Annotated in this window: 57 protein-coding genes and 1 riboswitch (1 of these 58 cut by a window edge); of the genes, 9 read left to right on the forward strand and 48 right to left on the reverse strand. The window is 54.0% G+C overall.

Annotated features, from left to right (window positions below; all coding sequences use genetic code 11):
• Nucleotides 1–295: 295 nt before the first annotated feature.
• The 9 genes from typA to EKM90_RS06805 all read right to left on the reverse strand — a co-directional run bounded on the left by typA (nt 296) and on the right by EKM90_RS06805 (nt 10741).
• Nucleotides 296–2140 carry a translational GTPase TypA gene (typA, locus tag EKM90_RS06765; RefSeq protein ID WP_125580985.1) on the reverse strand — a complete coding sequence of 615 codons (1845 nt, stop codon included), beginning with the start codon at nt 2138–2140 and terminating at the stop codon, nt 296–298.
• A gap of 278 nt (nt 2141–2418) precedes the next feature.
• Nucleotides 2419–3189, reverse strand: coding sequence for an inositol monophosphatase family protein (locus EKM90_RS06770; RefSeq protein ID WP_225422760.1), 771 nt, complete (start codon nt 3187–3189; stop codon nt 2419–2421).
• Nucleotides 3190–3193: 4 nt separating this feature from the next.
• Complete coding sequence (locus tag EKM90_RS06775; RefSeq protein ID WP_125580987.1) at nt 3194–3472, reverse strand: UPF0223 family protein; 279 nt, start codon at nt 3470–3472, stop codon at nt 3194–3196.
• Nucleotides 3469–4347 carry a Rossmann-fold NAD(P)-binding domain-containing protein gene (locus EKM90_RS06780; protein WP_125580989.1) on the reverse strand — a complete coding sequence of 293 codons (879 nt, stop codon included), beginning with the start codon at nt 4345–4347 and terminating at the stop codon, nt 3469–3471. The genes EKM90_RS06775 and EKM90_RS06780 overlap by 4 nt, the downstream gene beginning before the upstream one ends.
• A gap of 131 nt (nt 4348–4478) precedes the next feature.
• Nucleotides 4479–5882, reverse strand: a complete 1404-nt coding sequence (lpdA, locus tag EKM90_RS06785; protein ID WP_125580991.1) for a dihydrolipoyl dehydrogenase — start codon at nt 5880–5882, stop codon at nt 4479–4481.
• Between the two features lie 3 nt (nt 5883–5885).
• Nucleotides 5886–7562 carry a dihydrolipoyllysine-residue acetyltransferase gene (locus EKM90_RS06790; RefSeq protein ID WP_125580993.1) on the reverse strand — a complete coding sequence of 559 codons (1677 nt, stop codon included), beginning with the start codon at nt 7560–7562 and terminating at the stop codon, nt 5886–5888.
• Nucleotides 7563–7577: 15 nt separating this feature from the next.
• A complete protein-coding gene (locus EKM90_RS06795; protein ID WP_125580995.1) occupies nt 7578–8555 on the reverse strand; it encodes an alpha-ketoacid dehydrogenase subunit beta in 978 nt (325 codons plus the stop codon).
• A gap of 2 nt (nt 8556–8557) precedes the next feature.
• Nucleotides 8558–9664 (reverse strand): pyruvate dehydrogenase (acetyl-transferring) E1 component subunit alpha, encoded by a 1107-nt coding sequence (pdhA, locus tag EKM90_RS06800; RefSeq protein WP_125580997.1) that lies wholly within the window; start codon nt 9662–9664, stop codon nt 8558–8560.
• A gap of 264 nt (nt 9665–9928) precedes the next feature.
• A complete protein-coding gene (locus tag EKM90_RS06805) occupies nt 9929–10741 on the reverse strand; it encodes a hypothetical protein (protein ID WP_125580999.1) in 813 nt (270 codons plus the stop codon).
• Nucleotides 10742–10977: 236 nt separating this feature from the next.
• Nucleotides 10978–11141, reverse strand: a riboswitch (M-box (ykoK) riboswitch).
• A gap of 188 nt (nt 11142–11329) precedes the next feature.
• Between EKM90_RS06805 and def the strand changes: the two genes are divergently transcribed.
• On the forward strand, nt 11330–11884 hold the full coding sequence (gene def, locus EKM90_RS06810) for a peptide deformylase (RefSeq protein WP_125581001.1): 555 nt from the start codon (nt 11330–11332) through the stop codon (nt 11882–11884).
• 38 nt (nt 11885–11922) lie between these two features.
• Here def and EKM90_RS06815 read toward each other — a convergent pair whose 3' ends face one another.
• A complete protein-coding gene (locus EKM90_RS06815) occupies nt 11923–12369 on the reverse strand; it encodes a hypothetical protein (RefSeq protein ID WP_125581002.1) in 447 nt (148 codons plus the stop codon).
• Between the two features lie 205 nt (nt 12370–12574).
• Between EKM90_RS06815 and EKM90_RS06820 the strand changes: the two genes are divergently transcribed.
• The 3 genes from EKM90_RS06820 (at nt 12575) to EKM90_RS06830 (ending at nt 15549) form a co-directional block, all read left to right on the forward strand.
• Nucleotides 12575–12787, forward strand: a complete 213-nt coding sequence (locus EKM90_RS06820) for a DNA-dependent RNA polymerase subunit epsilon (RefSeq protein WP_125581004.1) — start codon at nt 12575–12577, stop codon at nt 12785–12787.
• Nucleotides 12788–12790: 3 nt separating this feature from the next.
• A complete protein-coding gene (gene rnjA / locus EKM90_RS06825) occupies nt 12791–14473 on the forward strand; it encodes a ribonuclease J1 (RefSeq protein WP_125581006.1) in 1683 nt (560 codons plus the stop codon).
• A gap of 125 nt (nt 14474–14598) precedes the next feature.
• On the forward strand, nt 14599–15549 hold the full coding sequence (locus EKM90_RS06830; RefSeq protein WP_125581008.1) for a diacylglycerol/lipid kinase family protein: 951 nt from the start codon (nt 14599–14601) through the stop codon (nt 15547–15549).
• Between the two features lie 51 nt (nt 15550–15600).
• Here EKM90_RS06830 and EKM90_RS06835 read toward each other — a convergent pair whose 3' ends face one another.
• From EKM90_RS06835 to EKM90_RS06915, 17 genes are all read right to left on the reverse strand, one after another.
• Entirely contained in the window at nt 15601–16818 is a 1218-nt protein-coding gene (locus EKM90_RS06835) for a GNAT family N-acetyltransferase (RefSeq protein ID WP_125581011.1), read from the reverse strand.
• Between the two features lie 12 nt (nt 16819–16830).
• Nucleotides 16831–19260, reverse strand: coding sequence for an SF1B family DNA helicase RecD2 (gene recD2, locus EKM90_RS06840; RefSeq protein WP_125581013.1), 2430 nt, complete (start codon nt 19258–19260; stop codon nt 16831–16833).
• Nucleotides 19253–19921 carry a tetratricopeptide repeat protein gene (locus tag EKM90_RS06845; protein WP_225422764.1) on the reverse strand — a complete coding sequence of 223 codons (669 nt, stop codon included), beginning with the start codon at nt 19919–19921 and terminating at the stop codon, nt 19253–19255. Before EKM90_RS06845 ends, recD2 begins: the two co-directional genes overlap by 8 nt.
• A gap of 12 nt (nt 19922–19933) precedes the next feature.
• Entirely contained in the window at nt 19934–20602 is a 669-nt protein-coding gene (locus EKM90_RS06850; RefSeq protein ID WP_125581015.1) for a histidine phosphatase family protein, read from the reverse strand.
• A 113-nt stretch (nt 20603–20715) separates the two neighbouring features.
• A complete protein-coding gene (locus tag EKM90_RS06855) occupies nt 20716–21246 on the reverse strand; it encodes a methylated-DNA--[protein]-cysteine S-methyltransferase (protein ID WP_125581017.1) in 531 nt (176 codons plus the stop codon).
• 103 nt (nt 21247–21349) lie between these two features.
• Nucleotides 21350–22480: a tRNA 2-thiouridine(34) synthase MnmA gene (mnmA, locus tag EKM90_RS06860; protein WP_125581019.1), complete on the reverse strand. Its 1131-nt coding sequence runs from the start codon at nt 22478–22480 to the stop codon at nt 21350–21352.
• A gap of 102 nt (nt 22481–22582) precedes the next feature.
• The gene (locus EKM90_RS06865; protein ID WP_164507891.1) at nt 22583–23110 is read right to left on the reverse strand and encodes a helix-turn-helix transcriptional regulator; all 528 of its coding nucleotides are present in this window, start codon (nt 23108–23110) and stop codon (nt 22583–22585) included.
• 124 nt (nt 23111–23234) lie between these two features.
• Entirely contained in the window at nt 23235–23576 is a 342-nt protein-coding gene (locus EKM90_RS06870; protein WP_125581023.1) for a DUF1831 domain-containing protein, read from the reverse strand.
• A gap of 116 nt (nt 23577–23692) precedes the next feature.
• Nucleotides 23693–24313 (reverse strand): ABC-2 transporter permease, encoded by a 621-nt coding sequence (locus EKM90_RS06875; protein ID WP_225422770.1) that lies wholly within the window; start codon nt 24311–24313, stop codon nt 23693–23695.
• A gap of 10 nt (nt 24314–24323) precedes the next feature.
• Nucleotides 24324–25184 (reverse strand): ABC transporter ATP-binding protein, encoded by an 861-nt coding sequence (locus EKM90_RS06880; protein ID WP_125581027.1) that lies wholly within the window; start codon nt 25182–25184, stop codon nt 24324–24326.
• Complete coding sequence (locus tag EKM90_RS06885) at nt 25177–25566, reverse strand: GntR family transcriptional regulator (RefSeq protein WP_125581029.1); 390 nt, start codon at nt 25564–25566, stop codon at nt 25177–25179. Before EKM90_RS06885 ends, EKM90_RS06880 begins: the two co-directional genes overlap by 8 nt.
• Nucleotides 25567–25571: 5 nt before the next feature.
• Nucleotides 25572–26807, reverse strand: coding sequence for an ABC transporter permease (locus EKM90_RS06890; protein ID WP_125581031.1), 1236 nt, complete (start codon nt 26805–26807; stop codon nt 25572–25574).
• Nucleotides 26800–27699: an ABC transporter ATP-binding protein gene (locus EKM90_RS06895; protein WP_125581033.1), complete on the reverse strand. Its 900-nt coding sequence runs from the start codon at nt 27697–27699 to the stop codon at nt 26800–26802. Before EKM90_RS06895 ends, EKM90_RS06890 begins: the two co-directional genes overlap by 8 nt.
• A 289-nt stretch (nt 27700–27988) precedes the next feature.
• Entirely contained in the window at nt 27989–29146 is a 1158-nt protein-coding gene (locus tag EKM90_RS06900; RefSeq protein ID WP_125581035.1) for a cysteine desulfurase family protein, read from the reverse strand.
• A 21-nt stretch (nt 29147–29167) separates the two neighbouring features.
• Nucleotides 29168–29860, reverse strand: coding sequence for a 5'-methylthioadenosine/adenosylhomocysteine nucleosidase (locus EKM90_RS06905; RefSeq protein WP_125581037.1), 693 nt, complete (start codon nt 29858–29860; stop codon nt 29168–29170).
• A gap of 48 nt (nt 29861–29908) precedes the next feature.
• Nucleotides 29909–30160 carry a hypothetical protein gene (locus tag EKM90_RS06910; protein WP_125581039.1) on the reverse strand — a complete coding sequence of 84 codons (252 nt, stop codon included), beginning with the start codon at nt 30158–30160 and terminating at the stop codon, nt 29909–29911.
• Nucleotides 30153–30689, reverse strand: a complete 537-nt coding sequence (locus EKM90_RS06915) for an NUDIX hydrolase (protein WP_225422771.1) — start codon at nt 30687–30689, stop codon at nt 30153–30155. Before EKM90_RS06915 ends, EKM90_RS06910 begins: the two co-directional genes overlap by 8 nt.
• A gap of 167 nt (nt 30690–30856) precedes the next feature.
• On the opposite strand from EKM90_RS06915, the gene EKM90_RS06920 reads away from it, so the two are divergent.
• Together EKM90_RS06920 and EKM90_RS06925 are read left to right on the forward strand one after the other, a co-directional pair.
• Nucleotides 30857–31582 carry a 5-bromo-4-chloroindolyl phosphate hydrolysis family protein gene (locus tag EKM90_RS06920; protein WP_125581041.1) on the forward strand — a complete coding sequence of 242 codons (726 nt, stop codon included), beginning with the start codon at nt 30857–30859 and terminating at the stop codon, nt 31580–31582.
• Complete coding sequence (locus EKM90_RS06925) at nt 31569–32768, forward strand: toxic anion resistance protein (RefSeq protein ID WP_125581043.1); 1200 nt, start codon at nt 31569–31571, stop codon at nt 32766–32768. The genes EKM90_RS06920 and EKM90_RS06925 overlap by 14 nt, the downstream gene beginning before the upstream one ends.
• Before the next feature lie 67 nt (nt 32769–32835).
• Here the strand turns inward: EKM90_RS06925 and EKM90_RS06930 are convergent, their stop codons facing one another.
• The 4 genes from EKM90_RS06930 to EKM90_RS06945 all read right to left on the reverse strand — a co-directional run bounded on the left by EKM90_RS06930 (nt 32836) and on the right by EKM90_RS06945 (nt 36260).
• Nucleotides 32836–33327, reverse strand: a complete 492-nt coding sequence (locus EKM90_RS06930) for a GNAT family N-acetyltransferase (RefSeq protein WP_125581161.1) — start codon at nt 33325–33327, stop codon at nt 32836–32838.
• 23 nt (nt 33328–33350) lie between these two features.
• Complete coding sequence (locus tag EKM90_RS06935) at nt 33351–33998, reverse strand: histidine phosphatase family protein (RefSeq protein ID WP_125581045.1); 648 nt, start codon at nt 33996–33998, stop codon at nt 33351–33353.
• Nucleotides 33995–34750: a phosphosulfolactate synthase gene (locus EKM90_RS06940; protein WP_125581047.1), complete on the reverse strand. Its 756-nt coding sequence runs from the start codon at nt 34748–34750 to the stop codon at nt 33995–33997. The genes EKM90_RS06935 and EKM90_RS06940 overlap by 4 nt, the downstream gene beginning before the upstream one ends.
• A 73-nt stretch (nt 34751–34823) precedes the next feature.
• Nucleotides 34824–36260, reverse strand: a complete 1437-nt coding sequence (locus EKM90_RS06945) for an MFS transporter (protein ID WP_125581049.1) — start codon at nt 36258–36260, stop codon at nt 34824–34826.
• Between the two features lie 239 nt (nt 36261–36499).
• Between EKM90_RS06945 and EKM90_RS06950 the strand changes: the two genes are divergently transcribed.
• From EKM90_RS06950 to EKM90_RS06960, 3 genes are all read left to right on the forward strand, one after another.
• Entirely contained in the window at nt 36500–37384 is an 885-nt protein-coding gene (locus EKM90_RS06950; RefSeq protein WP_125581051.1) for a phosphate ABC transporter substrate-binding protein, read from the forward strand.
• Nucleotides 37385–37499: 115 nt separating this feature from the next.
• On the forward strand, nt 37500–38963 hold the full coding sequence (locus EKM90_RS06955; RefSeq protein ID WP_373301040.1) for an MFS transporter: 1464 nt from the start codon (nt 37500–37502) through the stop codon (nt 38961–38963).
• Between the two features lie 356 nt (nt 38964–39319).
• Entirely contained in the window at nt 39320–40264 is a 945-nt protein-coding gene (locus tag EKM90_RS06960; RefSeq protein WP_125581053.1) for a hypothetical protein, read from the forward strand.
• 55 nt (nt 40265–40319) lie between these two features.
• Here EKM90_RS06960 and EKM90_RS06965 read toward each other — a convergent pair whose 3' ends face one another.
• The 17 genes from EKM90_RS06965 to EKM90_RS07045 form a co-directional block, all read right to left on the reverse strand.
• Complete coding sequence (locus EKM90_RS06965) at nt 40320–40541, reverse strand: cold shock domain-containing protein (protein ID WP_125581054.1); 222 nt, start codon at nt 40539–40541, stop codon at nt 40320–40322.
• 2 nt (nt 40542–40543) lie between these two features.
• Entirely contained in the window at nt 40544–43330 is a 2787-nt protein-coding gene (gene ileS, locus EKM90_RS06970; protein ID WP_125581057.1) for an isoleucine--tRNA ligase, read from the reverse strand.
• Between the two features lie 233 nt (nt 43331–43563).
• Complete coding sequence (locus EKM90_RS06975) at nt 43564–44277, reverse strand: DivIVA domain-containing protein (RefSeq protein ID WP_125581059.1); 714 nt, start codon at nt 44275–44277, stop codon at nt 43564–43566.
• A gap of 40 nt (nt 44278–44317) precedes the next feature.
• Nucleotides 44318–45097, reverse strand: coding sequence for a YlmH family RNA-binding protein (locus tag EKM90_RS06980; RefSeq protein ID WP_125581061.1), 780 nt, complete (start codon nt 45095–45097; stop codon nt 44318–44320).
• Nucleotides 45097–45381, reverse strand: a complete 285-nt coding sequence (locus tag EKM90_RS06985; protein ID WP_263852869.1) for a YggT family protein — start codon at nt 45379–45381, stop codon at nt 45097–45099. The genes EKM90_RS06980 and EKM90_RS06985 overlap by 1 nt, the downstream gene beginning before the upstream one ends.
• Before the next feature lie 11 nt (nt 45382–45392).
• On the reverse strand, nt 45393–45857 hold the full coding sequence (locus EKM90_RS06990; protein ID WP_125581063.1) for a cell division protein SepF: 465 nt from the start codon (nt 45855–45857) through the stop codon (nt 45393–45395).
• 117 nt (nt 45858–45974) lie between these two features.
• Entirely contained in the window at nt 45975–47189 is a 1215-nt protein-coding gene (ftsZ, locus tag EKM90_RS06995; protein WP_125581065.1) for a cell division protein FtsZ, read from the reverse strand.
• Between the two features lie 22 nt (nt 47190–47211).
• Nucleotides 47212–48504 carry a cell division protein FtsA gene (gene ftsA, locus EKM90_RS07000; protein ID WP_125581067.1) on the reverse strand — a complete coding sequence of 431 codons (1293 nt, stop codon included), beginning with the start codon at nt 48502–48504 and terminating at the stop codon, nt 47212–47214.
• Nucleotides 48505–48628: 124 nt separating this feature from the next.
• Nucleotides 48629–49462 carry a cell division protein FtsQ/DivIB gene (locus EKM90_RS07005; protein WP_125581069.1) on the reverse strand — a complete coding sequence of 278 codons (834 nt, stop codon included), beginning with the start codon at nt 49460–49462 and terminating at the stop codon, nt 48629–48631.
• A 31-nt stretch (nt 49463–49493) separates the two neighbouring features.
• Nucleotides 49494–50591 (reverse strand): undecaprenyldiphospho-muramoylpentapeptide beta-N-acetylglucosaminyltransferase, encoded by a 1098-nt coding sequence (murG, locus tag EKM90_RS07010; RefSeq protein WP_125581071.1) that lies wholly within the window; start codon nt 50589–50591, stop codon nt 49494–49496.
• On the reverse strand, nt 50592–51965 hold the full coding sequence (murD, locus tag EKM90_RS07015; RefSeq protein ID WP_125581073.1) for a UDP-N-acetylmuramoyl-L-alanine--D-glutamate ligase: 1374 nt from the start codon (nt 51963–51965) through the stop codon (nt 50592–50594).
• A 51-nt stretch (nt 51966–52016) separates the two neighbouring features.
• Nucleotides 52017–52979, reverse strand: a complete 963-nt coding sequence (gene mraY / locus EKM90_RS07020; RefSeq protein ID WP_125581075.1) for a phospho-N-acetylmuramoyl-pentapeptide-transferase — start codon at nt 52977–52979, stop codon at nt 52017–52019.
• Nucleotides 52980–52999: 20 nt separating this feature from the next.
• Nucleotides 53000–55165 (reverse strand): penicillin-binding protein, encoded by a 2166-nt coding sequence (locus EKM90_RS07025; protein ID WP_125581077.1) that lies wholly within the window; start codon nt 55163–55165, stop codon nt 53000–53002.
• Nucleotides 55166–55552, reverse strand: a complete 387-nt coding sequence (locus EKM90_RS07030) for a cell division protein FtsL (protein ID WP_125581080.1) — start codon at nt 55550–55552, stop codon at nt 55166–55168. It abuts the gene before it with no gap.
• Nucleotides 55553–55557: 5 nt separating this feature from the next.
• Nucleotides 55558–56496 carry a 16S rRNA (cytosine(1402)-N(4))-methyltransferase RsmH gene (gene rsmH, locus EKM90_RS07035; protein WP_125581082.1) on the reverse strand — a complete coding sequence of 313 codons (939 nt, stop codon included), beginning with the start codon at nt 56494–56496 and terminating at the stop codon, nt 55558–55560.
• 3 nt (nt 56497–56499) lie between these two features.
• Complete coding sequence (gene mraZ / locus EKM90_RS07040) at nt 56500–56931, reverse strand: division/cell wall cluster transcriptional repressor MraZ (RefSeq protein ID WP_125581168.1); 432 nt, start codon at nt 56929–56931, stop codon at nt 56500–56502.
• Between the two features lie 199 nt (nt 56932–57130).
• Nucleotides 57131–57157 carry the 3' portion of a DUF3397 domain-containing protein gene (locus EKM90_RS07045; RefSeq protein ID WP_125581084.1) on the reverse strand. 300 nt of this gene lie beyond the right edge of the window, so only the last 27 of its 327 coding nucleotides appear in the window; the start codon falls outside the window, past its right edge — the gene reads right to left on this strand; the stop codon is at nt 57131–57133.

A 57157-nucleotide genomic window follows, 5' to 3' on the forward strand; every position in this document is an offset into this window, starting at 1 on the left:
TTCTGAGTCTGCCGGCGTTGATCCTCTTCCAATTTGATGCGAACAATCTCTGGCTTCTCATCCAATAAAAATCACCTCACCATATTTGATGAGGCAATCATATCGCCCAGAAGCTAGCATTCATATCCGGTCTGTTATTAGGTGCTTACATTGTTTCTACTATTCGGCTTTGCTGGTTTAAGTATACCGGTCTGCAGCCGGTTCTGAAACCTTTTTCCCTTGATTTAGCCAACCAAAACCGGCCATAAAAAACAGCCGCCAACCATGCGCTGGTTGGCGGCTGCCTTCTGCTTCATTACTTCGAAGCCGCAATCTTCTTGCGCTTATCTGCTTTTTGACGTTCGCCGGTGTTCAAAATCTTCTTACGCAGGCGAACACTTTCTGGGGTCACCTCACACAGCTCGTCGTCATTCAAGAATTCAATGGACTCTTCCAAACTCATGTCCTTTGGGGTCTTGATGGCAGCTGCGTGGTCTTTACCAGCCGCCCGGGTGTTGGTCAGGTTCTTCCCCTTCGTCGCGTTAACCGCGATGTCAGTTTCCCGGTTATTCATGCCGACGATCATACCTTCGTAAACTTCCACCCCCGCATCGATGAACAATTGCCCGCGTTCTTCAATGCTTTGCAGGGAGTAAGTCGTCGCCGTGCCGGCGTTGATGGAAACCAGAGCACCGTTAGTCCGGCCTGGGGTCCAGTTCTTAACAACTGGCATGTACTTTTCGAAGGTGTGGTTCATGATCCCGTAACCACCAGTGGATGAAAGGAACTCAGTGGAGTAACCAATCAAGCCTCGGGATGGTGCCAAGAAGACCAGCCGAGTTTGGCCATTGCCTTCATCAGCCATGTCTTGCATTTCACCTTTACGTTGCGCCATCGCATCGATAACCGTGCCGGTGTATTGGCTTGGCACGTCGATTTGGACTTCTTCGTAAGGTTCCATCATTTGGCCATCGATTTCGCGATAGATGACTTCTGGCCGGCCCAGTTGCAGCTCGAAGCCATCGCGGCGCATTTCTTCAACCAAAATGGACAAGTGCAATTCACCACGACCAGAAACCATCCAAGCACCGGCGCGGTCGGTGTCTTCAACGCGCAAGGACACGTCAGTTTGCAGCTGCGCCTTGAGCCGGTCTTCCAGCTTGCGGGCGGTCACTTTGTCGCCTTCGCGACCGGCAAACGGACTGTCATTTTGCATGAACATCATCTGCAAGGTCGGTGGATCGATCCGCAGAATTGGCAAAGCTTCTGGGGTATCAGCCGCCGCAACGGTTTCACCCACGTAGATGTCTTCCATCCCGGAAACGGCAATCAAGTCGCCAGCTTTAGCGGTTTGGACTTCTACCCGCTTCAAGCCAAAGAACCCGAAGATCTTGGTGACGCGGAAGTTCTTCTTGCTACCATCAAGCTTCATGACGGTAACATTATCCCCAACGGAAATCGTGCCGCGGAAGACGCGGCCAATCCCGATCCGGCCCACATAGTCGTTGTAGTCCAACATGGACACTTGGAATTGCAGCGGTTCGTCGGAATTATCGACAGGCGCTGGAATCGTCTTCAAAATGGTGTCGAACAACGGCACCATGGTGTGCTTTTGGTCAGCCGGATCATCGGAGTAGCTGGAAGTCCCGTTCAGCGCGGAAGCATAAACGATTGGGAATTCAAGTTGGTCTTCGTCAGCGCCAAGTTCGATGAAGAGTTCAAGCACTTCATCCACCACTTCGGCGGGACGAGCACCGGGACGATCGATTTTGTTAATGACCACAATTGGGGTCAGGTGTTGTTCCAGAGCCTTCTTCAAAACGAAGCGAGTCTGGGGCATAGTGCCTTCAAACGCATCCACAACCAGCAAAACGCCGTCGACCATCTTCATGATCCGTTCCACTTCACCACCAAAGTCCGCGTGCCCTGGCGTATCCACGATGTTAATCGTGGTGTCGCCATACTTCACGGCGGTGTTCTTGGACAGAATTGTGATCCCACGTTCTTTTTCGATGGCATTGGTGTCCATTGCCCGATCGCCAATTTGGGTGTGTTCTGGTAAGGTATCGGATTGCTTCAACATTTCGTTAACCAAGGTGGTCTTACCATGGTCGACGTGGGCAATGATCGCAATATTCCGAATATCGTCACGTGTCTTCAAGTATCTAAACTTCCTTTCAGCGTGCCTTGCTTCTCAAGGGCACGACTTGACTGCTGCCTCGCCTCATCGGCTGCACGACCTGCGCGGTTCAACCGCCAGGCCATCAGGAGACGTTGCGTCCTGACTCAGGCGGCGGCTTTCGTCGTTTCCGCAAGCACACCGCTTTTTTTGCTCAAAAAAACATGCCTCATGCGAGGCAGTCTTCGTTTTGAAATTATAGCACAAAGGCGGGGGTGTGGATAGACTTTCTGAAAAGAAACCCCGCCTGCACTTCCTGGTTACGCATTCATGCCGGCAATAAAGGCCGCATGGACTTGAGGCATGCCTGCCACCACGACCCCTGCTTCCAGTAAGTCAAGCGGCTGGCCATCACCGCGGGTCACCACGAGCCCAAACCCTTGACCAATGGCAAGGCCTGCCGCGACATCCCAAGGCTGGAGCCATGACACATACCCGCCTAAACGGCCCAAGGCGATGCTTTTAAATTCCATCCCCGCGCTGCCTGACATCCGCACCCCGGATGAGGCTAAGCCTAATTCGCCAAGATGCAGGCGGTTTTTGATCGCCATCGGCCCGCTAATGCCCACCAAACTGGCTGCAAAAGGGCGATCCAGCGGCGGCGTCAAGGGCTCACCATTCAGATTGGGTTTCAGGTCTGGCCCACCGGAAATCACCTCGTTGCGCATCACATCCATGATCGCGCCATACAGCGGCTGGCCGTCCTGATAGACGCCAATCATCACGGCAAAGTTGGCCTGCTGCTTGACGAAGTTCATCGTGCCATCAATCGGATCGACGAAGAACACCAGCCCCGCCAGGCGATCCGCCTTGGCCGCCTGCCCTTCTTCTCCTTCAATGCTGGCGTCGGGAAAAGCGGCGTGAATTTGCTTGATCAGAAAGGCTTGGTTGGCTTTGTCGACATTCGTGACTAAATCATTGCGATTGCTTTTGGTGGCAACGGTCAGGGGTTGCTGCATCGCTGCCAGAATTTGCTGGCGGCTAACTTGTAGCCAGCCTTTGACCGTTTCATCGAGGGCTTTGATTTCCACAATGTCACTCCTTCATTTTAAAGCGATTAGCCGTGGTGGCTTGCGCCTGCTTGACGACTCGGTAGAACGAGTAACCAGATACCGCCTCAAAGGCGCGGCCAAGCTGGCGCTCTTCGCCTTTGGTCGGGACCACCTGCTTAAAGCCTTGATAAGCGGCTTGTAAGTTGGCCCGGTTGACCCCTTTTTCATAAGCATCTTCCACCAGCTGATAAAACGTCGTCACCTTGACCATATCGGCCTGCGACCAGTCTAAGTCTAACGGGTATTCATAATTCGGTTTCATGCTTTTTCTCCTGCTTCCACGGCCGCAATTTGCGCTGCGAGGCGGGTGAGGCACGCCTCCAGCTGGGTGCGTTCGGCCTCAGAGCCTTTGACTTCAAAAGCTGGCGTCACCCCGCGGGCATCAATTTGCACCGGCCGCGCGTACACCGTCGGCCTGGCCTCATTATCATACAGGCTGGCCACCGGTGCAATCAAGGCGCGGCCAAATAAGGCGGCGAGCAGTCGCTCCACCAGGCGACTCGCGACCGCAGCATCCACATTGGCCGCAAAGGTCGTGCAGGCCTCCGTGCACTGGGTCATCAAAGCCGCCCCATCTTCACCTTGCAATAGGCTCATCACCGCCGTCGCACCGATAAACGCCCGACTCCAGAGCAAGGCAAAATCCTGCTGCGTCCCCACTGCATACGCCGTGACCGCATCTGCGGGCACGTCAAACGCGGTGGCGATTTGACGCTCGAAGCATTGCGTCAGTGCCATGGTGCCGAGCCCCAGCACCGCGGTCTTGGGTAACCCCGAAAAGCGTTGCGCAAAGTAAGTCCCCAACTCACTGGCTTGCATCGCGACAATCACTTTCCCAGCAAAACCTGCTGCCATGGCTTCGTTGATCACTTTGCGCATCCCCGCCAAATTCGCGGTGAGGTCCCCGGCCTCGGCGTAGTCCGTCAGCACCAGCACGTCAGCCGTCGCGAATTGCTTAGGCGTGGCCTTGCTGAACGGATTGTCACACACTGCGCTCAACGCGCTCAAGGCCGCTAAATTCAGCGCCTCGGGCTGCGCAGCGCTGATCATCACCGCCAGCGGCAAGCGACTTTGGATTAATCGACTGGCAATTTCGGCCGTGGCAACACTTTGCCCACATACCACAACTTTTTTCATAAAATGTCCTCCCAGATAAAGTCAATTTTATCTAATTTCAAGGAAGAATATTAATACATTTAGGTCACAAATTACCGCGCCCACAAAAATGCGGCTCCGCCAATGGCAAAGCCGCACCTGCTGAAGCGTTATTAGATGTTCACCGGCATGCCCAAGGCCAATTCTGCATCGTCCATAATGGCTTCACCCAAGGTTGGATGTGGGTGGATAGTGAGGGCAATATCTTCAGCATTCATCCCAGTTTCCACGGCTAAGGTCAATTCAGAAATCAAATCTGAAGCACCAGGGCCAGCCACCTGAGCGCCAATCAAGGTGCCGTTCTCATTGGTCACCATGCGCACAAAGCCATCGGTTTGATCCAGACTGATGGCCCGGCCATTAGCGGCAAACGGGAACTTAGCGGCCTTCGCCTTGATGCCCGCCGCTTTGGCTTCCGCCAAGGTCTGGCCAGTGGTGGCCAGTTCCGGATCCGTGAAGCACACCGCCGGCATCGCCCGATAATCCACCGCGACCTTTTTGCCGCTGATGGCTTCAGCTGCCACTTTGCCTTCGTAACTGGCCTTGTGGGCCAAGGCGGCGCCGGCAACAATATCACCAATCGCATAAATGTTAGGCACATTGGTTTGACCTTGGGCGTTGACTTCGATCAGCCCCCGCTCTGTGGTTTTGATGCCCACAATTTCTAAGCCGAGGTTGTCGGTATTCGGGCGCCGGCCCACCGTGACCATGACGGCATCCGCCGCAATGGTTTGATCCTGGCCGTCCACCGTGTAGGTCACCTTGACGCCATCAGCGGTATCTTCCGCCTGTTTCGCCATGGCTGAGGTAATGACAGTCACGCCACGCTTTTGGAACGATTTTGTGACCAGTTGCACCATGTCTTTTTCAAAGTTCGGCAAAATTGATGGCGTGCCTTCCAAAATTGTGACATGGGCACCCAGATTGGCGTAGGCGCTAGCCAGTTCCGAACCCACATAACCGCCGCCAATAATCACAAACTCCTTCGGCACTGCTGGCAGATTCAGACCACCAGTGGAATCAACCACATGAGGACCGAATTTGAAACCTTTGATTTCAATCGGCCGCGAGCCAGTCGCGATGATCAGATTTTTGAAGGTGTAGGTCTGCGCCGAATCTTTTTGCATCACGCGCAGACTATGGTCGTCTTTCAAGAAGGCAGTGCCCCACACCACGTCAATATGATGCTTCTTGAATAACATCCCCACGCCGCCGGTGAGTTTCTCCACCACCTGGTGCTGCTTCCAGTCTTGGGTTTTGGCGAAATCCAGGGTTGCCCCTTGGCTTTGAACCCCAAAGACACTCCCCCCTTGCGCCGCCTGGAAGGCATGCCCCGCGTTGATCAAAGCCTTGCTGGGAATGCACCCCACGTTCAGACACACCCCGCCGATGAAGGTATTTTCAATCACCGTCACTTTCTGACCCATTTGAGCAGCGCGAATCGCCGCCACATAGCCGCCAGGGCCAGAACCAATGACCACCGTGTCTAAATCAATTGCAAAATCTCCCACGACCATGTGCTATCCCTCCATCAGCAGCAGATCAGGATCTGCCAGTAGTGTCTTCAGTTCATTCAGGACGTTTTGCGCCAGCGCGCCATCAATGATGCGGTGATCATAGCTCAACGACAGCTTGAGCATGTTGCCAACCACGATTTCGCCTGCCGGATTGACCCATGGCTCTTTAGCAATCTTGCCCACGCCTAAAATGGCCACTTCCGGCTGATTGATGACTGGCGTGAACCAGCCGCCGCCAATCGAGCCAACGTTCGAAATCGTCATCGAGCCGCCGGTCATTTCGTTTGGTCGCAATTTCTGATCATAGGCCTTTTGGGCATTCTCGCTGATCTCCTTGGCGATTTGGAACACTGATTTGCGGTCGGCGTCTTTAATGACTGGTACATACAAACCGTGCTCGGTGTTCGTGGCGATGCCAACATTAAAGTAGTGCTTGTACACAATTTCGTCAGTGCTGTCGTCAATCGAAGCATTCAGCGCTGGGAAGTCCCGCAAAATCGTGACCAAAGCCTTCACAATGTACGGCAGGAAGGTCAACTTGATGCCTTTATCGGCCGCAATCTGTTTGTAGGCTTTGCGGTGGGCCATTAGCTTAGAGACTTCAACGTCATCGAAGCTGGTCACATGCGGGCTGCGAGCCTTGGAGGCCAACATGGCTTTGGCAATGGCCTTGCGCGTTGGCGTCATCTTTTCCCGGGTTTCCAGCGCTGCGACGTCTGCGGCTGGCGCATAGGCCGCGACCGCTGGCTTAGCTGGTGCTGGTTTGGCCGCAGAGGCTGGTGCCGCCTGCACTGAAGCGGCCGCCACCGGCGCGGCTGGGGCCGCCTTGAAGGCATCAATATCAGCTTTCAAAATCCGCCCGCGCTTGCCGGTGCCTGGCACCTGACTTAAGTCGACCCCTTGCTGGCGGGCATATTGCCGCACTGAAGGCATCGCCAAGATTTCACGTTTGGGATCGACTGCCGCCACTGGAGCGGCTGGTGCCGCCGCTGTTGTTGGTGCCGCTGTTGTTGGTGCCGCTGTTGCTGGTGCCGCTGTTGCTGGTGCCGCTGTTGCTGGTGCGGCCTGGGTCGCAGGCGCAGGGGCTGCCGGAGCCGCCACTGGAGCGGCGGCCGGCGCGTTGTACCCTGGGGCATCCAACTCAATCAAGGTTTGCCCCACTGTGGCGGTTTCGCCTTCTGCCACCAGAATGTTGGTGACAGTGCCAGTCACGGGTGACGGAATTTCTTCAACTGATTTGTCGTTTTGGACCTCAAGTAAGGTGTCGTCTTCTTCGACGTGATCGCCGACTTTGACGTGCCACTTAACGATTTCCCCTTCGGCAATCCCTTCACCGATATCCGGCAATTTGAATTCGTAGCGGCCTTCACCACTCGCCGGCGCCGGTGCGGCAGGTGCGGCTGAAGCAGGAGCCGCTGGCGCGGTTGCTGCGGCCGGGCCGCTGCCATCATCAATTTCCACTAGGGTTTCGCCAACGGTGGCGGTTTCCCCTTCCGGCACCAAGACCTTCAAAATCTTCCCACTCACTGGAGAAGGGATTTCTTCAACAGACTTGTCGTTTTGAATTTCGACCAAGGTATCGTCTTCTTGAACGGTGTCGCCAGGTTGCACGTGCCATTTGACGATTTCGCCTTCAGCGATTCCTTCGCCAATATCAGGTAATTTAAATTCGTATGCCATGATGATGTCCCTTCCTTAAAATGCCAACGTCGCTTTGACTTGGGCCACAATATCCTTAGCGTTCGGGAGCCAGATGGATTCCGCTTCACCAAATGGGAACGGTGTGTCCGGCGCCGCGACCCGCCCGATTGGGGCATCCAGACTCAAAATGGCGTGCTCCGAAATTTCGGCAATCACTGTGCTGGCGACGCCGCCCATGCGCTGGGCTTCTTGGGCCACCACCGCATGATGGGTCTTTTCTACCGAGTGGATAATCGTAGCCGTGTCCAGCGGGGCAATTGTCCGCAGGTCGATAATTTCCACACTGATATTGTCTTTGGCCAATTCATCTGCGGCCTTGATGGCCTCGCGCACCATCGCGCCATAGGTCACGACGGTAAGGTCTGTGCCTTCCCGAGTCACTGCCGCTTGATCCAGCGGCACGGTGTAACTCCCTTCAGGCACTTCGCCGCGGAAGGAGCGATACAGTTTCATGTGTTCGAGGAACAGGACGGGATCATTGCTTTGAATCGAGGCCAGCAGCAACCCTTTGGCATCATACGGATTACTTGGCACGACCACGCGCATACCTGGGAATTGGGCGACCAGCCCTTCGAAGTTGTCCGAGTGCATTTCTGGCGTGTGCACGCCCCCACCAAACGGTGCCCGAATGGTAATCGGCATTTGCCGGGTGTTGCCCATGCGATACCGCATCCGCGACATCTGACCGCCGATACTATCCATCACTTCAAAAATAAACCCATAAAATTGAATTTCAGGAATCGGCCGCCAACCAGTTAAGGCTAAGCCAATCGCCAAGCCGCCAATGCCACTTTCCGCCAGCGGCGTATCAAACACCCGGTCTTCGCCATGCTTGGCCTGCAAGCCATCGGTGGCGCGGAAGACCCCGCCGTTTTTGCCGACATCTTCACCGAAGACGAGGGTTTTCGGATCATCTTTCAGGGCGATATCTAGGGCATCGGTAATCGCTTGAATCATCGTTTTCTGAGTCATGATTACTTAGCCTCCTTTGCTTCATAGGCTGCTAGCTGGGCTTTGACATTCTGCGGTGCCACTTCATAGGTATCTTTCAGAAAACGGGAAACGGTTTGCTTCGGCGCTTGATCCGCCTCATTGATGGCCGCTTTGATTTCAGCTTTGGTTTGGTCAATCAACGCATCTTCCTGCTCCTTGTCCCACAACCCCTTTGAGGTGAGGAACTGGCGCATCCGAATCAGAGGATCGCGCTTTTGCCAAAGTTCATCGGTTTCCTTGCTGCGATAACGGGTCGGGTCATCCCCAGACAGGGTGTGCGGTCCGTAACGATAAGTCAGCGTTTCAATCAGTACGGGACCGTTGCCCGCGGCCGTGAACGCCCGTGCTTCCTTCATCACTTCGTAAACGGCCAAGGCATCCATGCCATCCACTTGAATCCCTGGAATCCCCATGGCGACTGCTTTTTGCGCCAAGGTTTCCGCTGCAGTTTGCTTGGCCCGCGGTACGGAAATCGCAAAGCCATTGTTTTGCACAACTAAAATGGCAGGCGCTTTGAACGCCCCAGCAAAGTTGACCCCTTCATAGAAGTCCCCTTGTGAGGTCCCGCCGTCACCGGTATACGTCCAGGCCACTTCATCACTGCCATTTTTCTTCAGACCTAAAGCCACACCAGCAGTTTGTACATACTGGGCGCCGATGATGATTTGCGGCGGTAAGGCGTGTAGATCGGCCGGATACTCATTGCCGACGACATGACCGCGTGACCATAAGAACGCCTTGGCCAGCGGCAAGCCATGTTGAATCAGCTGCGGGACATCACGGTAGCCGCCCAGCAACCAATCCGTTTTCTTCATTGCAAACGCACTGGCTAACTGGCTGGCTTCTTCCCCAGCCGTCGGTGCATAAAAGCCTAAGCGGCCTTGCCGGTTCAGCGCCGTGGCCCGCTGGTCAAGGACCCGTGACCACACCATTTGACGCATCAACGCCACCAGCTGATCATCTTCTAAGTCAGGCATCAAATCAGGATTAACCACCTCGCCAGTTTCATTAAGAATCTGGATCTCAGGAAAATCTGTTGCCTGGCCGCTTAACAACTGCTCGAAATCAACCGCTGCATGCTTTGCCATAATCAGTCCCTCTTTTCGTTGTACTGTTTCATTATTTTTGTGTAACTGTATTAGTTACATTTCCTACAAATCAAGCCTATCATCACAAAATGCGGAATGCAAGCGTTTTACATTTAAGATTGAAAAAGTGAAATGCCTTTACAGCAACTGTGAAAGGCCTCACAATCTCATTGAAACAGTTTTAAGAATTGATTGATAACAGTGGACATCATGCGGCACAAAAAAAGTCCCCACTGGCTGGTGGGAACTTTGCATCATCCTTGATTAACCTGCTACGGGACTGGGCGACGTGACAGGATCCTGGTGATATCGGAAGGCTGCTTCTTTTGCCGCCTGCCGGTTGTCGACCAGGGACCGATCGAACACGATCGGCGTAAAACCTTGCGCATCAGGCAAAACCCAGCCCGATACGGCTTTAACTTGACTAAAGCGCAGGCCAACGAACCATTGGCCAAGCGCTTTGCATTGACTAAGTAGGAGGTGAAGCCCCATCTTAGCAAAGGCCCACAGGCTTAACGCCTGCTGCCCAGAAAAAACGGCGTGGGTCAGTTGCACACCCATTCGCTGATCACCAGTGGCCACCACGACCACCTGGGCATCAGCCAGTAGGGTGCTGCCAGCAGGGGCAAACCCTGCGGCACAAGTTTGGTTGGTCAAGGTCAAAATCAACTTGAGCCAGCCGGCAACTTGCACCGGTGCGTTGGTTTCAACATCAAACGGCAAAACCGTGTCGGCGTTGAATTCGACCACGTCACCGACGACCAAACTGTTGCACTTCATTGCCCGGCGCAACCCGTCGCGAATCACGAGCACTGGGCGATCAGCGTCGAGCCGCATGGTCCAGTGGGTAAACACATGGCGTGCGGCCAAGATCAGGATTGCGGCCAAGGCAACCGGTACTAGGCCCAGCCAGGCTTGGTCAAACAGGCGGTCCGCCAACAATGCGAGGCCAAGCGTCAGCACTGCGAGCTGACGAAGCGGAAAGGTTGGCCGCAGGGTGTGGGCACGCTGAGTGGTGCCGAATTGCTTTTTTTGGACTTGAGCTTGACTCAAGCCACTTTGTACTTGCATCAACATCGTATGCTCCTCTCTTCCCAGAGAGGCTTAGCGATGCGCCTTATTACTTATGGCATATAAGTGGTGGCACACGATCAAGCCTTCCGGGATCTGCATTGTCCGGACTACCACCATCAACTGCTTGTTTCATGTGCTCACCTTCTTTCATTCACCCGCCGTTGTGCCCCCAAGTTCCACCTTGGGTCATTTTTCTGCGAAACAGAAAAAACGCACACCGATTGAGTATGCGCGCAGTTCTTGCATCCCAATCGTTTAGTTTTAGCACTATACGCCTAGAAAAAATTCTTCAGCTACGTTAGCGCAAGCCTTTGTAGACAAGCGCAGTTGACTCATTGGCATCTCTGGATGTTTCTGAGCAGCAGCATTGTTCGTATAGGAGCCTCACCTAACGGAAAGCACCAGTTATTTACCTACGCCCTCTACTATACGGACTTCAGGTGAAAAAGTCAACTGCAAACGCTGCTGTACCGGCCTAAATGAGCATTTTCTCATCTTCAATCGCAGCGAGTTTTTAACCGCCATCCGTTCACCGCAGCGGTTAATTGTGCTAGAGTAGAAAAGAAATTGACAAACTGGAGGGTCAAAACCTTGTATCTAATGAAAGACATTACCCGCGACGGCGATCCAGTCCTGCGTAAGCGGGCAGCAAAAGTTCAATTCCCCTTATCTGAGGCCGACCAACAACTCGCACACGATTTGATGCAATACTTGGTCATTAGCCAAGACGAAGAGGAAAACAAGAAATACAAACTGCGGCCCGGCGTTGGCTTGGCCGCGCCGCAAGTCGGCGTTTCTGAGTGCATGGCGGCTGTACTCGTGCCCGGCCCGGATGACACGATTTTATTTCAAGAAACCCTCATTAACCCCGTGATTATTTCCAACTCGGTGCAAGACGCCGCCCTCTCCGAAGGCGAAGGCTGCCTGAGCGTGGACAAAGACATTGAAGGTTACGTTGTGCGGCATGATCGCATCACCATTCGCTACCAAAACCTTGAAGGCGAAACCAAAAAGGTGCGCCTCAAGAACTATGCGGCGATTGTTTGCCAACATGAAATCGACCACTTAAATGGGATTTTGTTCTATGACCACATCAACAAAAAAACACCGTTCAAGATGACGCCTGAAGGTGTTTTGATCGACTAAGTGATTTGACCGGCCAGCGCGCCGGTCTTTTTTATGGCCTAGACGCGCTGAATATCCTGCAAATAAGCGATGGTCGGCGCGTTGGTCACAAAAGCGACATCAAAGTGGACAACGCCAGCCCGCTGCCAAAAATCGGTGACCACAAAAGCTGGGTACTGTGGATCAGAGCTGGCAATATGTTGCTGGTTGGCAATCAGTTCCAACTGCTTTTGCAGCTGGCCAGCGGTAATCGTGATTTTCGGCGTGGCGGTTTCGTACTCAAAGCCCATAATGCCATGACCCCAAACATCCGCCACTGGCGCGGAACGCAGCGGCGGTTGATATGGCCAATGCAAGGCGGTCAGGCTTTCCGCCACGATTTGATCGGTGAGTTTTTGACTGTGATGCATAAACAACCGTAAGGCCTGGCGCCGCCGCATGATGCGCCACCAGATGACCACTGCCGCCGCGATGCCCAGCAATAAAACCAAGATCAACCAATACATGCGTTCACTTCCTTTCTTACATTATACGCTATTGGGCGCCAGCCGCGCCGACCGAAGCTTAACGGTGCCTGCGGGGTCCATAGCGAAACCGCCGCAGTTATGCTAAAATGTTTGTAACTGTTGAGTTTTCAACATTTGACCGGCAAAAATTGCGAAGTCGCGCGCCTTGGTGCGCCTTTTTCGCGGATAAAAAGGAGCTTTTTTTATGATCTACAAAGTTTTATATCAATCAGACAAGGTGCGCAACCCGAAGCGGGAAACCACCCAGACCCTTTATCTTGAAGCAGATTCTGCAGCCATTGCGCGAGCGTTGGTGGAAAAAAACACCCCCTACAACATCGAACTCGTGCAAGAGCTATCCGGCAACTTTTTGGACTATGAAAAAAAGTCTGCTGATTTCAAACTGACGGAGTTTTAATATATGAAACTCAATATTAAGAAAAACGAAGTCGCCGTGTTTGCCATCGGCGGCTTAGGAGAAATTGGGAAGAACATGTACGGGGTTCAATACCAAGATGAAATCATCGTCATCGATGCTGGGATCAAGTTTCCAGAAGATGACCTGCTTGGGATTGATTACGTGATTTCCGATTACTCCTATTTGGTGGAAAATCAAGACCAAATTAAGGCCCTGGTGATTACCCACGGGCACGAAGACCACATCGGCGGCATTCCTTATTTTCTCAAGGAAGTACCAAACGTCCCAGTCTATGCCCCACCGTTGGCCGCGGCGCTGATTCGCGGCAAGCTGGAAGAACATGGCCTGCTACGCACCACCGAGCTACATGAACTCAAAGAAGAAGACGTCCTGAAGTTCAAAAACTTGTGGATCGACTTCTTCCGCACCACCCACAGTATCCCAGATACCTTGGGCGTGGCGGTGCACACCCCTTACGGCGCCATTGTGGAAACCGGGGACTATAAGTTCGACTTAACCCCTGTTGGCGATCAGCCTGCCCCTAACTTGCAGCGCATGGCCAAGCTCGGTGAGGAAGGCGTGCTGCTGTTGATGTCCGACAGTACCAATGCCGAAATTCCGAACTTCACCAAGTCCGAACGCTTCGTCGGCCGCTCGATTCGCCATATTCTCGATGGCATTGAAGGGCGCATCATTTTTGCCACCTTCGCGTCCAACATCAGCCGGATGGCTCAGGCCATTTCGGCCGCTCGTGAACATGGTCGCAAAATTGCCGTCTTCGGCCGGTCGATGGAAACCGCGATGGTCAATGGCCGGGAACTTGGCTACTTGGATGTCAAAGATGACGAACTGATCGACCCGCATGAATTGAACAAAATGCCCGCCGACCAGGTCATGATTCTCTGCACCGGCTCGCAAGGTGAGCCGATGGCCGCCTTGTCGCGGATTGCCAATGGCACCCACCGCCAGATCTCCATTCAACCTGGCGACACCGTCATTTTCTCTTCCAACCCCATCCCTGGTAACACTGTTTCAGTGAACCACGTGATCAACGAGCTGGAAGAAGCCGGCGCTACTGTCATCCATGGTAAGGTCAACAACGTCCACACCTCTGGTCACGGTGGTCAGGAAGAACAGAAGCTGATGTTGCGGCTAATGAAGCCCAAGTTCTTCATGCCAATTCACGGGGAATACCGGATGCTGAAAATTCACACCGAGTTAGCCCAAGAATGCCACGTCCCAGAAGAAAACTGCTTCATCATGGACAATGGCGATGTGCTCGCCTTAACGGCCGACACCGCGCGGCGTTCTGGCCACTTCCCGGCTGGCGATGTTTACGTCGATGGCAATGGCGTTGGCGACATCGGTAACGCCGTCATCCGCGACCGCCGCCTGCTTTCGGAAGAAGGCTTGGTCGTAGTCGTCGCCACCATCAACATGCAAAAGCAAGCGGTGTTCGCTGGTCCTGACCTGCTGTCACGCGGCTTTATCTACATGCGAGAAAGCGGCGAGCTGATCAACCAGGCGCAGCATCGCGTCTACCGGACCATCAAGAATACCTTCAAGCAAAACGAGAAAGTCACTGAAGGCATGCTCAAAGAGGCCATCACGTCTAACCTGCAGGAATTCCTGTTTGATAAGACCGAACGCCACCCTGTGATTTTGCCAATGCTGATTACCTTGTAAGAACTGGCACTCAGATGTGAACCTTAAACATTTGGGTGCTTTTTTAGTGGATTATGGCAATCAGTTGTGTCAATTTATTCTAATCGGTATAATCGGCATTAGTGATTTTTGAGGAGGATCCCCACATGGCCGCTGGCTTCTACTACATTATTTTCAACCCCGCTGCCGGTTCGGGCAACGCAGTTAAAATTTACCATGCCGTGAAAGCCGAACTCGACGCGCGGCAAATCGCCTATGAAACGCGGGTGAGTCGCTACGCCGGCCATACCATCCAACTGGCGCGGCAAATTGGCAGCTTCAATGAGCGCCAAGACGCAGTGGTGTTGACCATCGGCGGTGATGGCACCTTGAATCAGACCATCACCGGCCTGCGGATGACGTCGCAAAGCGACCTGCCTGTCGGTTACATTCCGGCTGGCTCAGGCAACGACTTCGCGCGCGGCGTTGGCCTCAGCGAGGACCCGATGAAAGCCTTGGCCCAAGTCCTGGCATCAGAGGCACCGCTGACCTTAGATATTGGCCGCTACACCGAACATACGCACCATGAAACCGGGTATTTCGTCAACAATGTCGGCATCGGCTTCGATGCCGCCGTGGTCGCTTCCAACACCCATAGCCGCATCAAACGGATTTTGAATCGGCTGTACCTAGGCAAGTTATCTTATTTCTTCTCCGGCGTTAAAACCTTCTTTACAACGAAAACCTTCGACGTGGTGGTTTACGACCAAGCTGGCAAAATGGAGCTCATCCCCCGGGCCTTCCTGGTAGACGCCACCAATCACCCCTATTTTGGCGGGGGTATTCGGTTTATGCCCCAAGCCACGCCCACCGATGGCCTGCTAGATTTAGTGGTCGTTGAGCACCCGAACTGGCTTGCCTTCCTGTTTTTGCTGGTGCAAATGATTCGCGGCAAGGCCGCGCAATATCCGCAGGTCCACTACCTCAAGGGCAAACATCTGCGGCTTGAAACCACAGCCCTGGAACCGGGGCAAATGGACGGCGAAGAGATGGGCACCCGGTCTTTTGAGCTCGAATTCACCACCACCACCCAACGCTTCTGGTTTAAACTCGATTAAAAAACCGGCTGCCAACCTTCATCAAGGTTGACCGCCGGTTTTTGATTCGCATCAGAAATAATCAGAGAAGTATGGTTCTTCCATGGGAATGATCCGCTCCAGCAGCTTGATCGCCGCGGGGCTAGCCTGCAAGCGCTCGATTTGCGCCAAATACGACGGCCGCCGATAGCTCATCAGCATGGTGGTTAAAGTGGCAATATCGATTTTGACTGCCTCACCCACGGGCCGATCGGTCACGTGCAGCTGGCCTTTGTCATCCCACCACAGGCCAAAAACGCCCACATTCCATTCCGCTAAGGGGTCGCTGACCACAAAGTGCACCGGCTTATCTGGTTCCACGAAGGGATACGCCTTCAGAAATTCGGCGACATCGACAATCCGCGCCATAAAGTACGGATGAATGGTTTGCATGATGTCCCCATCATCCAACAGAAAATGCAGCGGTTCATTTTTGTAGATATTGCCTTTGACATGCTCCACCATTGAGAAATGCGCCGCCACGAAATTCCACAGGCCGCTGCGGGCTTCTTGGGTGTTGTACACCATCTCTTTGATGTGGAAAACCTCATCAGCGATCCAATACAAGACATAACCCTGGGGCAGGTCGTTTTCATCGTAGTACACACCGGCAATTCGCTCGTCTTCATCTTCCCAGCGCCAGTATTCGTCCCAGTTCAGCTGATTTCTGATCATCGCCCCATGATTGTGCAAGGCAAAGCGATTGTAGGTTTCAATCACATCCGGATCATCAATTTCCAGCCGTTCAACATGGCCTGGCATGTCCGGCACGGATTTTGGCAGCTGGGTGTCTTTAACATCGAAGGTCAAATGATCGGACATGATTTCCCAGCCTTTTTTCCGGTAAAACGGAATGCTGTAAGGATAAAGGTAAGAAATCCACTGCTGGTGTTCGCGCATATGTTGAAGGGCCAACTTAACCAAATCATGCATTAAGCCGTGACCGGCGTATTCGGGATAGGTCCCAACGCCAGTCAAACCACCCATTTGAAAGACCCGGCCGTGAATATTCACACGGCACGGATAGACGGCAAGCTGAGAAATCAGCTCATCGCCGTGCCACCACCCGATGACATCGGATTTTTCGAGCACCGGCCGTTTAGCGCGTTCCAGTTCACCGTCTTCATAACCAGATTCTTCGACTTCCTTGGCGGTCACCTGAAACACATAGGCCAGCAAATTATTAAATTGTTCTAGATCATGCGGGGTCACGGGTCGAATTTCTAACCCGCTTCGACTATCGTCTTCCATACCAAACTCCTTCTAGGCTTTGGCCGCAGCGGCAAGCTGCTGCGGCGTGAGACCATTCAGCCCAATCAACGGGTCAATGGTCTGCGCCATCACTAAGGCCGGCGTCAAGCGAAAATCGGCTGGCGCGGCAGGCGCTTTGGTTCCATTATCTAAAGCATTCGGCGGAGTGTCAACTGGCCCAGCGTCGGTTGCCGCGTTGACGAGGGTGAATTTAGCAGGCAACACCGCTGTTAATCGCGCCACTAACGCGGTTTTGCGATTATCAGCCACGGCCTGCACCGCCAGTTCAAAAGCGCGGGGATCGCCGAGCAAAATCAAGTAGTTACGCGCCCGGGTCACAGCCGTGTACAGCAAATTACGCCGCAGCATCCGTCGCGCACCCAAAGTCAGCGGCAAAATAACCACCGGAAACTCGCTCCCCTGCGCCTTATGAATCGTGGTGGCATACGCCAGCGTAATTTTGGTCCAATCGCTACGTTTATACTGCAGCTCGTTGCCATCAAAGTCGATGGTCAATTCATCCGTTTTACTTTCGGCTTGTTTGGCCATGGTAATACCAGTGATCATGCCCAGCTCGCCGTTAAAGACGTTCTGCTCCGGGCTATTCACCAGCTGGAGCACCTTGTCGCCAATGCGGTAATGCACCAGGCCCGCATCGACTTCCTTGGTGCGGGCATCTTTTTTGGGATTAAGAATGTCTTGAATCAAAGGATTAAGCTGATCGATGCCGGCGGTGCCGCGATACATCGGCGCGAGCACTTGCATATCGGCGGGATCAAACTGCTGAGCCGCCCGCCCCACGACCTGTCCCACGACCCGCGGCAATTGCTCCGGCGGGCACAGAATGAACGAGCGGTCAGCGCGATTTTGCTGCCAATCAGCCGGTAGCTTACCGGTGTTGATGGCATGCGCCAGGGGAATGATGGAGCTGTCAGCGTCTTGGCGATGAATATGCGTCAGTTCCAACGCCGGCAGTGTATGACTGCGGAGCAAGTCAGCGAAAACCTGCCCCGGTCCGACTGAGGGCAGCTGATCTTTATCCCCCACCAAAATTAACTTGATGCCAGGATGCAACGCCGCCAGCAACGTGCGGAACAAATAAGTGTCCACCATCGACATCTCATCAACAATGAGCAGGCCATCAGGCAACTCTTTGGGCTCATAATCTTGCGTATCAATGGCCAAACCCAGCAGGCGATGAATCGTGCTCGCCGGCAGGCCGGTGGTTTCCATCATGCGCTTGCTGGCACGGCCAGTCGGCGCCGCCAACATCAACGGAAACGGCTCATCGTGATAGGAATTGACGTCAAGGCTCAAATCATTCAGCGCCGCATACGCCCGCACAATCCCATTGATGACCGTGGTCTTACCAGTCCCTGGGCCACCAGTGAACAGAAACAAAGGCTGCTCGATTGCGGTTTGGATGGCTTCGCGCTGAGTGTCGTCATAGGCAATCCCCTGCGCTTTTTCCACTTGCTTGATGACTTTGGCCGTGTGTTTGGAGGCTTTGGTGTCATCGCCGAGCAGTTGTTTGAGCCGGGTGGCAATTTCGCCTTCGGCATCATAGAGGCGCTTCGGGAACACCTTTTGGCCATCGACATACAGTTGATTTTTCTTGGTCAGGGTTAAGATCGCTTGGCCGACCTGATTGGGATCGATTTCGACATTGCGCGCGCCTTCCAGCAGGCCCACCGCATTATTGATCAGCATCGGCAACTCAACATAGGTATCGCCTTCACCATCTGTCATGCGACTGAGTTCGTCCAATACCGCGCCGCCTAAGCGAATTTGGGCATCTGGCGCAATGTGCATCCGCGCCGCAATCGCGTCCGCCCGTTTGAACCCAATCCCGTCGATGTCGGCAATCAGCTGGTAAGGATTCTCCTCAATCACGTCCAGCGCATCGGTTTTGTAGAGCTGATAGATTTTAGCTGCCATATTCGACGTAAAGCCAAAGTCATTGAGGCCAATGATGACCTGCTCCATCCCCAAATTCAGCTGCAGATTGTCCACCAGCACCGCGCGCTTGGCTGCATTCAGGCCGAGCGGAATCAGCACCTTTTCGTCCTTGAGAATCTTATCAATCGCCTTGACCCCCAGCGCATCCACAATTTTTTGCGCGGTAATGGTGCCAATACCAGGAAAGCGATCCGAGCTCAAATAAGCCACCAAGCCTTGCTTGGAGGTCGGCTTGTCAACCTGATAATTATCCGCGGCAAATTGAAGCCCATATTTCGGATGATTGACCACTTTGCCGACGAAGGTGTAAGTTTCGTCTTCTTTGATGTCGCCAAAATTCCCGGTGACCACAATTTCGTCATCAGGCCATTGAATGTTGGTTTTCGTGATGGTGATCAGAATGATCTTAAAAAAAGAAGTCGGGCTTTGGAAGAAAAGACTCTTGACCCGACCACTGACTGTTGGCTGTTCAGCTTCATTCATCGGCTTGACCTTGCGCTTTCAAAAAACCGGCGATATCGCGGACCTGACCGACTTTACTTTGGTAGCCTTTAGGATCGAGCGCCTTGGCTTCATCCAGCCACTTTTGGCCATCAATGCCAGCGCCAGTTTGCGCCATGCCATAAGTGAATAGCACCCCGGCATCTTTCATTTTGAGAAACGGCTTCAGCAGCCGACTAGCATCCTTAAACGCCCCAAAACCGAGCAACAGCTGGGCCGCCAGCAAAGCGGCGTCCACCTTTTCTGGGGCGGCTTCATGGGCCGTGAGCGCGTAAGCCAAGGCTTTTTGGGTACGACCCGCATGCTGCTCGCTCAGCGCCAGCATGTATTGGGCATCAGTTTGCAAGCTGCCTTGCCCTTGCGCCAGTTGCTTGAAGTACTTGCTGGCGAGGTCAAAGTTTTCCTGGCTGAAAGCCAATAAGCCGGCATCATACGTCAATTCTGGATGGTTAGGAAACAGCCCCAGCGCGCGCACCAACAACTGGCTGGCTTCATCAAAAGCGTGGATGCCAATCAGCATCGTGGCCAGCACCGCGTAGCGTTTCGGGTCGGTCGGTTTGTCATCGATGCGCTGAACGGCTTCACGAATGGCGGCATCATGGTCACCTTGATTGAACTGCTTGATCATGGCTTGTTCACTCATTGCTTCGCCTCCTCAAATCGTGTCGCTGGCTTCCAGTTTCTTGGTGATATACGACGTTTCGTTCCACTTAATGAGTTTGAAGGGCAGCTGTGGACCATGCGCCGCCAAAATCGTCACACTGCTATTGGTCAATCCGCCTGCCTTGCGCAAGTCCTTGATGGGTTTACCCAAAAGCGTTTGCACCAGCGCCGTCAATGCCGCGCCATGGCTGACGAACAGCAGGTTTTCATCACCAGTGTGATCCGCCCGCACCGCATCTAACACCACCGGCTCCATGCGGTCAATCAGCTCAGCGAAAGACTCGCCTTGAATCGCCGTCGGGTCATACTCAGCTGGGGCATGGCGGAAACTGTACAGCTCCTGCGGATAACGTTTGGCCACATCGGTGAAGCGCATGCCTTCCATGCGGCCAAGATTAAACTCGCGCATCCCCACCGTAATGGTCACCGGAATGGTTTGCCCCAGTTGTTTGATCAGATACTGGGCCGTCGTTTTCGCGCGCGGCAGTGGGCTGACATAGGCGCGGCTGAACTTCACCTGATGGGCCGTGAGGTAATGGGCCAGTTGACTGATTTCCTCGTAGCTCTCCTTCAGTAGCGGCGAGTCGCCGTTTGCGCCTTGGTAGCGCCCTTCAAGATTCCACTCTGTCTTCCCATGCCGAACAAAATATAAACGCGTCACGCCTGACCCTCCAATTGAGTTCTATCTCTACCAATTATCGCGATTTAGGCGCAGTAATTCAAGGGTCGGCTAAAAAGCCAGTGGCAGTTGACCGCCAGCTCTAATCGAAAGCGTTAAAAACCAGCAAGGCGCATGGCGTCTTCAGTCACCGCCAGGCCTTCATGTTTGAGCAGCCAAGCTTTCCGCTCCAGGCCGCCGGCATAACCGACTAGCGCCCCAGTTTGGCCCACAATGCGATGGCACGGCACAATCACGCTGAGCGGGTTGTGGCCCACCGCCCCGCCGATAGCTCGGGCTGCGGTCGGATGGCCTTGCTGCTGACTGATTTGATCGGCTAGTTGCTGATACGTCGCCACCTGCCCTGCTGGCACCTGACACAACGCTTGCATCACGTGCTGGCGGTATGGTGTGCCGGTTAAATGCAGGGACAAATCCCCTAGCGGCTGCGGCCCTACCGCAAAATAGCGCTGCAGCCAGTGCGTGGCCTGCCGCAAAATTGGTGTTTGCGTGTCAGCGGCCGCGGCCAAATCAAACTGACCACCAAAGTATTGTTGCCCATCAAACCACACCCCGAGCAGACCTTGCTCATCTGCCAGCAGGGTCATGGCTCCCAGCGGCGAAGTGATCCTTGTTTTCGCTTGCATGTGCTCATCTCCTTGGTTAGATTGTAGCACGCGAACAAATGTTTGACGAAGCGAAAATCGTAAAAAAAACGCCCTTCCACTGGTAGTGGAAGGACGCTTCAAGCTAGACATACTGCAAAACTTTGGCATCGTTATAAGCGACTTCGATGGTCCCACCACCGAAGCACTCGTCGCCATCGTACAAGACCACAGCCTGCCCTGGCGTGATGGCCCGGACTGGCTCGTCAAACTCGATGGTGGCCTTATCGCCATCCATGTGAACGGTGACGCCAGTATCCTTTTGACGATACCGGAACTTAGCGGTGCAATGGAAGTCCTGCGCTGGCGCGTGGCCAGTGAAGAAGTTCATCTGCGAAGCCTCCAAGTGAGTCGCCATCAGGTGCGGATTGTTAAAGCCCTGGCCGACGTACAAAATGTTCTTGGCCAAGTCCTTCCCCACCACAAACCAAGGCTCGGAATTCTCAGAGTTGCCGCCAATGCCCAAGCCAGAGCGCTGACCAATGGTGTAATACATCAGGCCATCGTGCTGACCCTTCACTTCGCCATCGTAGGTCATCATCTGGCCCGGCTGAGCTGGCAGATAGGTGGACAGGAACTGCTTGAAGTTCCGCTCGCCGATAAAGCAAATCCCCGTTGAATCCTTCTTGTGCGCCGTCGCTAGGCCAGCCTCTTCGGCAATGCGCCGCACCTCAGACTTTTGCATGCCACCGATGGGGAACATGGACTTGGCCAGCTGGGCCTGCGAAAGCTGACTCAGAAAATAGGTCTGGTCCTTGTTACCATCAGCGCCGCGTAACATGTGCACCACACCATCGGCATCAGTCGTGGTCTGGGCGTAGTGGCCCATGGCAATGTAATCGGCATTCAGTTCATCGGCGTAATCTAGAAACGCCTTGAACTTGATTTCTTTGTTGCACATCACATCGGGATTGGGCGTCCGGCCGGCTTTGTACTCATCCAAAAAGTATTGGAAAACGCGGTCCCAATACTCTTTTTCAAAGTTGATGCCGTAGTACGGAATACCAATTTCGCTTGCGACTTTGGCGACATCCTCATAGTCCGTCGTTGCCGTACAAACGCCATTTTCATCAGTGTCGTCCCAGTTTTTCATGAAGACACCGACAACATCATACCCTTGCTGCTTGAGCAAAAGCGCCGAGACGGAAGAATCCACCCCGCCGGACATGCCCACCACAACGCGGGTGTTGCTATTGTCCAAAATGATCACCATCATTTCAATCAGATTCTGGAGTTATCCGATTTGAAGGTCGTCAATTCCAGTAGTACTCATTATACCAGCGCGACGCAGAATTACAACGCTAACGGAAAGTAAGCGTTAGACCCGTCTGCGAGTCATGCGCATGATGGCCGTAAAAATGTCGTCCTGGGCCGGCTCAAAGCGCAGGCCTTGATGCCGCATCACCTTGCTCAGGGCAAACCCCAGCGTTGTCGTGATGTTAGGCACACTGGTGACTCCTTCCAGCACTAGAGCAAAATGCTGGTTCAGCACTGGCATGAGCGCGGCTGCTTGCGCCGGCGTCAGGCTGGCCGCTAGCTGAATCAAAAGCGCCAGCATGCCGCGCCGCAGTTCATCACTCGTGGCGGACCAAGCCATGCTGCGATTTTGCTGACGCATCCCAATCACTGGTGGCGCTGGCTGCACCGTCACACCCAGCATCGTTTGCGGGGTAAGCCCTAGGCGCTGGCTAATCAAGACCAGCTGCGCCAGACTTGGCTGCTGATGATTCGTTTCCCACTCTTCAACCTGCGTTGCGGCCACGCCGATTCGCAATGCCGCGGTTTGCGGCGACAGGTTCAACGTTTCACGTGCCGCTTGGAGATTTTTACCCATTCTAAATGTCATTTCATCACCTTCTGCTTTGAGCATACCACCTCATCGGGCGTCAAAAGCCGAGATGACAAAAGTGTTCGCTCAGCTAACTTGAGGCCAGAATCAAAAAGGCACTGCGTTTGCAGTGCCTCATTGGCTATTGAATCGCCAAAACTTCGCGTTCAATCAGGTTATCAATCAAGTACTGATACTGCTCAACATTGTCCTTGGTCTGCTCTGACTTGAAAATATTGATGGCCTTCAAGCCATTGGCGGTCGTGGTATCCATTTGGAAACCAGACAGGTCAGCCTTAAACGTGATTTTCAGCTTGTTGGCTTGCGTGAATGGTGAATTGGGATCCAGTGCACGTTCCAGCTGAAAATTCCCATTCTTGGTTTTCACAAAGCCCAAATCCATGAGCGTGTACCGCTTGATATTAGGTGAAATTTGATAGGTTTTCGGGTCGCCCAATGCTGCCCCGGTTGCTTTTAGTGCCATCTTGCCACTCCCCTTTCACGCCGTTGCGTGATTACTCTAGCCTTATTTTACCATGATGCAAGCGCTTCTGAAAGCCAGAGCGCGGCCTAAGCCGTTGATTAACAGCAAACGGTTCGTCAGATTTCACGGGTTTCATAGACGTGCAGACTAATCATCAAGGAGCCGCCAAGCACCACCAGCAACCCCACTAGGCCCATTGCCACTGTGGGCCACACTGGTAGCTGCGCAAAGGGATCCAGATAAGCCACCAGCCCAAGCACCGCGCAAAGCCCAAACAAGGTGCCATAGACAGCAAATGGCGCCCGTTCAAAGCCCCATTTCAGTAGCATCGGGTATTCGATGGCGGTGGTCAGAGCGAAAAAGAAGAACACGCCAGCCGCCACGCCGAGCGTGCGACTGAAATTGGCTTCGGTGGGCCGAATGAGTCCCGTCACCCCATCCACCACTGCAAAATTCAACACCAAAGCCGCGACCAAGCTCAAGGCATAGCCATAATGGCCCCAAACCACGGTGCGCCGGCGCAGTGGCAATAAGGCCAGCATACCTTCGAGCCCGTGTTGTTGACTGCCTACGAACGGCATCATCAAAGCGGAACTGGCCATCCCCGCTACGGCCCCTAGCATCAAAAAGCGAGTATTAGCCAGAAAGACGCCCAGCACCACCAGCACGAGGTCGGCTAGCCCCAGGATCCACCATATCGTGTGGAGCTTGGTGGTGGTCCAGTCTAATCTCATCATCGTCGCAATGTCACGCATGGTCTTCACCTCGCTTGCCTAAGTAGATCATCAAAGTATCCAGATCCGGCGTTGAGGTGACCAGCCCTGCCGCCAGCGCTTGGTCCGTAGTCGGCAGCAGCAGAGAGAACCCAACGCTGGTTTGGCGCAAGCCTAGTCCGTGGTCTTCAAGTGCCGCGGTCAACTCCGAGGAGCCGCCTTGCACCAGCAGATAACGGTTAAGTAGCGTGTCTGTTTCTCCAAAAAAGCGCTGCTCGCCGTGAATCAGGTACAAGAGATAATCTGCAAACTGTGCCAAATCATCCGTTAAATGGCTGGACAACAGCACACTGGCGTCACCAGCTTGAATGTAGGCCTGCAGCAGCTGGCGCAATTCATCCCGTGCAATCGGGTCCAGCCCCGCCATTGGTTCATCCAAAATCAGGAGCTTGGCATGATGGCTTAACGCCACCGCCAAGTTCACTTTGTTTTGCGTACCTTTGGACAGACGCCGATACATGGTTTTCGGATTGATATCAAATTGCGCCACCAGCTCCATAAACTGCTGTGAATCCCAGCGCCGAAAGAGGCGGTGCATATTGTCATCAATGTCCTTGACGGTCCAGACGTCAGGCAGCGTAGTTGAATCGAGCATCGCACCGAGGTCATCGCGGGCCTGCTGCCGCGCATCGGCGGTCTGGGCGCCATTCAAGGTAAACTCGCCGGCACTGGGTTGGGCCATGTCCAGGAGTAAGCGCAAGGTCGTGGTTTTGCCTGCCCCATTTGGCCCAATCAGACCCATGATGTACCCAGCCGGCAAATCAAAGGTTAACGGCCCCAGGGCAAACTCGGGATAGGTTTTCGCCAGCCCCAGCACGTTCAGTCGCTCAGTCATGATCGTCACCTCCCGCGGCAATCAAACTATCAAGCATCTCGTGCACCGTCGCCGGTGGAATCTGGCCAATTTTGGCAGCGTCCAAGGCCGCTTGTAGACCCGCTTCCACTTGGCGCAGGGTCTGTTCGCGCAGCAGTGCCGGGTCTTGGGCCTGAACATAGGTGCCCTTGCCCTGGACGTTTTGCACCAGGCCGGCTTGTTCCAAATCGTGATAAGCGCGTGTCGTGGTAATCACGCTGATTTGCAAGTCTTTCGCCAGCCCCCGAATGGAAGGCAGCAGGGTCCCTGGCTGCAGGTCGCCACTTAAAATGGCGGCTTGAATTTGGTCAATAATTTGCTGATAAATCGGCAACTGCGACCGATTTTGAATCACAATTCGCACTGCACTCACCTCTGGGCTTTGGCCACTGACCGACTCTTCTTCAAGGCCGCCAAAATGCCACTATCGCTGTAAACCAACACATTCGCCCGATAAGCCCGCGCGGCAAACATGCTGAAGCCGAGTAGGAAGACCAAGTTGATGGCCAGGGCAATGCCGACTTGGAGCAAGCCCACCTGATCGACCCCATAGCGAGCTGGCATGATCATGGGGCTCAGAAACGGAAGGTAACTCATCACGTTGATAATCGGGCCCGAACCATTGCTGACCATCAGCGCCGCAAAGTAGCCAATCATCGCCAAATACAGCACTGGTTGCAGCGCCATGCCCGCTTGCTCCTGATTGCTGACCAACGAGCCGCACAGCGCGGCTAAAATCGTGTAGCTGAGAATACCAAGCACAAAGAAGCCGAGCATCACCAGGACAAATGACCAGCCGATTTGCTGCCAATCGACCAGTCGCAGTAGATCATCCAACGCTGGCCAGTGCTTTCGCAGCAGCCATGCCCCGCCGCCCAGCACCGCATAAGCGGACAACTGCACCCCGACCAACTCGGCAATGCCTAATAACTTGCCATAAAATTGGGTTTGCGCTTTGATCGCGGCCAAAATCGACTCCTCGATGCGCGACCCTTTTTCGGTGGCAATTTCTTGCGCGACAATGCTGCCATAACTCATGAGGAACAGATACATGAGAAAACCTACCGCCAACGCCAGGATACTTTTGAGCCCCTCCGACTTGTTGGCGGCTGCTTTGAGGTGACCGCCACTCACCGTCACAGTTTTGACCTTGACTTGAGTGGGCCGCAGCATTTGTGCCAGCGCTGCTTGCGATAAGCCAAGAGATTTGGCCACGGCCTGCGTATTCAACGCTGTCAACGTGGTTTTGATGGTGGCCGGATCGACGGTTTCGCCATCGTCGCGCACCACCAGCTTGACGCTCGGACTCGTCGCCTGCGCCACCGTCAGCAAGCCATCGACCTTGCTCGCCTTCAACAGTTTCTGCCCGGCGGCGACGCTGGTCACTGCCTGAAACTTCGGGTCGCTACTGTGCTTCAGGCTCGCCTGCACTGCTGCCGGTGCCGCCACGGCCACTTGCGCCGGCTGGTTGGTCTGATCCATGTACCAAGAAATCCCCCCAATGATGGCAAGGGCAATCAGTGGCATCAGCACCAGGCTCCACCAGCTAAAACTCCGCATGTTTTTGCGAAAGACCATTTTGGCAATCAAATTTAACTTACGCATCAGGTTCACCCACTTTCATCCGGAAAATCTCATCTAATGATGGCGCCTGCTGCCGAAACCCGGCAATATAACCGCCAGCTGTCACGCGGTCAAAAATCGCTTGTCCCGCGGCCTCATCCATCAAGACCAGCTCAAAGTGGGTGCCAGTTTGCGTCACCTGCGCCACCCCTGGCAAAGCGCCCAGCTCGGCTTTGCTCAAGGCTGGTTCATCCAGGTGAATCCGCACCCGGCCGTACTGGGCGCGAATTTCCGCCACCGTCCCGGTCAGCACTTCCCGGCCATTTTTCAACATCACCAAACGGTCTGACAAGGACTCGACGTTGCGCATGTCATGGCTGGAAAAAATAATCGCGGCACCATTTTCCTGCAACAACCGTACGCCCGCCTCCAGCAAACTGGCATTGACCGGATCCAGCCCGGAAAACGGCTCATCCAAAATAAGCAGCTTCGGCATCGCAATGAGCGCAGCAATCAGCTGCACCTTCTGCTGGTTCCCCTTGGACAAATCTTTGATTTTGTCCTTGCGCTTGCCTTTCACCTCAAAGCGATGGAGCCAATCATCCAACTGCGCATCCACGTCCTTGGCGGACAGTCCATGCAGCTGACCGAAAAACTGCACCTGCTCCTCGATGGTGAGCTTGGGATAAAGCCCCCGTTCTTCCGGCAAATAACCGATAAAATCGCGATTCAGCTGCGCCAGCGGCTGACCTTGCCAACTAATGCGCCCAGCATCTGGTTGCAACAAATCCAAAATCATCCGAAACGTCGTTGTTTTACCGGCACCATTTTGCCCAATCAACCCTAGGATCTCCCCTGGGGCAATCGTAAAGCTCACCTCGTCTACCGCTGTTTGATCCCCAAAGTGCTTGGTCACGCCTGCTACCTCAAGCATTTCTCCATCCCCTTACTGTATATATCCTTACATGTACAGTATCACCAGTAAGCACTGCCGTCAATCTGATTCCAAACAAAAACGACCTTGGCTAATTAGCCAAGATCGTTTCTACTGATACCTTGTAACCTCTACCTGCGATCGCAGATCGTCAATTCAGGTCAGCTGGCAGGCTATCTTCAAACCACAGCATCACCTAGTCGAAGAAACATGAATGACTAGATCAGCCTATTCTCCAGTGGGCGGCCGTGGTGGTGAGCGGAGCCCACCCCGCAGCCGCCCGCGGCCGCTAATGCGCTTTGCTGCGCAGGCGGGTAACGATTTTCTCTAAGGCATCGATGAATTGGGCGATGTCCATCACCGTGGTGAAAGCGCCGAAGGAAATCCGAATGGACTCGGCAATCCGCGGGCTATCCGCCCCGTACATCGCCGTCAGCACATGAGATGGCTCCATGCTGCCCGCCGTGCAGGCTGAGCCGCCAGAAATGGCAAAGCCTGCCAAATCAAGGTTGGTCTGCAGCGCATAGGTCGAAACGCCGGGGAACCAAAGATTAAGCACATGGTTGAGCGCGTCCGCCTTCAGCGGGCCATTGACCTTGAAATCGATGCCGGCGCCAGTCAGCGAATCAATAATCTGTTGCTTGAAGCCGAAGTACTTCGCCTGACGATCGGCTTTTTCCTGTGGGGTAATCAACCGTACTGCTTCAGCAAACCCGGCCACCGCTGGTGGGTTCTCGGTGCCGGCGCGGCGCTTGGTTTCCTGCTCGCCGCCTTTGAGGAAAGACGGGAAATTGATGCCGGCGCGGCGATATAAAAAGCCGATACCCTTGGGACCATTGATTTTATGCGCGGAGACGCTGAGCATGTCCACCTGCAAGGCATTCACATCAATCTCCAAAAGGCCATACGCTTGCGTCGCATCCGTGTGGAACCACGCTTGGTGGTTCGCCAGACGGGCCCCGATTTCAGCAATCGGCTGACGGCTGCCGACTTCGTTATTGCCCAGCATGATTGAGACCAAAATCGTGTCATCATCTAAGGCCGCGTCAAAGTCCGCCAGGCTGATTTCCCCGTTTTCGTCCACTGGCAGATACGTGACGTTGAAGCCTTCCTGCTCCAAGGCCGCCATCGGCTTTAACACGCTGGGATGTTCAATCGCCGTGGTAATGATGTGCTTGCCTAGGCTAGCGCGCTTGTGCGCCGTCTGCATGATGGCAGTGTTATTAGCCTCAGTCGCGCCACTGGTGAGGACAATTTCGGTGGGTTTAGCCCCGATACTGTTGGCCAGGGTCGCATGGGCGGCGTCCATCACCGTATGTGCTTCACGGCCGAACCAATGCGTCGAGCTGGGATTGCCAAAATCCTGCTGCATCTGGGTCATCATCGTGTCAATGACTGGCTTGGCCATGGGGGTGGTGGCGGCATTATCAAGATAAATATGGGTCAAAATCGCTTACTCCTTTGTTCGTTAATTCAACTGGTGCAAGTAGGCCAGCAGCATCGCGGCGCTGCGCTTGCCCGCATCAATGATGAAATCATCAAAGTTAACACTGGCTTCACTATCACCATTGTCGCTCATCGCTCGAATCACCACAAAAGGCGTGTGGAATTCAGTGGCGACTTGGCCGATTGCCGCGCCTTCCATTTCACTGGCCAGGGCCTCTGGATAAATCGCCAAAATGCGTTGAATCGCGGTTTTGCTAGCAATAAACTGATCGCCAGACACAATCAGGCCCACATGTGTGGTGAGCTGAGTGGCTTCGGCGGCCGCTTTGATGGCCGCCACCACGGTTGGATCAGCCTTGAACCGCTGCGGCTGCTGCGGCAGTTGGCCAGGCAGATAACCAAAAGCGGTGGCATCAACATCGTGATAGGCCACTTCATCTGAGATCACCACATCCCCAATGGCTAACCCGGTGCCAATACCGCCGGCGCTACCAGTGTTGATCAGCACATCTGGATGGTATTCATTGAGCAGCACCGTGGCGGTCATCCCGGCTTGGACCTTGCCAATGCCCGATTCGACTAAGGTCACTTCGACCCCATCCAGTTGGCCATGGTAATAATGCTGGCTGGCAAAAACTTTTTCTTCCTTGTTCGCCAGTTTTGGCAACAAGGTCCGAATTTCTTCTTCCATCGCGCAAATCACGCCGATTTTCATTACTGACACTCCTTTATCCTTGCGAGTCACTTACTAATTGTACGCTCATTACAGGAAAAACAGAACCACCAAGACGATGATCAATAGCACCGCAGTGATGCCAATCGCCCAGTTCAGTTTCTTCTTGAGGCTGTTGACTTTTTTGAAGGTGGGTTCGTCAAACCGGCCGGTGGTGGGTTTCGGCCGGCTTTCCTTTGCGTATTCCCGCTCGGCTTCGCGCCGTTTTTCATCACGAGTTTCGGCCTCGGCTGCGGCTTTGGCCTGGGCCTCACGATATTCTTTCCGGGTCATCTCAGCCATGCTTTGCCTCCTCTAGCGCCCACAGCGCCACTGCCAACGTGGTTTTGGCATCACAGATCAACCCTGCTTGCTGCGCCGCTTGAGCTTCTTGCAGACTCAACCATTCGCCTCGCACCGATTCCCCCAGATCTTGCGGCCGCTGCTGGGCTGGTGCATGAAAGTCCTCAGCCAAGAAGAGGTGCGTCTGAGCATCCGAAAAACCCGCACTTTGATAAAAGTGGGTCAGCGGTTGCCAGTGCTCAGCCGCCAGCTGCGCCTCTTCGTTCAGCTCGCGTTTGGCCGCTTGGAGCGGTGTTTCGCCAGGCTCAATTTTGCCCGCTGGCACTTCCAAAGTCTCTTGCCCCAGCGGCGTGCGCCATTGCCGAACAAACAAGGCGCGGCCTCGCTTGCGGGCGAGCACCCCAGCGGCGCCAGTCGTGTGCACGAGAATCCGCGGCGCAGTGGTGCCGTCTGGCAGGCGGACTGTAAGCTCACTTAACGTTAAAATCGGCCCAGCATAAAGTTGTTTTCGTTGCTCAATGGTTTCCAAGCGCTTGCCTTCTTTCCGGTTTCTTCATAGCCCATGATACCAATGGCCGCCCAGATTACCAACGCCTTAAGAGATTCTTGACGAAAGTCCATCCGAAGGCGGATATGACCACCCCTATAATATGGTAAACTGAGGTCACGTAAGCATTATAGCAGGAAGTGAAAAACGTGAAAAAACCGGAAAAACGAATCCGCTGGCTCCGCGTTGGGCTGTGGGCCGCTGGCGGCGCAGTGTTAGGGCTCCTCACTGGCCGGGTGTGGATTGCCGCGTTCTTATTGGTGGTGTTCGGCGGCGCGCGCTTGATCGGTGAACTCAGCCGGCCTGAGCCTGAACCCGAAACGCCACCCATTTCGCCTGATATGGCCGCCCATTACAGCGAAGCAGGCCTCTCGGAAACTGAAATCAACTTGTTTCGGGACACGATGGACCAAGCCGCAGACCAAATCCATGACTTCGAGGCAATCGCGGACCGCGTGCCCAAAATTAAGGCCATCGCCTTAAATGCCGATTTACTCGACATCATGCATGCTTATTTTAAGGCCATTGTGCAGACGCCGAAAAAGCTCGGGGCGGCCGGCCATTTTATTTATGAACAATTGCCTAACCTACTGCGCATTGCGCAGAAATACGAAACGATTTCGCATCATGAAGTCAAAACGCAAGATACCTATGACGTGTTGACCACTGCCGCCAACACCCTCGCCGACTTGGCGGCCACCATCAAAGATGGCTATGCGGCATTTGTCGAAAGCGATATCGATGACTTGGAAGCCGATTTGAACTTGGCCAAGCAGCAGATTAAACCACGCTTGACTGAATCGACCCAGCCGCTGAACCGGCAAGTTAATTTGAATGCAACCATTAAGGAAGAAACGGGGCATGAACATGAATGACGAACCGACACCACAACCAACTAGCACTCAAGCCGATCCAGACCTACTCAATGACCTGCTGAGCCAGCCCTTCACCGCCGCCGCGCCTGCTGCCGCTACCGGCCAAGCACCAGAAGCGCAGGTGAAAAAAGCTAACCTCACGCCTGAGCAGGAAAAACAGGCCAAAGACCTGGCCGCCCAAATCGATGTCAAAAACACCGAAGCGGTGATGAACTATGGCGCCAACGCCCAAAAGCAGCTCGGCCAGTTCTCTCAGACCATGCTGGACAAGGTGCAAAGCCAAGACACGGGTGCAGTCGGCGATGCGTTGACCTCACTCATGGCCCGGCTGAATGAAGCCAATCCGGATGAGTTACGGGCCGAAAACAACAACGTCTTCAAGAAAATCTTCGGCAAAGTGCGCCGCTCGATTTTCGAAATTACCGCGAAGTACCAAAAAATTGGCGCTCAAATCGACACCATTGCGGCCCGCCTTGGCAAGGAGCAGCAAGGCCTGATCAACGACAACAAAATGCTTGATGAACTTTACGTCCAAAACAAGGCCTACTTTGATGCACTGAACATCTACATTGCAGCGGCCAAGATGAAGCAAGAAGAACTCTTGACCACCACCATTCCCGCTGCGATGAAGGAAGCGCAAGATTCCGGCGATCAAATGAAGGTCCAGGAAGTCAACGACCTCAAGCAGTTCGAGGCTCGGCTGGAAAAACGCGCCTACGACCTGCAGCTGGCCCGTGAAATCACCTTGCAGCAGGCCCCGCAAATCCGCCTGATTCAAAATACCAATCAGGCTCTGGCAGAAAAAATCCAGGCCTCCATCAATACTGCCATTCCGCTCTGGAAGAACCAGGTGGCGATCGCCCTCACCTTATTGCGCCAAAAAGATGCCGTCACCGCCCAGCGGGAAGTCTCCGAAACCACCAACGATTTGCTCAAGAAGAATTCGAATATGTTGAAGATTTCGGCCATCGAAACCGCCAAGGAAAACGAACGTGGCGTCGTCGATATCGAAACCCTCACCCAAACCCAAAACGATTTGGTCGACACCTTGCAGCAAACCCTCCAGATTCAGCAGGAAGGCCGCGCCAAGCGCCAAGCCGCCGAATTGGAACTGGGCAAAATGGAAGAAGACCTCAAGAACCACCTGCTCGATTACACCCATGGCGATATGCATCCCCGCCAGTAATCAGCGGCAACGTCAAAGCAGCGAATTCTCATCGAATTCGCTGCTTTTTTGTACATTCAAGTCTGATTCAACCGAGCGGCTTCACCATGTTGTACCACACCTCACCGGCATGGCTAGAGGCAGATTGGCCTTCGTTGCGAAAGCCATGTGTTGCATAAAATGGCACCAGGCGCATCAAGCACGTCAGCGTGATGGCGCGCCGGTGTTGCGCAGCGGCCACTTGGGCCAGCTGCGCAAGCAACTGGCCCCCTAAGCCTTGGCCGCGGCGGTTTGGCGCCACCGCCAAACTCAGGACGGCCTGATAAGGCGCAACTGCCGCATTGGCCGCCGCCTTAGCGAATAACTCATCAGTCAAATACCGCTGGTCAATCGCAGGCCCAACAATGTAGCCCAGCACTTGATCGGCGACGACGGCGACAATAAAGGTCTCCGGATAAGCCGCAATGCGGGCCTGCATGCTACTTTTGGTGGCGGCTTCGGCGGGACTGAAGCCCGCAGTTTCAATGGCCATAATGGCCGCCAGGTCACTAGCCTGGGCCGGGCGAAATTGAGTCACAATCAGGGCTCCTTTGGGGGCAGTCATTAGAGAATGGAGACATTGCCTTCATCCAAGTCGGTATGAGTTAAATAAGCAGTTTGGTTGTACACATCTAAGTAAAAACGGCCCTCATGCACCGCGAGAATCGAAGTGGACAGATTTTTCAAGCCGAGCAAATTCTCGTTGCCAGTCGCCGCTTTGATGCCCAGTTGGCTGATTCCACCATGGGAAAACACTAAGGCATTTTCATTTTCGCCGAGGCTGGCGGCAATCTGCTGCAGTGCCTTGCGAAACCGGCTGCGCGCTTGATCAAAATCTTCCACGCCTAACGCTTGAAGCGCCGGATCATTTTCACGGTGGGACAACTTCGCAAACAGGGTTGGTGAGGTGGCAATCAAATCAGCGCGCTGTTTGCCTTCCCATTGGCCAAAGGAAAGCTCCTTCAGCCCCACCAAAGATTGAATTGGGAGCGTCAGCCCCATCGCTTCAGTCACGATGGTGGCCGTTTGCTGCGCCCGGGCAATTGGGCTGGTGTAGACCTGGGTAAACGGATACGCCGCTAAATACTGCGCCAGTTGGTGATAACCGGTCAGATCAGCGGTCGGTAGCTGACTGTCGGCCCCGGCCCCTTGCAGGCGCTTGGCCAAATTCCAAGCGGTTTTGCCATGGCGAATGATAAACAAACGCTTCATTGAATTTTTCCCACGGTATCGCCGCGCAACCCGCGCCGCAAAGTTTCGACGGCGGTGGCTTCAGCCGCGGCAATGTTACCTAAGTTGACTTGCGGCCCAAATTTGAGAATCAAGGCCACTTGCTGCGGCTTCAGCGGCGCTTCAAAAATCAAGCGGTCGCGGCCTGCTTTCGCCAGCGCGTCCAGTTCACTTTCAATAATGGCCCCACTTGCGTCATAGATGCCGATATTTTTGCCGGCTTCTCTGGCTTCGAGGATGACATAGTTGGCGCCAGCGGCCAAATCGGCCTGGATTTCGGCAAGTCGCTGCGGCACGGTCAGCTCATGATCCAGAGTGGGATTTTTCTTGCCGACTTCCGTGAGCACAAACAAGCCAGCCGCCTGGGCTTGTTCAATCAACACCTGCCGCCTGGCCGGCGTAATGACCGTGGAGCCATCGCTGATCTCCACCCCGTTGAACCCTAAGGCCTGGGTTTCCTGCAAGAAAGCAGCGTACTGCCCGGCGGCTTCCGCGACTTCCAGCAGTGTGCCGCCGGGATAAACCACAATGTTGGCCTGCCGATACAACGCGACTTTTTGTTTGATCAGATTCCGGTCCATGGTTGCCGCCGTGCCCCAGCCCAACTTAATGAAGTCGATCGTGGCGCCGGCAGTGGCCACCAAATCCGTCGCTGCATTCAGCCCAAAGCCTTTGTCCAAGACCATTGTTTTACCAGCCCCGCTCTGGGCGCCTAAAAAATCGTAAGCTAACATATCCTGACCCTCCAAACAAATGATTTGATTAGAACCAGCTTAAACAAAAAGTGTGACTTTTTTGGGATCATTGTTAGCTCTTTTCACCGGCGCGCATCGTCAGCATCCGGTACGCCGTCAGCGCCACCGCCACCACACATAATGCCGTCGCGGCGATGAAGGCAACATGCATGCCATCGATGAACAGTTGGGGCTGCTTGGCCAGATAGGTCGTCACCTTGCGGCCGGCTTCGTTGCTCATCGCGGCGTACAACACGGTGGTCGAAGCGGAAATGCCGACGACCATGCCCATGTTCCGGGCCAAGGCATTGAGTCCCCCTGCCACTCCGAGGTCTTTCGGGGCCACGGCGGACATGATCAAGGTGTTATTGGGCGACTGAAAAGCACCATTGCCAAAGCCCATCAACACGATAATCGCCATCACAAGCAGCCACGGCGTGTTTAAGCCCAAGAAAATAAAACCAGCCTGGGCCAGCAAAATCACGCACAAGCCAACCAGCGTGATGCCGTAAGGGCCTTTTTTATCCGAGAGACTCCCAGACAGTGGCGCGATGATCACCTGCACCACTGGGAAAAGCATCAGCAGATAGCCGGCAGTGGTGGCGGTCAAGCCCCGGGCATTTTCAAGGTAAAACGGCCAAATCACATTGGCAAAGAAGTTGGTGATGAAAATCAAAAAGCCGACCAGTAGCGAAATGGTGAATTCCTTATTCTTAAACAAGCCCAAGGACACCATCGGCTCAGGCACCCGGCGTTCAATCTGAATGAACGCTGCTAATGCGAGCACCGCCACGGCGAACGCAGCGAGGATGCCAGGCTGGGTGAAGCCCACTTCCTGGCCGATAAAAATGCCAAGAAATAAGCTCAGGATGAACACCACAAAGGCACTAAAGCCGAGCCAGTCAATCTGCGTTTTGGCCCGCGGTAAGTCTTTAGGAAAGACGATTTGCCCCACAATCATGGTGATGATGCCCAGTGGCAAGTTGATCCAGAAAATGTACCCCCAAGGCAAGGCGCCCAGAATCAAGCCGCCCAAGCCGGGTCCGGCAATCGAGCCCACCGACACAAAAGAGCCGATCAGGCCCAAGGCTTTGCCGCGTTCCCGCAGCGGGAAGACTTCGGTGATAATGCCGTTGTTATTCGCCATCGTCATCGACGCCCCCAGTGCCTGCACCACTCGTGCGCCAAGCAGCAGCGCGAAGCTGTGGTTGAAGCCAGCCAGCAGCGAGCCAATGGTGAATAGCACCGTACCGATGCGAAAAATGCGAATCTTGCCGAAGATATCCCCTAGTTTGCCCATCATCAGCAGCAAAGCACAGATGACGATCAGATAAATCGACACGATCCATTCAGCCACATTCATTTTCAAGCCCATATCCTGGCTGATCACCGGCAAGGCAATATTGACAATGGAAGCATCTAGCGTGGACATAATGGTGAACATCCCCACCGCGGTAATGATCCACCAGCGATTCTTTTGCACTTTGGGATCATCAACGTAATTTTGCATATCGTTCTCCTTTAACGACGCGGCCAGGGGCATTCGCCGTTTGCGAATCGGTTGCGACCTGACCAAATATTCTTTGCTAGTATATCTGTGAATTTTCTGAAAATCAAATTTGGCTCACCGTGTCTTTACACATCTATTGCGAGAGCTTTACGTCGGCTACGCAACAATTACGGCACTCATATCGTTTATTTACTTTCAGCCTTTATGCTGGTGATATTCCACTAAGGGGGGAAACCAAAATGAAAAAAAGCATTTTACTACTCGCCGCCACGCTGACCTTAACCTTGGCCGCTTGCGGCAGTAAAACCACTAGCTCCGCCAGCACGGCGAAAACCAGCAGCACCAGCGGCAAAATTGTCGCCGTCGGCTCGACGGCCTTACAGCCGCTCGTTGAACAAGCCGCAAAACAATATCAAACCGACAACCCTGGCGTCGACATCACGGTGCAAGGCGGCGGGTCTGGCGCCGGTTTGAGCCAAGTTGCGGCCGGCGCAGTCACCATCGGCAATTCTGATGTGTTCGCCCAGGAAAAAGACGGCATCGACGCCAACAAGCTGGTCGACCACCAAGTCGCGGTGGTCGGCGTCGCGCCAGTCGTCCACCCTGGCGTTGGGGTGACCAACCTTTCTAGCGCCCAACTCGTGGGTATCTTCACTGGCACCATCACCAACTGGAAACAAGTCGGCGGGAAGGATCAAAGTATCGTCTTGATCAACCGCGCGCAGGGCTCTGGCACCCGCGCCACCTTCGAACAGCTCGCCTTGAAGACCACTAAGGTTAAAACCGCGCAAGAACAGGACTCCAGCGGCACCGTCGCCAAAATGGTCGCTTCGACGCCAGGCGCCATTTCCTACTTGGCCTTCTCCGCCATCACCAAGGACGTCAAAGCCTTGGCTTTCAATGGGGTGAAGCCAACCGCCGCCAACGTTGCCACGAACGCTTGGCCAGTATGGGCCTATGAGCATATGTACACCAAAGGCTCGCCGAATGCCGCTACCGCTAAGTTTATCAACTACCTGCAAAGTAAAAGTGTGCAAGCTAAGCTCGTGACGCAAATGGGTTACATTCCGATTGTGGACATGCAAGTGGCCCGCACGCATGATGGCAAAATCGAAGACAAATAACTTTTGCTGGCCTAGCTACTTAGCTAGGCCTTTTTTGCGTCTAGACGCTTTCTTTCGATAAGCATAAAATAATGGTTATACGATTTAACTCTGATAGCTAAAGGAAGCGCCACTTTTGACCAAACGCAACGTCATGATTGTTACCATCGCTTTGCTCTTATCCAATGTCATGTCTGGCATTGACGGCACCATTGTTAACACTGCGCTGCCCGCCATTATCGCCGACTTACATGGCTTACAACTGATGGCCTGGATTGTCGCGGTTTTTCTGCTTGGCACTGCCGTCAGTACCTTGCTGTGGAGCAAGTTCGGCGAGCGCGTCGGCAACAAAACCGCCTACCAGTGGGCGACGATGGTGTTCGTGGTGGGCTCATTGCTCCAAGGGTTGGCGCCTAACATTGGGCTGCTGATTCTGACGCGGGGGCTGGCGGGCATTGGCAACGGCGGCATGATTTCACTGCCGTACATCATTTTCGCCCAGCTCTATCCTAAGGTGCGGGAACGGATGAAGGCCTTGGCGCTGGTCTCGGCTTTTTACAGCTTCGCCACCATTATCGGGCCGCTGATTGGCGGCTTTTTGGTGGACTACCTCTCTTGGCACTGGGTCTTCTACATCAATGTCCCGATCGGCCTGCTCTCGGCAGCGATGGTGCAAGTCTTCTATCGCGCGCAGCGGCCCAGCCCTCGCCAAGCACCGCTGGACCGCCGCGGTGCCGTGCTGTTGGTGGGCCTGTTGGTCAGCTTGCTGGGCGGCCTGGAACTCATTGGCTTGACCGCGCTTTGGGTCGTCGGCTTGCTGCTGGGCCTCACATTAGCTTGTGGCGCTGGCCTCATCATGGCCGAACGGACGGCGCCGGATCCGGTCGTGCCTGCGCGCTTATTCCGTAACCACCGGCTTGTGCTCGACTTCGTGTTGTTCACGTTGATCTGGGGGGCCTTCGTGTCCTTTCTCACCTATGCGCCGATGTGGGCCCAAGGGCTACTTGGCACGTCGGCCTTGCTTGGGGGCGCGACACAAATTCCCGCCGCCTTCACTAACTTTGGCGGGTCCGAAGCCGTGCCGGTGCTACGGCGCCGCTTTAGTCCGCATCAAACTTTGACCATTGCCATTGTGATTTTAACGTTGAGTTTCGTGGTGATGCGGCTACTGTCGCCAACCGCCCCATTTTGGCTTTTGCTCGTCGCCGGCGCTTTTGAAGGTTTTGGTAATGGCGCCTGCTTCAACGAATTGCAGGTCAAGGTCCAAGTCGACGCTGATCCAGCCGACGTTCCGGTCGCCACTTCGTTTAGTTTTCTGATTCGCATGCTGAGCCAAACCTTCACTACCGCCATCTTTGGTCTGGTCATGAACCAGCACCTGGCGGCAGGCATCGCCAAACATCCTCAAATCACCATGAACATGATGAACAAACTGAGCGATGCCACCCAAGTTGGTCAACTGCCTCACGCTTGGCTCCCCACCATGCGCAGCATTCTTTATTCTGGGCTCCACGCGATTATGCTACTGGCTTTGATTTTGATGCTGATTGCCTTGGCCTTGAATTTGCTGGCCCAATGGCGCGAACACCGCTTAGCCTAAGGCCGCTCACCCCGCCTTCAAGTCTTTGAGGCGGGGTTCCTTTCGCCTTTTTTAGGCCGTCACCAGATTGGCCCGACCAGTTTCATTAGTATTTGATGAAATAGTATTATGATATTCATCATAAGATTGCATTTAGGTTAGAGAAGCCGTTTTACCATCTCAGTGGTGAAGCCTCTAATTTTAGCAAATATTTTTGTTTTTAATCAGTTTTTATCCCGCTTCCCCCTGGATTGGCGGCCTTTCGTCTTTCGACCAGAACGTGTTTTCTCGTCTTCAACCTAAAATTATGCCGATATAATTAAAGACAAATGGCAATGATGGTGGTATTCTGATGAGAAGATATTGGAGGCAGGGGTATGAACGATGAACCGATTGCTGCGCTTGGGACCGACGCGGCTATAAATTTGCGTACCTTACAACAGCTTTTTCACCAAGCGCTAGCCGGTCAAACCCGGCTGGTCCAAATTCCACAGCAAACCCAGCTCGAGCCCTTGATTCTGCAACTCTCCGCCGTGGCGCCGCTGCATGAGCTGGCCATTATTGCGCCTAGTGGCAGCTTTCATGCCTTTAGTGTGCTGGTGACCTTGGCTAAAACCGTCAGCGCCCAGGGCACCGTGGTGAGTCTCACCACTGGCAATACGGTGCGGCTGTGCAATCAATATTTGAATGAAAGCGCCACGCACGGCGCCAGTCTGCACGCCTTAACGGCCAGACTGGCACTTTATGAGTGTTACCAGCCGCTAAAGCTACATCTCCTCACTGCGCGTTATGCGCAAGTCAGCATCAACATTGTTGCCACCTCAGCGCTATTCTCCACGCGGGTCGCGGCCAGCAGTGACTTGAATCTGTTAGCGGTCAATCCCATTGGTGATGATTCGTTGACCCCTTGGCATCAAATCGTCCAAACCGACCGGCACCCTGTCTACATCACAGCCGCCGGCGCCGCCACCACGCCAGTCGCCGAACCGGTGGCGCTTACCGTCAGCGAGCGCCAAGCGTTGTGGCAAGGGCAAGGGCCGGACCGCGTGCGTCAGGCGGTTAAAATTGGCCGCATCCGCTACACCGTCTTCGAGTACCAAGCGCTGGCGCTGGTCATTTATGACGCGGCCCAAGAACCTTTCATGGTGCACACCTTCCGGCATCGCGATGCCGCCACGATTGAAAAGCGCGCAAAAAAACTCGGCCACCTCGATGCGCTTTATCGCACCCCAGTGAGCAATGATCACACGCTCACCACTTCTGCGGCATTGCACAAATTCGCCCACCGGCTCTTTCAAGCGGCACGTCATGGTCAGCCTTAGCCCAACCAAAAACGGCAACCCATCTTAACAATGGGTTGCCGTTTTTGGTTAGTCTTTAAGCGCCGTAATTAGAATCCTCAACCACCGTCACATTGGCGGCTTGAGGGCCTTTCGCGCCTTCAACAATAACAAACTTCACTTTTTGGCCAGCGGCGAGCGACTTGAACCCGCCACCTAGAATAGCCGAAAAGTGGACATAGATATCCTGACTACCATCTTCAGGGACGATGAAACCGTAGCCCTGCTTTTCGTTAAACAACCGGACGCGGCCTAACATGATTAGGCCTCAAAGCCGTTGGTCACGGCTTCTGGGAAGTTTGCCGCCACAATCTTGGCACAACGCGCACACAAGGTTGGGAAGCGGTCATCACTGCCCACATCAGTCGTGGTCATGCGGCAGCGCTGGCACACATCGCCGGCTGCATGCGCGACCACAATCGCACCATCGTCAAACGAAACCGCATCAGCCGGCACGGCAGCGTCCTCAGCCGCAACTGTGAAGCCACTGGTGATCAAAAGCTGCATCACATTGGCATCCAGCCCAGCGAGCAGTGCGCGTAAGGCGGGCTTTGGATAAACCGTCACCGCCGCTTCCATGGACTTACCAATTAACTTGGCATCGCGGGCCATTTCCAAACTCTTTTGGACTTCAGCACGGAACGCCATGAAGGCCCCCCACTGCTTCAGCAGTGCTTCACCATTAGCAAAGTTTTGGGCACTCGGCAAATTGCTGAGCGCGGCGTAAGCTTCCGGCTGGCGCAGATATGGCCAAACCTCTTCCGCCGTGTGGGAAAGAATTGGCGTCAGCAGCTTGGTCAAGTCAACCAAGGCCCGGAACATCACAGTTTGCATCTGGCGCCGGGCCAAACTATTTTCGGCTTCAATGTAAACCACGTCTTTGGCAAAGTCGAGGTAGAAGGCCGACAGATCGTTCACCAAGAAGTTGGAGATAGTCTTTTCCACGGTGGCAAAGTCATAGCGGTCGTAAGCGGCCTTGGCCGCTTCAATCACCTGATTCAGACGGACCATCAGATACTGATCGACGCTACCGAGTTGGTCGTAAGCAACGATGTCCTTAGCTTCATCAAAATCACTCGTGTTGGCGATCATGAAGCGCAAGGTGTTACGAATCTTGCGGTAAGCCTCTGAAGTCTGGGCAAAATTGTCCATCGACACGCGGACATCAGAAGAAGAATCCACCGTGGCCGCCCATAAGCGGATGATTTCAGCGCCGTACTGCTTTTCCACGACATCTGGGGCAATCGTGTTGCCCAAGGACTTGGACATCTTGCGGCCTTGACCATCTAAGGTGAAGCCTTGCGATAAGACCTGCTTGTAAGGGGCCTTGCCGCGCGCTGCCACGCTGGTGATGATACTGGAGTTGAACCACCCCCGGTACTGATCAGAACCTTCCAGATACAAATCAGCTGGATAAGTCAGTTCCGGCCGTGCTTCAACGACGCCAGACCAAGAAGAGCCAGAGTCAAACCACACATCCATGATGTCGGTTTCCTTGGTGAACTCGCCATGCGGGGAGTGTTCATTGGTGTAGCCTTCAGGCAGCAAGTCCTTGGCCTCGCGCTGCGACCACACAATCGAGCCATATTGGCCGAACAAATCGGCAACATGATCAATCGTGGCTTTTTCCAAGATTGGGGTGCCGTCTTCGGCATAGAAAATCGGTAGCGGCACACCCCAAGCGCGCTGACGGGAAATCACCCAGTCGCCGCGGTCTCTAATCATATTGTACAGGCGGGTCTTCCCCCATTCTGGCGTGAACTGCACGTGATGGATGGCAGCCAAAATCTGCTCGCGGAAGGCATCGACTGAGGCAAACCATTGCGTGGTGGCCCGGAAAATCACTGGTTTCTTAGTCCGCCAGTCATGCGGATACGAGTGCGTGAAGAAGTCGAGCTTTAGCAGTGCCCCTTTTTCCTCTAAGGCTTTGGTCACCATGGGGTTGGCCTTGTCGTAGAACACGCCGGTAAAGCCAGGCGCGTCTTCGGTCATAAAGCCCTTTTCATCGACCACAGACACCACTGGCAGGTCATATTTCATGCCGGCCTTGTAGTCATCTTCACCATGACCAGGCGCGGTGTGGACTAGGCCGGTCCCGGAATCAAGCGTCACATGATCGCCTAAGATCACTAAGCTGGTACGATCATACAGCGGGTGCTGGGCGGTCATGCGGTCCATTTCCTTGCCGCTAAAGGTCTTCAAGATTTCAACGTCCTGCCAGCCCAGCGCCTCTTTGACCACCGGCAAGCGTTCGGCGGCGACCACATACTTCTTGCCATCGGCTGCCACCTGGGCGTATTCAAAGCGCGGGTTAACTGCAATCCCGTAGTTGGCGGGAATGGTCCAAGGGGTGGTGGTCCAAATAATGAAACTGGTATCGCTGTCCAGCAAGCACTTGCCATCAACCACCTTGAAGGCGACATAAATCGAAGGTGATTTCACATCATGGTATTCGATTTCCGCTTCCGCTAAAGTGGATTCGGAACTCCAGGACCAATAAACCGGCTTCAAACCATGATAGATATAGCCTTTTTCCGCCATGGCGCCAAAGACCCGAATTTCCGCTTCTTCAAACTTCGGCTGCAAGGTGATATAAGGATGCTCCCAGTCGCCCAGTACCCCCAGGCGCTTGAAATCGGTGCGCTGCTTATCGATTTCCTTCATCGCAAACTGGCGGCACAGTTCCCGGTAGTCCGCCATGCTCATTTCCTTGCGGTGGACGCCTTTTTTGGCCAGCTGCTGTTCAATTGGCAAGCCGTGCGTATCCCAGCCAGGCACATATGGCGCGCGGAACCCATTCATGCTCTTATAGCGCACAATGATATCCTTCGAGATCTTGTTGAGCGCGTGGCCCATGTGGATGTTCCCGTTCGCAAATGGCGGGCCATCATGCAAAATGAAGGTGGGTTTGCCTTCATTCGCTTTTTGGCGTTCTTGGTACAAGTGATTTTCTTCCCAGGCTTCCTGCATCTTTGGTTCTTTATTCGGCAAGCCGGCGCGCATTTTGAAATCAGTTTTGCCCAAATTCAATGTGTCTTTGACTTTCATAGCGACTCCTCTCTTCCATACAAAAAACACCCGTCCCGATTAGGACGAGTGTTCACTCGTGGTACCACCTAAGTTCGAGCTAAAAATTAGCTCCTTCAGCAATCGATAACGGGATTACCCGGCGCAAGGCTTCGCTGAACTGATACCGTCAATTGACTTGCACCGGGCTTCCACCATTCCCAGTTCGCTGTGGCAAGGGGCAACTGCCGACTTGTGTTCAGGCGTGATTGATTTTAATCTTGATCAGATTCAACTGGCGCTTCGCTAGTGGCAGGGCCATCCGTTGGCGCATCAGTTTCTGGTTCATCTGTCGGGAAAACAATTTCGGTAAACTTGGTTTGACCGTCGGTGTCTTCAGCCGCCTCTGAGTTTACAGAATCTGACGCCTCGTTGTCAAGCGGCGCTGGTGTTTTGACCTGGGCCGGATCTAGGTATTCGGCTGATTCTGTGGTGCTAGCCAACAAGTCTTTCCATTCTGGGCTCTTGACCACTTCCAACTGCGATTCCAGCATCACTTGCAGGCGCTGGCGGAAGACGCGGGTCTGCCGCTTAAGGTCTTCGGTTTCCACCGTGATCTTCTTGGCCTTATCCGAAGCATCGCCAACGATATGGTTGGCCTTGTCGGTAGCATCCGTCAGCATGTCCTGAGAGGTCTTTTCGGCTTTCTGCTGAATCAAGGCGGCTTCGGTTTCCGCATTCTTCTTGACCTTATCGGCGGCTTCTTGCGCCACAATAATCGACTGGTTCAAGGCATCCTTCAGGTCAGTGAAGTACTTATTCTTGTCTTGGGCCTCTTGCAGCGCTTTTTCGGTTTCTTCATTTTGCTTCAACAGCGCCGTGTAGTCTTTGATGATCTGCGACAGAAAATCGTTGACCTGGTCTTGATCATACCCGTGGAAGCGAACGTTGAATTCCTTATTGTGAATATCTAGTGGACTTAATGCCATGGTGGTACCTCCTCGTTATTGGGCCTGCTTAGCGCAGACGTTATTTGTGAATGACCTCAGTGGCCAAGCGCTGCTTACCTTTTTTGCTGATGCCGAGCAAGGCTGTGATGCGAACGCGGCCGAACCCGCGCACCGAAATCAGATCCGCTTGCCCCACTGGTTCATCAGGGCGCGTCATCACCTCAAAGTTCAGGCGCACTTTTTGGGCTTCAACTAGGGCCTTCGCCCGCGCCCGCGACATGCTGAAAGCGTGAGCCACCAAGCTATCCAGCCGCAAGGTGGTGACGGAAAATTCAAGCGGCTGCCAGTCATTGGCTGGTGTGACCACCTGATCGAGGCCAATGGGTTCAAGCCGGACGCCAATCCGGCCAATTTTGGTGATATTGCTTTGGACCCAATCACTCATCGTCTGCGTGGTAAACAGTTGCCAGCGCTGACCATCCGTGATGATATCGCCGAAAGCCGTGCGTTTGATGCCCGCATTGGCCATGGTGCCCAGCACATTGCTGTGATGCATTTCCGCAAATTTTTCCGGATAGTTGATTTCTAAAGGTGCGACCTCAAAATCAATCAAATCCGGCGCGAAATACGCTGGGGCAAAAATGATACGCGCCCGTTCAGCGCCAATATAGCCGCCAAAAACATGGCATTTCACATCGCCATCACTGCCGGTCAGCACCCGGGCAATGTGGATCTGACGCGGATCCAGAAAATCTGTCAGCACCGGCCGATACTCGGTGGCCGCTAAATTCAAATGTTCGGCCAGTTCATCAATCAGCGGGGCCTCGTCTTTGCGAAAATGCTGATAAATGGCATCCATCAGGACATCACCCGCATCAAAATCGCATTAAAAATGGTGTTTAAGCCACCGCGCAAAAGATCCAGCACGAAAAAGGCAATCAGCGGTGAAAAGTCGAGCCCCAAAATCGGCGGAATGATGCGAAACAGGTTCAGCCACGGGCCAACCACGCGGCCCAGCAACTGGCCGAACCGGGATTGATACGCCCCAGGAAACCAGGACATCAATACATAAATCACCATCAGCACCATGTACACATACAAGGCATCATTAATAATCGTAAATAACCAAGCTAATGCGGTCAAACAGACGCCTCCTAGCCTAAATCGATGTCGTCATCAGTGCCCAATGTGGCCGCCAAGCTGCCATCAATCTGGAAGTTCGCCGGGGTGACCAGAAAGATCATTTGCCCGATGCGCTTGATTTCACCATGAATGGCAAACACCGTGCCGGTCAGAAAATCAACGATGCGGGTGGCATCAGCTGATTCGATCTGGTCAAAGTTGACCACGACAGCCCGGTTGTTCATTAAGTGGTTCCCGATTTCTTTGGCATCAGAGTAAATGCGTGGTTCATACACCACGATTTTGGCGGTTTTTTCCGTTGGTTCGCCCATCGCCACCACTTTGTTCGTGCGATAGTTGGGCTTGGCCGCAGGTTTCGCCTGCGGCGCGGGACTGGCTGGGGCGACCGTTTCCGTCGGCCCACTGGTCAAATCATCCTCATCGGGATCCATCGCAAAGAATTGACTAAATTTGTTGCCGATTTTTTCAAGCACCATATGCTTTCCTCCTGACCTGGCGTTCTGCACCAGATAGACAAAAACCGATACCAGCAGACGCCTAAGCGTGTCGCTAGTGATCGGCTTGGCGCAAGCGCCTAGAGCTTAGGCTGGTGATTATTGCCGCCGCAGCTTGAAGAATGGCGGCTGGTCATCGCCATCGTCAGGCTTGGCCTGATCATCTGGCTGACTTTCGAAGATATCGAACTCCTGCTTCTTCACATGGTCGAAATCCGCATCTTTCTCAGCTGGCTTGTCGCTGGCTTTCGGTTCGCGGCGCAAATCCCAGTGCACAAAAGGATCATCGGCACTCTTGGCTGGCGCTTCTGTTGCCGGGCGCGCAGCTGGGCGGCGGCGATTGTTATCCTGCGCCCCGCCTTCATCGATGCCGGTCGCAATGACTGTGACCACCACTTCATCGCCCAGGTCTTCGTTGATCGAAGTCCCGAAGATGATGTTGACGTCGCTAGAAGCTGCTTGCGCCACAATGTCAGAAGCGTCCTGGGCTTCAAACAAGGACAAGTCTGGGCCGCCGGTAATGTTGAGCAAAACGTTCTTGGCGCCATCGATGGAAACTTCCAGCAGCGGGCTGGAAATGGCCTTCTTGGTCGCCTCGACGGTGCGGGTTTCGCCAGTAGCAGAACCAATACCCATCAGCGCGGTGCCTTGGTTGGCCATGACGGTTTTGACATCGGCGAAGTCCAAGTTGACATAGCCCGGGCTGGTAATCAAATCGGAAATCCCTTGCACCCCTTGGCGGAGCACATTATCAGCGGCATGGAAGGCTTCCAGCATTGGGGTCTTCTTGTCCACGATTTCCAGTAAGCGGTTGTTGGCGATAATCACCAAAGTGTCCACTTGTTCTTTCAGCTGAGCGATGCCTTCAGCGGCGTTTTTTGCGCGCTTCGGGCCTTCGAATGTGAAGGGCCGGGTCACCACGCCAACAGTCAAAGCGCCAAGGTCCTTGGCCACTTTGGCCACCACTGGCGCCGCACCGGTACCGGTGCCGCCGCCCATCCCGCAGGTGACAAAAATCATGTCAGCCCCGGTCAAGGCATTTTGGATGGCCTCTTCGCTTTCTTCAGCCGCTTTTTGGCCCACATCAGGGGTGGAACCAGCGCCAAGGCCGCGGGTCAATTTCGGGCCGAGCTGAATCTTGGTTTCGGCATCCGAGTTGGACAAGGCCTGCACATCGGTGTTAGCGGCGATGAATTCAACGCCTTTGACGTCTTCGGAGATCATGCGGTTCACGGCATTACCGCCGGCGCCGCCAACCCCGATGACCTTGATCACTGCACCGGTATCTTTATCTGTATCAAGTGAGAATTCCATTGTCGTTCCTCCTAAATAGGGTTTATTCGAAGAAATTGCCGAAGAAGCGTTTCAAAGCTGAAGCCTTTTTCGGTTCATCGCTGGTGGGTTCAGCGGGTTTAGTCGGCACCTTCGTTGGCGTCTGGGTCGCTGGCCGCTCGTTGGCAGCCGGCGGATTAGGTAAGACGCTGGCGACCAACAAATCGATGTCCGTCAGCTGCGAAGCGTAGGTGATAAGACCCAGCGCCGCGGTGAAAGCCGGGTGCCGTAAACCCATTGCATCTGGGATATACCGCTTCACCGGATGCTGGAACACATCCTGGGCCAGTTCGGTAATCCCAGGCAGCGCCGCATTGCCGCCGGTAATGACAATGCCACCAGGCAACGCGAAAGCATCAACGGCCTGCAAGGCTTCATTCAAGCGGGTCAAGATCTGTGTGAGCCGCGCTTCAATGATTTCGGCCAAATACTTCTCTGACACCATGATGGGTTCGGTTTTGCCCACCACTGCCACTGGGAACGTATTATCTTCGTGAGTGGCTAAGGAATCGGCAGTGCCGTAGTCGCGCTTGAGCTTTTCCGCATCAGCGTAACCGGTATTCAGCACCACGGAAATGTCCTTGGTGACGTACTCGCCACCTTCTTGATCGACATCGGTGAACTTCAGCTTATGGTCATGAATGACGGCTGCAGTCGACTGGCCGCCGCCTAAGTCAATCAGAATGGTACCAAAATCTGCTTCGCCATCACTTAAGGCCACTTGCGCTTGCGCCAGCGGGGAAACAACCACATTGCGCAAGGTCAAGCCGGCTTTTTCAATCGCCTTTTTCGTGTTATGTAACACCGTTTTCGGCGCGGTGAACAAGATGCCGTGCATTTCCAGGCGCACCCCGATCATGCCGCGGGGATCTTTGATGTCGTCAAACCCGTCAACAATAAACTCGGTTGGCGTTAAGGATAACATCTCCCGCTCTGGCGGGAGGTTCCGGACCAAGGCCGCGGCCGCCACCGCGCGCACGTCGTTGTCGGTGATTTCTTTACTTTGATCGCCGACTGCAATCATCCCGGTGACGCTTTCGATTTGCAGCATGTTCGCTGGGACCCCAACGACGACTTGTTGGATCTTGATACTTGCTTTTTCTTCCGCTTGACTGACGGCTTGCCGAATTGCTTCAGCGGCCTTGTCAATATCCACGATCACGCCGCGCGATAACCCTTGCGACCTGGAACTGCCCACGCCAATAATGTTCAGCTGACCTTGCACAAGCTCGGCCACAATCACTTTTATTGAGGTGGTCCCGATATCAAGCCCTACATAGATGTCTTGATTTTCCATGACCACGGAACCTCCTTGCTACCTGTTTTTTAATAATTAGATGAGAAAACATAACGCTGAATTTATCTTACCACACGAACCCGTCATTTGCGCCGCCATATCGGCAAAAGCCGGCGTTTTTCGCCTATTTTGCCGTTTTGGCTGGATAAGGGGTGAAAAATGCCCCCACTTCCAGGTCCACCGTGCCTTTCGTTGTCACCTGCGCCACGATGCTCGGGTAGTAAGCAATCTTTTTGGCCACGGTGCGACTATCAGCCACCACGGTGTTACCATCGGTCATCGTCAGCGTGATTTGATAAGGATTACCGTCGCCGCGGCTAGCATCCACTTCCGAAGTGGCCCGCCGCACCGCCGGCGGAAACTTGGCGACGGCTTTGGCCAACGCCGCGGCCTCTTTCACCGTGAAACCGGAAAAAACCGGGTAGTTCGCTAGTGGGGTTTTCGTCTTGGCTTTAATCAAAGTGCCATTGGCCAAAATCATTTGATACCGCTTATTGGCCAGGCGGTAGCCGATGGGCTCATGCTCCTTCACCGTAATGGTGACCTGATCAACGGCCTGCACTTTGACCTGGGCCGAGGCAATTTGCGGCAGTGCTTGCTTGATACGCGTGAGATAACGCTGCGGATGCAGCAGCACGCTGGGAATCAGAACACGATTAGACAGCGTACTGGCATCAATGACCTGCTGAATCGGCACATTCTCAGTGCCATTGACACTGACCTGTTGCACCTTGGCCACTGGGGACATCAGATAGCCAAACCCAGCGAGGAGTAAGACTAACGGCGCGGTGACCAGGATGATATTGCGCGTGCGTTGGTGCCGTCTGAAACTGGTGAGCGTCGGTAGCGGCAGATTGCGCTGCTTAGGATGGCGCCTTTTTTTGGCTTGCTTAGCCTGGTAGGCTTCCCACGGCGTCAAGGGATCAGCTTTTTTGCGTGCAGAATGAAACCATGCCACTGTGAGTCACCTCCTAACTGTGAATGAACGATTAACGGGCGATGGCTTCCTGCAGCACCGCAATCAACTGATCGGCGGCGTCAGGCACCCCCATGTTTTTGGCGGCTTTAGCCATGGCTTGCAGTCTGGTATCATCAGCCATCAGCGCCGTGATTTGACTGGCAAAGTTGGTATCTAATTCGGGTTCGGTGATCATCAAAGCCGCCCCACCATCAGCCAAACTCTTGGCATTCACGTACTGGTGGTTATGGGTGACATTCGGACTGGGAATCAACACGCTCGGCAAACCCAAGGCGGTTAATTCCGCGAGGCTCGTGGCGCCGCTGCGGCCAATGACTAAGCTCACATCTGGCAAAATCGCCGGCATGTCATCGACATAAGGCACCACCTTAACGTTTTCGGGAACGTGCTTCAGTTGATTCTTGATCCGGCCGTAATGGCGATTACCGGTCACAAATAGCGTCTGGAAATCAGCTCGGCCAAAAGCCGGTAAGGCCTGAACCGCCGCCGCATTGATTTTTGGGGCGCCGCGCGAGCCACCAAAAATCAGCAGTGTCCGCTTGTGCGGGTCGAGTCCAAAGTCCGCTAACCGCTCATTGGGCCGAAGCCCTGCGACTTGTTGGGCCCTGGGATTACCAGTCAGTACCACTTTTTTGGCCGGAAACGCACTGGCCACTTCAGGAAAGGTGATGGCTATGCGATCGACAAAGCGAGCCAAGAATTTATTGGTGACGCCGGCCACCGAGTTCTGCTCGTGAATCACCGTGGGCACGTGATGGGTCGCCGCTGCAAACAGCACCCCGGCCGAGACATAACCACCGGTGCCCACCACGACATCGGGTTTGAAGGCCTTGACCATTTTGGTCGCTTTATTCATGGAACCCACAAACAGCCCCAGCGTTTGGACGTTAGTTTTGACGCCGGCCAAGTTTAGCTTGCGTTTGAAACCCTGCAGCGGCAAGGTTTCAAAGGGAATCTTGGCGTTGGGCACAATGCGGCTCTCCAGCCCTTTTTCGGTCCCCACATACATCACTGCGTCCAAAAGCCCGCGTTCTTGCAGGCGCTGAATTAAGGCCAAGGCCGGGTAAATGTGGCCGCCAGTGCCGCCACCGGAAATCATCAGGCGCATTTAAGCTTCCTCGCTTTCGGCTAGTGCTTGAACCGCGGCAATGAATTCATCCCCTCGGATTTCAAAATTAGGATATTGATCCCAGCTGGCGGCAGCTGGCGACAGCAACACGACATCGCCAGGCTGACTTTGGGCAAATGCCAGCGGCACCGCGGTTTTCACGTTTTCGGTGCGCTGGTAAGGAATGTCGGCTTGCTGCGCCAGGGCTTCCATTAACGGCGCTGTTTCCCCAAAAGTGATCATGGCGTGAACATGAGCCTTGATCAGTGGCAGCAAATCATCCATCGGCAGGTGCCGATCGAGCCCGCCGGCCAGTAACACGATGGGCTGATGAAAAGCAGTTAAAGCGACGGTGCTGGCTTCAACGTTAGTCGCCTTGCTATCGTTATAGAATTTGCGGCCGGCAATGGTTTGCACATATTGAATCCGGTGCTTAACGCCGGTGAACCGGCTTAACACTGCCACAATGGCGGCGTTGGTCACGCCGCTGAGTTTAGCGGCGGCAATGGCGGCCAGGGCATTCTCGATGTTGTGCGCCCCGGGGATTTGCAAAGCGTCAGCTTCAATGATGCGCTCACCGTCAAAGCATAACCAACCGTCCGTTAAGGTGGCCCGGGCGCCGGTAGCGCCTTGGCGTGAAAATGGCACGATGGTCGCTTGGCTTTGCTTGGCCAGCTCATGCATCTCCGGTAAATCCCAATTCATGATGAAATAATCATCGGCGGTTTGATTCATGGTGATGCGCATTTTGGCCTTTACGTAGTTTTCTCGACTGCCGTGCCAATCCAAATGCGCCTCGTAGATATTAGTCAAAACCGCAATATGTGGGTGCAAGGTTTGAATGCCCACCAGCATGAAGCTGGACAATTCGGCGACAATCGTATCGGCCGCGGTGGCTTTTTGGACGACCCCAGACACCGGAATACCAATATTACCAGCGTCATAGGCATGCCCAGCGCGCTCGCCTTCGTTCAGCATCAGGCCAATTAAAGTCGTGGTGGTGGTTTTACCATTACTGCCGGTCACGCCGATCCAAGTCGAATCAGAAACTGAGTAAGCCAACTCGGGTTCAGTAATCACCGGAATGCCCAGCGCCTCGGCGCGCTGCACCATGGGATTGCTGTATGGAATGCCGGGATTTTTCACCATCAGTTCGAAGCCCTCGTCGAGCAACTCCACCGGATGGCTCCCAGTAATCACGGTAATGCCTTCGTCCAGCAGGGCTTGCGCTTCCTTGTTGTCATCGAACTTTTGCTTATCATTGACGGTCACCAACGCGCCGAGCCGATGCAGCAATTTGGCGGCATTGACCCCACTTTTGGCTAACCCGAGCACTAACACTTTTTTGTTTCGATATGCTGTATTTACACGCATGCGCCAAAACGCTCCCCTATCTTTGCTCTCTTCAACGGAAGAGGCACAATCTTACCAAAAAAGAACCAAGTACAAGCCACTGCCCAAAATGGCCACCAACCAAAACGTCAAATCCACTCGCCATTCCGACCAGCCCAGCATCTCAAAGTGATGATGAATTGGCGACATTTTGAAAATGCGTTTGCCGGTCAACTTAAAGCTGGCCACCTGCAAAATCACACTCGCGGTTTCACCGACATAAACGATGCCAATCAGCAGCAAGGACCACGGCCGATTTAGCAACAGCGAAATCACGGCCAAAAGTCCCCCTAACGCCAGGCTCCCGGCGTCGCCCATGAAAATCTTGGCTGGCTTGTGGTTGAACAGGAAAAAGCCCACCATCGCGCCGACGGTCACCAGGCACAAAATCAAGACATCGACGCGCCCATCATGCGCCGCCAGCACGGCATAGGCAATGAAGCTAATCGTGGCCAAACCAGCTACCAACCCGTCGATCCCGTCGGACAAATTGACCGCGTTGGAAAAGCCAACCAACCAGACCACCGCAAAGGCCGCAAACAACACTGGCACGGCCAAGGTGAAGCCAAACAGCGGCAAACTCGCCGGAAAGCCCTCATGGAAGTAGGCAATCAGGAACACCACCGCCCCGAGAATCTGACCCAACAATTTTTGCCAAGCCCGTAAGCCGAGGTTGCGGTGATGCGAAATCTTGATGAAATCATCCAAGAACCCTAGCAGTCCATACAAAACCAAGATAAACAAGCCAACCCACACGCTGACGGTTAAGGCGTGTTGCCACCAATCGCACAGCAGGGCTGCCACCACAATGGCGAAAATGAACACGACCCCGCCCATGGTTGGGGTGCCGTTTTTCTTTTCGTGCCACTTCGGCCCGATTTCCCGAATGGTTTGGCCTTCCTTTTTCATGCGCATGTAGCCAATGAACAAGGGCATGATGATGATGGTCAGCGAAAACGCCGCCACCATCGGGATCAACATCTGTGTGAATTGCATGATACTCCTACCTTCATGATTTACTGAGTTTTCTGAAAAGCTACCGTCACTGTTTCGCTGCCAAGCAGTGAACCACTCGCTAGGCTCTGTTTAGTGGCGTAGCCTTCCCCTTGGAGCTTGAATTTCTTCCCTGTAAGCTGGGCTAATTTTAACACATCGCTCTTCGACCAGCCAGAAACGTCAGGCATGGTCATCGCCCCATTGGTTAGCAGAATCACCCGTGAACCAATCAGTGCCGCGGAATCAGCCGCCGGCATCTGTTGCACAATCCGGTTCCCAGTCCCCACGGTGGACACCACTAACTTCTTCGCGGTCAACGCGGTTTGCGCCGCTGTCAGCGTGTCGTTGGTTACAGCAGGAATAGCCAAGGTTTGCGCCGAGGCGCTAACACTGCTGCCAGCGTTCAACGCCAGCAGCCGAGTCATCAACGGATGGAACAAATCATTGATCGCGGTAGTAGCTGGTTTTTTCATGGTCTTATTTTGCTTCAAAGTGATATAAACGATGAATTGGGGATCACTGGCTGGCGCAATCGCCAGCAGACTGTGCAACTGATTGGTGGCCCCATCGAGGTACCCACCTTTAGGATTCGGCACATTGGCTGTCCCGGTTTTGGCGGCAATATCAGCACCGGCGATTTTGTACATCGTCCCAGTACCATAGCTTTGGTTGATGGTATCGCGCATCTCATTCAGCACCTGACTCGCCGTGCTGGCGCTGATCGGCTTGCCCACCACTTGCCGCGAATAAGTCGTGGTTTTGCCACTGGCAGACTTGATCTTGCTGACAATCCGTGGGCGCACCATGGTCCCACCATCGGCGATGGCGGTAGCCGCCTGCAAAATCTGCATTTGCGTCACGTTGATACTTTGCCCGTAGGCCATGACCGCGCGGGTCACCGCACTGTTCAGGTTGTAACTACCAGCGCTTTCATTGGGCAGCGCGATGCCGGTTTTTTGACCAAAGCCAAAATCCTTTAGGGTTTTAGCCTGATTGGCTTCACCCATGGCTTGCACAATATGCACAAAGCCGACGTTACTGGAGCGCGGCAAGGCCTGACTGAGTGGAATTTCACCAAACCCCACGTGGTTCCAGTCACGAATGGTGGTATCGCCCACTTTTATTTTGCTGGAATCGTAATACTGATTAGAATTGAAGGTGCCGCTTTGAATCGCCCCGGCCAGATTGAACACTTTCATGACTGATCCAGGTTCATAAGCATCTTCCACAAGACTGTTTTGCCAGGAAGCGCCGGCACCGAGGCCGTCCAAGGTGCTGGGATCAAAGGTCGGCCGCTGACTGGCAGCCAGAATTTCGCCGGTTTTGGCGTTCATCACCACCGCCGTCAGTGATTGTTGCTGATACGTGTTTTGCACCTGGGTCATGAGGGTTTCCAGATAAGATTGCAGACTACTGTCCAAGGTTGTGTAAACATTGCTCCCGTTTTTCGCCGCCTTGGTTTTCACCTTGGCTTGCGGAATCCGGTAACCGTAATTGTCGCCTTGCGCGGTGCGATAGCCATTGTGCCCGGCCAGCAGCTTGTCGAAGGTCTTCTCCAGCCCCATCACGCCCACTAGGGATTGATCCGAGTCGGTGGTTTTATTGGCCTGGGCAAGGCCAACAGTGTAACTAGCGAAGACCCCATTTGGGTACAAGCGCGAAGGACTAGCCGTCAACGCAATGCCCGGGAGTTTTTCCTTCATGATCTGATTGCGCGTCGCCAGCGACAAGTTCGTCCCCGCCGTGCCAAATTCGACTTGATTAGTGCCTTGCTTGGGATTGAGATAGGCCAAAATCTTCTCTTTGGCCAACGGCAGGTACCTGGCCAAAACGGTGGCGGTTTGCTCTTTGTCGGAGACGTATTGCTTCTTGCCATCAACCACTTGGGTTTTGTCCAGCACCGCATAAAGCGTGTAGGTATTCGCGTCTTCGGCAATCACACTGCCATTGCGATCATAGATATTTCCACGATCGGCTTGAAGTTTGGCTTCCCGATAGTATAGCTTCTGCCGAAAGGCGGCGAGGTTTTGATTATCTACGGACCCACCGGCAGCGACGTACCAAAAACGACAAATGAACGCAAGCAAGATGGCCCCAACCCCAAAGATCAGAATAATACCGAAGATCTTGCGATTGCGCTCAGGATGCCTAACGCTCATTTGTCGTGATTGCTGTTTCTTTTTCATCTACTTATTCACCGCACGTTTGATATTTCCCTCGATCACTGTGAAGCCGTGCGCCTTGGCGTAACTGGTCAAGCGATTGGAATTGGATAACTCACCGATATTTTGCTTGGCATCGGCGATATCTTGTTTCGAAGTGGTGATGTTGCGCTGGACCTGCTGATAACTGCGATCCATATTGGCCAAGGTCATTTGGCCGGTCAGGTAGAACAGACAAAAGCCCACCATGATTAAACCTAGCGCCAAAGTGGCCAACCGCTCAAGCGGCGAAAACGGCACATGCTTGGGCGCCGCTTGCGGCGCCTGCTGCGGCGTCGGGGCGGCTTTGGGTGCAGCAGGTGTTGGCTCAGGCTGCATCATATCTAACTGTCTTGCTGTGTTATCAAGCATGTCGTTCACTTCGCTTTCCGCATGATGACCCGTAATTTCGCGCTATGCGCACGATGATTGACGGCTAATTCAGCTTCACTTGGTAAGATTGGTTTGCGATTAACCAAACTGAAGTCTGGCACCGCGTCTGCCGGTATCACCGGCAAATCGCGCGGGAGATCTTTGGTTTTTGTTTTTTCATTGAACATGGTTTTGACGAGCCGGTCTTCCAAAGATTGGAAGGTAATGACGCTAATGCGGCCGGCTGGCGCCAACAGCGTGAAGGCTTGCGTCAAGGAGTCTTCCAGCGCCCCTAATTCGTCGTTCACGGCGATGCGGATGGCCTGGAACACTTTTTTGGCGGGATGACCGCCCGTGCGCCGCGCCTTAGCCGGAATGCCGGCTTTGATCAGCTCAACCAGTTCAAAAGTGGTCTCAATCGGCTGCTCAGCGCGAGCCCGCTCAATTTGGCGGGCAATCGACTTGGCAAACCGTTCCTCACCGTAGCGGGTAAAAATCCGCACCAGGTCTTGGAAGGACCACTCGTTGACCACTGTCCGGGCCGTCAAGCGCTGGCTTTGGTCCATCCGCATATCTAGCGGCGCATCAAAGCGATAGCTAAAGCCGCGCTGGGAGTCATCGAACTGCGGTGATGACACGCCCAAATCGTACAAAATGCCATCCACCTGCGTCACCCCGGCTTCTGCCAAAGCGGCGGTTAAATCGCGAAAGTTGCGATGTAGCAAATGCAAGTTTGCTGGCATTGGCTGCAAAGCAGCGGTCACGGCATCAATGGCGGCCTGGTCTTGATCAAACGCGTAAAGCTGGCCCGAGGTGAGCTGGCTCAAAATGCGTTTGGTATGACCGGCGCGGCCCAAAGTGGCGTCAACATAGATACCGGCAGGATTGACGGCCAGCTCATCAGTGGCCTCTTTTAATAAGACGGTTTCGTGGGTAAATGTCATCGGCTACAGTCCAAAGTCTGTCAGATTTTCAGAGATATCATCAAAGCTCTCTTCAGCAGAGGCAGTGAAGGCGTTCCACCGCGCTTCACTCCACACTTCAATGCGATCAGAAACACCAACTAAAACGCAGGCCTTCTCTAGCCCAGCGTGCTCGATCAAAGGCTTGGGAATATTCACGCGACCTTGTTTATCAAGCTCGCATTCCGTGGCCGCCGAGTACAAGAAGCGGCTAAAGGTCCGGGCGTCTTTTTTGGTCAAAGGGAGGGTCTCAACTTGCGCCTGCAACTTCTCCCATTGCGCCATGGGATAACCAAAGAGGCAGCCGTCCATGCCCCGGGTAAGCACAAAATCACCGCCCAGTGTTTCACGAAATTTGGCTGGAATAATCAAGCGTCCTTTCGCATCAATGCTGTGATGAAATTCACCCATTAGCATGACAGACCCCTCCTTTCCTGACGTTAAATTCAGTCTACCACAATCCCCCACTATCCACCACTCAAGTATCAAAAAATGGCTTGACAAATCTGGTTTTTGACCAACGTTTCCCACGATGTACAAAAAATCCCCACCGGCCGCGGTTTGCAGCAGGTGGGGAACGGTGGATTCTGGGTGGGAGATGCGCCCTATTTTTGCTCTAAAGGGTGATTAAAATCGCCCCAAG

Origin of the sequence: Lacticaseibacillus suibinensis (assembly GCF_003946175.1) — a bacterium.
GTDB classification, from domain to species: domain Bacteria; phylum Bacillota; class Bacilli; order Lactobacillales; family Lactobacillaceae; genus Lacticaseibacillus; species Lacticaseibacillus suibinensis.

Excerpts from the sequence above, each read along its gene's own strand:
- EKM90_RS06875 (WP_225422770.1), bottom strand. The coding sequence starts at position 24,313 with ATGATGAGATTAGACTGGACCACCACCAAGCTCCACACGATATGGTGG.
- murG (WP_125581071.1), bottom strand. The coding sequence starts at position 50,591 with ATGCGCCTGATGATTTCCGGTGGCGGCACTGGCGGCCACATTTACCCG.
- EKM90_RS06780 (WP_125580989.1), bottom strand. The coding sequence starts at position 4,347 with ATGAAAAAAGTTGTGGTATGTGGGCAAAGTGTTGCCACGGCCGAAATT.
- EKM90_RS06830 (WP_125581008.1), top strand. The coding sequence starts at position 14,599 with ATGGCCGCTGGCTTCTACTACATTATTTTCAACCCCGCTGCCGGTTCG.
- EKM90_RS06890 (WP_125581031.1), bottom strand. The coding sequence starts at position 26,807 with ATGCGTAAGTTAAATTTGATTGCCAAAATGGTCTTTCGCAAAAACATG.
- EKM90_RS07025 (WP_125581077.1), bottom strand. The coding sequence starts at position 55,165 with ATGAAAAAGAAACAGCAATCACGACAAATGAGCGTTAGGCATCCTGAG.
- mnmA (WP_125581019.1), bottom strand. The coding sequence starts at position 22,480 with ATGATGGTGATCATTTTGGACAATAGCAACACCCGCGTTGTGGTGGGC.
- EKM90_RS06945 (WP_125581049.1), bottom strand. The coding sequence starts at position 36,260 with ATGCAAAATTACGTTGATGATCCCAAAGTGCAAAAGAATCGCTGGTGG.
- rnjA (WP_125581006.1), top strand. The coding sequence starts at position 12,791 with ATGAAACTCAATATTAAGAAAAACGAAGTCGCCGTGTTTGCCATCGGC.
- EKM90_RS06895 (WP_125581033.1), bottom strand. The coding sequence starts at position 27,699 with ATGCTTGAGGTAGCAGGCGTGACCAAGCACTTTGGGGATCAAACAGCG.
- EKM90_RS06775 (WP_125580987.1), bottom strand. The coding sequence starts at position 3,472 with ATGAAACCGAATTATGAATACCCGTTAGACTTAGACTGGTCGCAGGCC.
- EKM90_RS06880 (WP_125581027.1), bottom strand. The coding sequence starts at position 25,184 with ATGACTGAGCGACTGAACGTGCTGGGGCTGGCGAAAACCTATCCCGAG.
- mraY (WP_125581075.1), bottom strand. The coding sequence starts at position 52,979 with ATGCAATTCACACAGATGTTGATCCCGATGGTGGCGGCGTTTTCGCTG.
- EKM90_RS06965 (WP_125581054.1), bottom strand. The coding sequence starts at position 40,541 with ATGTTAGGCCGCGTCCGGTTGTTTAACGAAAAGCAGGGCTACGGTTTC.
- EKM90_RS06925 (WP_125581043.1), top strand. The coding sequence starts at position 31,569 with ATGAACATGAATGACGAACCGACACCACAACCAACTAGCACTCAAGCC.
- EKM90_RS06950 (WP_125581051.1), top strand. The coding sequence starts at position 36,500 with ATGAAAAAAAGCATTTTACTACTCGCCGCCACGCTGACCTTAACCTTG.
- EKM90_RS06815 (WP_125581002.1), bottom strand. The coding sequence starts at position 12,369 with ATGTATTGGTTGATCTTGGTTTTATTGCTGGGCATCGCGGCGGCAGTG.
- murD (WP_125581073.1), bottom strand. The coding sequence starts at position 51,965 with ATGCGTGTAAATACAGCATATCGAAACAAAAAAGTGTTAGTGCTCGGG.
- EKM90_RS06935 (WP_125581045.1), bottom strand. The coding sequence starts at position 33,998 with ATGAAGCGTTTGTTTATCATTCGCCATGGCAAAACCGCTTGGAATTTG.
- EKM90_RS06845 (WP_225422764.1), bottom strand. The coding sequence starts at position 19,921 with ATGAGTGAACAAGCCATGATCAAGCAGTTCAATCAAGGTGACCATGAT.
- EKM90_RS06960 (WP_125581053.1), top strand. The coding sequence starts at position 39,320 with ATGAACGATGAACCGATTGCTGCGCTTGGGACCGACGCGGCTATAAAT.
- mraZ (WP_125581168.1), bottom strand. The coding sequence starts at position 56,931 with ATGCTAATGGGTGAATTTCATCACAGCATTGATGCGAAAGGACGCTTG.
- EKM90_RS06855 (WP_125581017.1), bottom strand. The coding sequence starts at position 21,246 with ATGCAAGCGAAAACAAGGATCACTTCGCCGCTGGGAGCCATGACCCTG.
- EKM90_RS06805 (WP_125580999.1), bottom strand. The coding sequence starts at position 10,741 with ATGTTGATGCAAGTACAAAGTGGCTTGAGTCAAGCTCAAGTCCAAAAA.
- ftsA (WP_125581067.1), bottom strand. The coding sequence starts at position 48,504 with ATGGAAAATCAAGACATCTATGTAGGGCTTGATATCGGGACCACCTCA.
- EKM90_RS06870 (WP_125581023.1), bottom strand. The coding sequence starts at position 23,576 with ATGGCACTAAAAGCAACCGGGGCAGCATTGGGCGACCCGAAAACCTAT.
- EKM90_RS06905 (WP_125581037.1), bottom strand. The coding sequence starts at position 29,860 with ATGAAAATCGGCGTGATTTGCGCGATGGAAGAAGAAATTCGGACCTTG.
- EKM90_RS06835 (WP_125581011.1), bottom strand. The coding sequence starts at position 16,818 with ATGGAAGACGATAGTCGAAGCGGGTTAGAAATTCGACCCGTGACCCCG.
- EKM90_RS07030 (WP_125581080.1), bottom strand. The coding sequence starts at position 55,552 with ATGCTTGATAACACAGCAAGACAGTTAGATATGATGCAGCCTGAGCCA.
- lpdA (WP_125580991.1), bottom strand. The coding sequence starts at position 5,882 with ATGGTCGTGGGAGATTTTGCAATTGATTTAGACACGGTGGTCATTGGT.
- recD2 (WP_125581013.1), bottom strand. The coding sequence starts at position 19,260 with ATGAATGAAGCTGAACAGCCAACAGTCAGTGGTCGGGTCAAGAGTCTT.
- ftsZ (WP_125581065.1), bottom strand. The coding sequence starts at position 47,189 with ATGGAATTCTCACTTGATACAGATAAAGATACCGGTGCAGTGATCAAG.
- EKM90_RS06980 (WP_125581061.1), bottom strand. The coding sequence starts at position 45,097 with ATGGATGCCATTTATCAGCATTTTCGCAAAGACGAGGCCCCGCTGATT.
- rsmH (WP_125581082.1), bottom strand. The coding sequence starts at position 56,496 with ATGACATTTACCCACGAAACCGTCTTATTAAAAGAGGCCACTGATGAG.
- ileS (WP_125581057.1), bottom strand. The coding sequence starts at position 43,330 with ATGAAAGTCAAAGACACATTGAATTTGGGCAAAACTGATTTCAAAATG.
- EKM90_RS06820 (WP_125581004.1), top strand. The coding sequence starts at position 12,575 with ATGATCTACAAAGTTTTATATCAATCAGACAAGGTGCGCAACCCGAAG.
- EKM90_RS06790 (WP_125580993.1), bottom strand. The coding sequence starts at position 7,562 with ATGGCATACGAATTTAAATTACCTGATATTGGCGAAGGAATCGCTGAA.
- EKM90_RS06975 (WP_125581059.1), bottom strand. The coding sequence starts at position 44,277 with ATGGCATTAAGTCCACTAGATATTCACAATAAGGAATTCAACGTTCGC.
- EKM90_RS06795 (WP_125580995.1), bottom strand. The coding sequence starts at position 8,555 with ATGACTCAGAAAACGATGATTCAAGCGATTACCGATGCCCTAGATATC.
- EKM90_RS06940 (WP_125581047.1), bottom strand. The coding sequence starts at position 34,750 with ATGTTAGCTTACGATTTTTTAGGCGCCCAGAGCGGGGCTGGTAAAACA.
- EKM90_RS06910 (WP_125581039.1), bottom strand. The coding sequence starts at position 30,160 with ATGGCTGAGATGACCCGGAAAGAATATCGTGAGGCCCAGGCCAAAGCC.
- pdhA (WP_125580997.1), bottom strand. The coding sequence starts at position 9,664 with ATGGCAAAGCATGCAGCGGTTGATTTCGAGCAGTTGTTAAGCGGCCAG.
- EKM90_RS06990 (WP_125581063.1), bottom strand. The coding sequence starts at position 45,857 with ATGGTGCTTGAAAAAATCGGCAACAAATTTAGTCAATTCTTTGCGATG.
- EKM90_RS06865 (WP_164507891.1), bottom strand. The coding sequence starts at position 23,110 with ATGACATTTAGAATGGGTAAAAATCTCCAAGCGGCACGTGAAACGTTG.